At 64.0% G+C, this 52,712-nt stretch carries 68 protein-coding genes (2 of these 68 cut by a window edge); 48 read left to right on the forward strand and 20 right to left on the reverse strand.

Annotated elements, in window-relative coordinates; genetic code table 11:
• The 4 genes from V5G24_RS15610 to V5G24_RS15625 form a co-directional block, all read left to right on the forward strand.
• On the forward strand, positions 1 to 187 hold the 3' portion of the coding sequence (locus V5G24_RS15610; protein WP_394081348.1) for a peroxiredoxin. It extends 368 nt beyond the left edge of the window; only the last 187 of its 555 coding nucleotides appear in the window; its start codon lies off the left edge, out of view; the stop codon is at positions 185 to 187.
• 4 nt (positions 188 to 191) lie between these two features.
• Positions 192 to 737, forward strand: coding sequence for an alkylhydroperoxidase, AhpD family (ahpD, locus tag V5G24_RS15615; RefSeq protein ID WP_394081346.1), 546 nt, complete (start codon positions 192 to 194; stop codon positions 735 to 737).
• 251 nt (positions 738 to 988) lie between these two features.
• A complete protein-coding gene (gene nifA, locus V5G24_RS15620) occupies positions 989 to 2,734 on the forward strand; it encodes a nif-specific transcriptional activator NifA (protein WP_394081344.1) in 1,746 nt (581 codons plus the stop codon).
• 97 nt (positions 2,735 to 2,831) lie between these two features.
• Positions 2,832 to 3,623 (forward strand): 4Fe4S-binding leucine-rich repeat protein, encoded by a 792-nt coding sequence (locus V5G24_RS15625; RefSeq protein ID WP_394081342.1) that lies wholly within the window; start codon positions 2,832 to 2,834, stop codon positions 3,621 to 3,623.
• Positions 3,624 to 3,786: 163 nt separating this feature from the next.
• On the opposite strand, the gene V5G24_RS15630 is transcribed toward V5G24_RS15625, so the two are convergent.
• The 5 genes from V5G24_RS15630 to V5G24_RS15650 all read right to left on the reverse strand — a co-directional run bounded on the left by V5G24_RS15630 (position 3,787) and on the right by V5G24_RS15650 (position 8,977).
• Complete coding sequence (locus V5G24_RS15630) at positions 3,787 to 5,028, reverse strand: cysteine desulfurase (protein ID WP_394081340.1); 1,242 nt, start codon at positions 5,026 to 5,028, stop codon at positions 3,787 to 3,789.
• 4 nt (positions 5,029 to 5,032) lie between these two features.
• Entirely contained in the window at positions 5,033 to 6,364 is a 1,332-nt protein-coding gene (gene sufD / locus V5G24_RS15635) for a Fe-S cluster assembly protein SufD (RefSeq protein WP_394081338.1), read from the reverse strand.
• Positions 6,365 to 6,369: 5 nt separating this feature from the next.
• A complete protein-coding gene (sufC, locus tag V5G24_RS15640) occupies positions 6,370 to 7,128 on the reverse strand; it encodes a Fe-S cluster assembly ATPase SufC (protein ID WP_394081336.1) in 759 nt (252 codons plus the stop codon).
• Between the two features lie 39 nt (positions 7,129 to 7,167).
• Complete coding sequence (sufB, locus tag V5G24_RS15645; RefSeq protein WP_394081335.1) at positions 7,168 to 8,649, reverse strand: Fe-S cluster assembly protein SufB; 1,482 nt, start codon at positions 8,647 to 8,649, stop codon at positions 7,168 to 7,170.
• Positions 8,650 to 8,782: 133 nt separating this feature from the next.
• A complete protein-coding gene (locus V5G24_RS15650; protein ID WP_394081333.1) occupies positions 8,783 to 8,977 on the reverse strand; it encodes a 4Fe-4S dicluster domain-containing protein in 195 nt (64 codons plus the stop codon).
• Between the two features lie 677 nt (positions 8,978 to 9,654).
• On the opposite strand from V5G24_RS15650, the gene nifH reads away from it, so the two are divergent.
• From nifH to fdxB, 9 genes are all read left to right on the forward strand, one after another.
• A complete protein-coding gene (gene nifH / locus V5G24_RS15655; protein WP_394081331.1) occupies positions 9,655 to 10,545 on the forward strand; it encodes a nitrogenase iron protein in 891 nt (296 codons plus the stop codon).
• Positions 10,546 to 10,626: 81 nt separating this feature from the next.
• Complete coding sequence (gene nifD / locus V5G24_RS15660) at positions 10,627 to 12,129, forward strand: nitrogenase molybdenum-iron protein alpha chain (protein WP_394081329.1); 1,503 nt, start codon at positions 10,627 to 10,629, stop codon at positions 12,127 to 12,129.
• A gap of 81 nt (positions 12,130 to 12,210) precedes the next feature.
• Positions 12,211 to 13,770 carry a nitrogenase molybdenum-iron protein subunit beta gene (gene nifK / locus V5G24_RS15665; protein WP_394081327.1) on the forward strand — a complete coding sequence of 520 codons (1,560 nt, stop codon included), beginning with the start codon at positions 12,211 to 12,213 and terminating at the stop codon, positions 13,768 to 13,770.
• A gap of 119 nt (positions 13,771 to 13,889) precedes the next feature.
• Positions 13,890 to 15,566 carry a nitrogenase iron-molybdenum cofactor biosynthesis protein NifE gene (gene nifE / locus V5G24_RS15670; RefSeq protein WP_394081325.1) on the forward strand — a complete coding sequence of 559 codons (1,677 nt, stop codon included), beginning with the start codon at positions 13,890 to 13,892 and terminating at the stop codon, positions 15,564 to 15,566.
• An 8-nt stretch (positions 15,567 to 15,574) separates the two neighbouring features.
• The gene (gene nifN, locus V5G24_RS15675) at positions 15,575 to 16,954 is read left to right on the forward strand and encodes a nitrogenase iron-molybdenum cofactor biosynthesis protein NifN (RefSeq protein WP_394081323.1); all 1,380 of its coding nucleotides are present in this window, start codon (positions 15,575 to 15,577) and stop codon (positions 16,952 to 16,954) included.
• A gap of 25 nt (positions 16,955 to 16,979) precedes the next feature.
• Complete coding sequence (gene nifX / locus V5G24_RS15680) at positions 16,980 to 17,375, forward strand: nitrogen fixation protein NifX (RefSeq protein WP_394081321.1); 396 nt, start codon at positions 16,980 to 16,982, stop codon at positions 17,373 to 17,375.
• Between the two features lie 8 nt (positions 17,376 to 17,383).
• Entirely contained in the window at positions 17,384 to 17,851 is a 468-nt protein-coding gene (locus V5G24_RS15685; RefSeq protein ID WP_394081319.1) for a NifX-associated nitrogen fixation protein, read from the forward strand.
• 8 nt (positions 17,852 to 17,859) lie between these two features.
• A complete protein-coding gene (locus V5G24_RS15690; RefSeq protein WP_394081317.1) occupies positions 17,860 to 18,060 on the forward strand; it encodes a CCE_0567 family metalloprotein in 201 nt (66 codons plus the stop codon).
• A gap of 137 nt (positions 18,061 to 18,197) precedes the next feature.
• Complete coding sequence (gene fdxB / locus V5G24_RS15695) at positions 18,198 to 18,497, forward strand: ferredoxin III, nif-specific (RefSeq protein ID WP_394081315.1); 300 nt, start codon at positions 18,198 to 18,200, stop codon at positions 18,495 to 18,497.
• Between the two features lie 116 nt (positions 18,498 to 18,613).
• On the opposite strand, the gene V5G24_RS15700 is transcribed toward fdxB, so the two are convergent.
• Positions 18,614 to 19,390: an IclR family transcriptional regulator gene (locus V5G24_RS15700; protein WP_394081313.1), complete on the reverse strand. Its 777-nt coding sequence runs from the start codon at positions 19,388 to 19,390 to the stop codon at positions 18,614 to 18,616.
• The gene (locus V5G24_RS15705) at positions 19,387 to 20,376 is read right to left on the reverse strand and encodes a 3-hydroxyacyl-CoA dehydrogenase (RefSeq protein WP_394081311.1); all 990 of its coding nucleotides are present in this window, start codon (positions 20,374 to 20,376) and stop codon (positions 19,387 to 19,389) included. The genes V5G24_RS15700 and V5G24_RS15705 overlap by 4 nt, the downstream gene beginning before the upstream one ends.
• A gap of 253 nt (positions 20,377 to 20,629) precedes the next feature.
• Here V5G24_RS15705 and pcaF point away from each other — a divergent pair, with 253 nt between their 5' ends.
• The 9 genes from pcaF to pcaD all read left to right on the forward strand — a co-directional run bounded on the left by pcaF (position 20,630) and on the right by pcaD (position 27,732).
• Positions 20,630 to 21,835 (forward strand): 3-oxoadipyl-CoA thiolase, encoded by a 1,206-nt coding sequence (pcaF, locus tag V5G24_RS15710; protein WP_394081309.1) that lies wholly within the window; start codon positions 20,630 to 20,632, stop codon positions 21,833 to 21,835.
• Between the two features lie 35 nt (positions 21,836 to 21,870).
• Entirely contained in the window at positions 21,871 to 23,082 is a 1,212-nt protein-coding gene (locus tag V5G24_RS15715) for an ABC transporter substrate-binding protein (protein ID WP_394081307.1), read from the forward strand.
• 69 nt (positions 23,083 to 23,151) lie between these two features.
• Entirely contained in the window at positions 23,152 to 23,427 is a 276-nt protein-coding gene (gene catC, locus V5G24_RS15720) for a muconolactone Delta-isomerase (RefSeq protein WP_394081305.1), read from the forward strand.
• A 19-nt stretch (positions 23,428 to 23,446) separates the two neighbouring features.
• The gene (locus tag V5G24_RS15725; RefSeq protein ID WP_445322300.1) at positions 23,447 to 24,121 is read left to right on the forward strand and encodes a 3-oxoacid CoA-transferase subunit A; all 675 of its coding nucleotides are present in this window, start codon (positions 23,447 to 23,449) and stop codon (positions 24,119 to 24,121) included.
• On the forward strand, positions 24,118 to 24,792 hold the full coding sequence (locus V5G24_RS15730; RefSeq protein ID WP_394081301.1) for a 3-oxoacid CoA-transferase subunit B: 675 nt from the start codon (positions 24,118 to 24,120) through the stop codon (positions 24,790 to 24,792). The genes V5G24_RS15725 and V5G24_RS15730 overlap by 4 nt, the downstream gene beginning before the upstream one ends.
• An 11-nt stretch (positions 24,793 to 24,803) precedes the next feature.
• Positions 24,804 to 25,112 carry a YciI family protein gene (locus tag V5G24_RS15735; RefSeq protein WP_394081299.1) on the forward strand — a complete coding sequence of 103 codons (309 nt, stop codon included), beginning with the start codon at positions 24,804 to 24,806 and terminating at the stop codon, positions 25,110 to 25,112.
• A gap of 2 nt (positions 25,113 to 25,114) precedes the next feature.
• Positions 25,115 to 25,831, forward strand: a complete 717-nt coding sequence (locus V5G24_RS15740; RefSeq protein WP_394081297.1) for an SDR family oxidoreductase — start codon at positions 25,115 to 25,117, stop codon at positions 25,829 to 25,831.
• A gap of 39 nt (positions 25,832 to 25,870) precedes the next feature.
• On the forward strand, positions 25,871 to 26,905 hold the full coding sequence (locus V5G24_RS15745; RefSeq protein WP_394081295.1) for a cyclase family protein: 1,035 nt from the start codon (positions 25,871 to 25,873) through the stop codon (positions 26,903 to 26,905).
• Positions 26,906 to 26,934: 29 nt separating this feature from the next.
• Positions 26,935 to 27,732: a 3-oxoadipate enol-lactonase gene (gene pcaD, locus V5G24_RS15750; protein ID WP_394081293.1), complete on the forward strand. Its 798-nt coding sequence runs from the start codon at positions 26,935 to 26,937 to the stop codon at positions 27,730 to 27,732.
• Positions 27,733 to 27,828: 96 nt separating this feature from the next.
• Here pcaD and V5G24_RS15755 read toward each other — a convergent pair whose 3' ends face one another.
• The 4 genes from V5G24_RS15755 to V5G24_RS15770 all read right to left on the reverse strand — a co-directional run bounded on the left by V5G24_RS15755 (position 27,829) and on the right by V5G24_RS15770 (position 29,848).
• Entirely contained in the window at positions 27,829 to 28,146 is a 318-nt protein-coding gene (locus tag V5G24_RS15755; RefSeq protein WP_394082090.1) for a hypothetical protein, read from the reverse strand.
• On the reverse strand, positions 28,140 to 28,409 hold the full coding sequence (locus V5G24_RS15760; RefSeq protein WP_394081291.1) for a hypothetical protein: 270 nt from the start codon (positions 28,407 to 28,409) through the stop codon (positions 28,140 to 28,142). The genes V5G24_RS15755 and V5G24_RS15760 overlap by 7 nt, the downstream gene beginning before the upstream one ends.
• A gap of 28 nt (positions 28,410 to 28,437) precedes the next feature.
• Positions 28,438 to 29,298 (reverse strand): sulfurtransferase, encoded by an 861-nt coding sequence (locus V5G24_RS15765; protein ID WP_394081289.1) that lies wholly within the window; start codon positions 29,296 to 29,298, stop codon positions 28,438 to 28,440.
• 91 nt (positions 29,299 to 29,389) lie between these two features.
• Positions 29,390 to 29,848 carry a hypothetical protein gene (locus V5G24_RS15770; RefSeq protein WP_394081287.1) on the reverse strand — a complete coding sequence of 153 codons (459 nt, stop codon included), beginning with the start codon at positions 29,846 to 29,848 and terminating at the stop codon, positions 29,390 to 29,392.
• Between the two features lie 168 nt (positions 29,849 to 30,016).
• Here V5G24_RS15770 and V5G24_RS15775 point away from each other — a divergent pair, with 168 nt between their 5' ends.
• On the forward strand, positions 30,017 to 31,684 hold the full coding sequence (locus V5G24_RS15775; protein ID WP_394081285.1) for a flavin monoamine oxidase family protein: 1,668 nt from the start codon (positions 30,017 to 30,019) through the stop codon (positions 31,682 to 31,684).
• Positions 31,685 to 31,695: 11 nt separating this feature from the next.
• Complete coding sequence (locus V5G24_RS15780; protein ID WP_394082088.1) at positions 31,696 to 32,106, forward strand: Rieske (2Fe-2S) protein; 411 nt, start codon at positions 31,696 to 31,698, stop codon at positions 32,104 to 32,106.
• A gap of 31 nt (positions 32,107 to 32,137) precedes the next feature.
• Here the strand turns inward: V5G24_RS15780 and V5G24_RS15785 are convergent, their stop codons facing one another.
• Positions 32,138 to 32,746 (reverse strand): hypothetical protein, encoded by a 609-nt coding sequence (locus V5G24_RS15785; protein WP_394081283.1) that lies wholly within the window; start codon positions 32,744 to 32,746, stop codon positions 32,138 to 32,140.
• 150 nt (positions 32,747 to 32,896) lie between these two features.
• On the opposite strand from V5G24_RS15785, the gene V5G24_RS15790 reads away from it, so the two are divergent.
• The 18 genes from V5G24_RS15790 to V5G24_RS15875 all read left to right on the forward strand — a co-directional run bounded on the left by V5G24_RS15790 (position 32,897) and on the right by V5G24_RS15875 (position 44,727).
• Positions 32,897 to 34,594 carry an AAA family ATPase gene (locus tag V5G24_RS15790; RefSeq protein ID WP_394081281.1) on the forward strand — a complete coding sequence of 566 codons (1,698 nt, stop codon included), beginning with the start codon at positions 32,897 to 32,899 and terminating at the stop codon, positions 34,592 to 34,594.
• A 209-nt stretch (positions 34,595 to 34,803) separates the two neighbouring features.
• A complete protein-coding gene (locus V5G24_RS15795; protein WP_348844637.1) occupies positions 34,804 to 35,124 on the forward strand; it encodes a HesB/IscA family protein in 321 nt (106 codons plus the stop codon).
• 87 nt (positions 35,125 to 35,211) lie between these two features.
• Complete coding sequence (locus V5G24_RS15800; RefSeq protein WP_394081279.1) at positions 35,212 to 35,502, forward strand: NifU family protein; 291 nt, start codon at positions 35,212 to 35,214, stop codon at positions 35,500 to 35,502.
• A 72-nt stretch (positions 35,503 to 35,574) separates the two neighbouring features.
• Positions 35,575 to 36,666: a cysteine desulfurase NifS gene (gene nifS, locus V5G24_RS15805; RefSeq protein WP_509292324.1), complete on the forward strand. Its 1,092-nt coding sequence runs from the start codon at positions 35,575 to 35,577 to the stop codon at positions 36,664 to 36,666.
• Between the two features lie 55 nt (positions 36,667 to 36,721).
• Positions 36,722 to 36,937, forward strand: a complete 216-nt coding sequence (gene nifT, locus V5G24_RS15810; RefSeq protein ID WP_394065991.1) for a putative nitrogen fixation protein NifT — start codon at positions 36,722 to 36,724, stop codon at positions 36,935 to 36,937.
• A gap of 6 nt (positions 36,938 to 36,943) precedes the next feature.
• Positions 36,944 to 37,807: an SIR2 family NAD-dependent protein deacylase gene (locus V5G24_RS15815; protein ID WP_394081275.1), complete on the forward strand. Its 864-nt coding sequence runs from the start codon at positions 36,944 to 36,946 to the stop codon at positions 37,805 to 37,807.
• Positions 37,808 to 38,106: 299 nt separating this feature from the next.
• Positions 38,107 to 39,669 (forward strand): nitrogenase cofactor biosynthesis protein NifB, encoded by a 1,563-nt coding sequence (gene nifB / locus V5G24_RS15820; protein ID WP_394046580.1) that lies wholly within the window; start codon positions 38,107 to 38,109, stop codon positions 39,667 to 39,669.
• Positions 39,670 to 39,703: 34 nt separating this feature from the next.
• Positions 39,704 to 39,928 (forward strand): 4Fe-4S binding protein, encoded by a 225-nt coding sequence (locus V5G24_RS15825; protein ID WP_394081273.1) that lies wholly within the window; start codon positions 39,704 to 39,706, stop codon positions 39,926 to 39,928.
• 11 nt (positions 39,929 to 39,939) lie between these two features.
• Complete coding sequence (locus V5G24_RS15830; protein WP_394081271.1) at positions 39,940 to 40,251, forward strand: HesB/IscA family protein; 312 nt, start codon at positions 39,940 to 39,942, stop codon at positions 40,249 to 40,251.
• Between the two features lie 31 nt (positions 40,252 to 40,282).
• Entirely contained in the window at positions 40,283 to 40,822 is a 540-nt protein-coding gene (locus tag V5G24_RS15835) for a tetratricopeptide repeat protein (RefSeq protein ID WP_509292245.1), read from the forward strand.
• Entirely contained in the window at positions 40,812 to 41,585 is a 774-nt protein-coding gene (locus tag V5G24_RS15840) for a 4Fe4S-binding leucine-rich repeat protein (protein WP_394081267.1), read from the forward strand. Before V5G24_RS15835 ends, V5G24_RS15840 begins: the two co-directional genes overlap by 11 nt.
• On the forward strand, positions 41,582 to 41,902 hold the full coding sequence (locus tag V5G24_RS15845; RefSeq protein WP_394065997.1) for a nitrogen fixation protein NifZ: 321 nt from the start codon (positions 41,582 to 41,584) through the stop codon (positions 41,900 to 41,902). Before V5G24_RS15840 ends, V5G24_RS15845 begins: the two co-directional genes overlap by 4 nt.
• Positions 41,899 to 42,138: a nitrogen fixation protein NifZ gene (locus tag V5G24_RS15850; RefSeq protein WP_394046570.1), complete on the forward strand. Its 240-nt coding sequence runs from the start codon at positions 41,899 to 41,901 to the stop codon at positions 42,136 to 42,138. Before V5G24_RS15845 ends, V5G24_RS15850 begins: the two co-directional genes overlap by 4 nt.
• Before the next feature lie 118 nt (positions 42,139 to 42,256).
• A complete protein-coding gene (locus V5G24_RS15855; RefSeq protein WP_394081265.1) occupies positions 42,257 to 42,616 on the forward strand; it encodes a DUF3024 domain-containing protein in 360 nt (119 codons plus the stop codon).
• 46 nt (positions 42,617 to 42,662) lie between these two features.
• Positions 42,663 to 42,932, forward strand: a complete 270-nt coding sequence (locus V5G24_RS15860) for a DUF6129 family protein (RefSeq protein ID WP_394081263.1) — start codon at positions 42,663 to 42,665, stop codon at positions 42,930 to 42,932.
• On the forward strand, positions 42,929 to 44,131 hold the full coding sequence (locus V5G24_RS15865) for a DegT/DnrJ/EryC1/StrS family aminotransferase (protein WP_394081261.1): 1,203 nt from the start codon (positions 42,929 to 42,931) through the stop codon (positions 44,129 to 44,131). The genes V5G24_RS15860 and V5G24_RS15865 overlap by 4 nt, the downstream gene beginning before the upstream one ends.
• Before the next feature lie 57 nt (positions 44,132 to 44,188).
• Complete coding sequence (locus V5G24_RS15870) at positions 44,189 to 44,491, forward strand: 2Fe-2S iron-sulfur cluster-binding protein (RefSeq protein ID WP_394081259.1); 303 nt, start codon at positions 44,189 to 44,191, stop codon at positions 44,489 to 44,491.
• A 17-nt stretch (positions 44,492 to 44,508) separates the two neighbouring features.
• A complete protein-coding gene (locus V5G24_RS15875; protein WP_394081257.1) occupies positions 44,509 to 44,727 on the forward strand; it encodes a hypothetical protein in 219 nt (72 codons plus the stop codon).
• A gap of 166 nt (positions 44,728 to 44,893) precedes the next feature.
• Here the strand turns inward: V5G24_RS15875 and V5G24_RS15880 are convergent, their stop codons facing one another.
• Positions 44,894 to 45,178, reverse strand: coding sequence for an aldehyde dehydrogenase (locus tag V5G24_RS15880; protein ID WP_394081255.1), 285 nt, complete (start codon positions 45,176 to 45,178; stop codon positions 44,894 to 44,896).
• A gap of 91 nt (positions 45,179 to 45,269) precedes the next feature.
• Entirely contained in the window at positions 45,270 to 45,923 is a 654-nt protein-coding gene (locus tag V5G24_RS15885) for a glutathione S-transferase family protein (protein ID WP_394082086.1), read from the reverse strand.
• A 160-nt stretch (positions 45,924 to 46,083) separates the two neighbouring features.
• Here V5G24_RS15885 and V5G24_RS15890 point away from each other — a divergent pair, with 160 nt between their 5' ends.
• From V5G24_RS15890 to V5G24_RS15915, 6 genes are all read left to right on the forward strand, one after another.
• The gene (locus V5G24_RS15890; protein ID WP_394081253.1) at positions 46,084 to 46,392 is read left to right on the forward strand and encodes a hypothetical protein; all 309 of its coding nucleotides are present in this window, start codon (positions 46,084 to 46,086) and stop codon (positions 46,390 to 46,392) included.
• A 50-nt stretch (positions 46,393 to 46,442) separates the two neighbouring features.
• Positions 46,443 to 46,901 carry a Rieske (2Fe-2S) protein gene (locus tag V5G24_RS15895; RefSeq protein ID WP_394081251.1) on the forward strand — a complete coding sequence of 153 codons (459 nt, stop codon included), beginning with the start codon at positions 46,443 to 46,445 and terminating at the stop codon, positions 46,899 to 46,901.
• Between the two features lie 22 nt (positions 46,902 to 46,923).
• The gene (locus V5G24_RS15900) at positions 46,924 to 47,286 is read left to right on the forward strand and encodes a DUF6156 family protein (protein ID WP_394081249.1); all 363 of its coding nucleotides are present in this window, start codon (positions 46,924 to 46,926) and stop codon (positions 47,284 to 47,286) included.
• Positions 47,283 to 47,450 (forward strand): hypothetical protein, encoded by a 168-nt coding sequence (locus V5G24_RS15905; RefSeq protein ID WP_394046550.1) that lies wholly within the window; start codon positions 47,283 to 47,285, stop codon positions 47,448 to 47,450. The genes V5G24_RS15900 and V5G24_RS15905 overlap by 4 nt, the downstream gene beginning before the upstream one ends.
• A gap of 191 nt (positions 47,451 to 47,641) precedes the next feature.
• Positions 47,642 to 49,687 (forward strand): thioredoxin domain-containing protein, encoded by a 2,046-nt coding sequence (locus V5G24_RS15910; protein ID WP_394081247.1) that lies wholly within the window; start codon positions 47,642 to 47,644, stop codon positions 49,685 to 49,687.
• Entirely contained in the window at positions 49,680 to 50,108 is a 429-nt protein-coding gene (locus tag V5G24_RS15915; protein ID WP_394081245.1) for a group II truncated hemoglobin, read from the forward strand. The genes V5G24_RS15910 and V5G24_RS15915 overlap by 8 nt, the downstream gene beginning before the upstream one ends.
• A 15-nt stretch (positions 50,109 to 50,123) precedes the next feature.
• On the opposite strand, the gene V5G24_RS15920 is transcribed toward V5G24_RS15915, so the two are convergent.
• The 6 genes from V5G24_RS15920 to V5G24_RS15945 all read right to left on the reverse strand — a co-directional run.
• The gene (locus V5G24_RS15920) at positions 50,124 to 50,363 is read right to left on the reverse strand and encodes a hypothetical protein (protein ID WP_394081243.1); all 240 of its coding nucleotides are present in this window, start codon (positions 50,361 to 50,363) and stop codon (positions 50,124 to 50,126) included.
• Between the two features lie 74 nt (positions 50,364 to 50,437).
• The gene (locus tag V5G24_RS15925) at positions 50,438 to 50,680 is read right to left on the reverse strand and encodes a hypothetical protein (RefSeq protein ID WP_394066010.1); all 243 of its coding nucleotides are present in this window, start codon (positions 50,678 to 50,680) and stop codon (positions 50,438 to 50,440) included.
• Positions 50,681 to 50,719: 39 nt separating this feature from the next.
• Entirely contained in the window at positions 50,720 to 51,049 is a 330-nt protein-coding gene (locus V5G24_RS15930; protein ID WP_394081241.1) for a hypothetical protein, read from the reverse strand.
• Positions 51,050 to 51,078: 29 nt separating this feature from the next.
• A complete protein-coding gene (locus V5G24_RS15935; RefSeq protein WP_394081239.1) occupies positions 51,079 to 51,849 on the reverse strand; it encodes a dienelactone hydrolase family protein in 771 nt (256 codons plus the stop codon).
• Between the two features lie 146 nt (positions 51,850 to 51,995).
• Positions 51,996 to 52,367: an iron-sulfur cluster assembly protein gene (locus V5G24_RS15940; protein WP_394081237.1), complete on the reverse strand. Its 372-nt coding sequence runs from the start codon at positions 52,365 to 52,367 to the stop codon at positions 51,996 to 51,998.
• Between the two features lie 246 nt (positions 52,368 to 52,613).
• On the reverse strand, positions 52,614 to 52,712 hold the end of the coding sequence (locus tag V5G24_RS15945) for a hypothetical protein (protein ID WP_394081235.1). 381 nt of this gene lie beyond the right edge of the window; only the last 99 of its 480 coding nucleotides appear in the window; its start codon lies beyond the right edge, outside the window; the stop codon is at positions 52,614 to 52,616.

Genomic DNA, 52,712 nt, shown 5'->3' on the forward strand with positions numbered 1-52,712 from the left:
CGATGGCGTGGCCTATCGCTACACCTTCGTTGTCGACCCGGACAATGTGATCCAGCACGTCTATGCGACCAACCTCAACGTGGGCCGCAATCCCAAGGACACGCTGCGGGTGCTCGACGCGCTCCAGACCGACGAATTGTGCCCCTGCAATCGCGAAGTCGGCGGCGACGTGCTGAAGGTTGCGTGATCCCATGAGCATCGAGGCGCTCAAAGCCCAGCTTCCCGACTTCGCGAAGGACGTGAAGCTCAACCTGTCCTCGCTGACGCGCGAGGATTCCATTTCGCCCCAGCAGCTCTATGGGCTGCTGGTGGCCTGCGGCCTGACCACGCGCAATGCAACGGTGGCCCAGGCGCTGGAGGCGGAAGCCGCGCCCCATCTGGCCCCCGCCGCGATGAATGCAGCCAAGGCGGCGGCCTCCATCATGGCGATGAACAACGTTTATTATCGCTTTACGCATCTGGCCTCGAACAAGGCCTATGAAACCTTGCCGGCCAAGCTGCGCATGAGCGTGATTGGCAGCCCCGGCGTGGATAAAGCGGATTTCGAGCTCTGGTCCCTCGCCGTGTCGGCCATGAACGGGTGTGGGCGTTGCATCGATTCCCACGAAAAGGTTCTGCGCGACGCCGGCATCAGCGAGGCGCAGATCCAGACTGCGGTGCGGATCGCCGCCATTGTCGCCTCGGCGGCGGTGGCCCAGGAAGCCGCAGCGGCGGTCCTGCCCGCGGCTGCGGAATGACTTCAGTGTCGCTGTGTCAAGTGGACACATTTTTTTGATTTAGATCAAAGCTTGCGATCACCCTCGGGTGTTTCCTGGAAGTTCTATAAAAAATTGCAGCCACATCAAAAAGATAGTGGCGCAGGGAAGCACCGACAGGAGGGCGAACCTCTCGCGAGCCGCTTGCGGCGGGGAGTACGTCCATGTCCGACGTCTTTCAGATTCGTGTGCCTCGAGCGTCCAGCAACGCCAACGGGGAAGCCTTGCTAGTCATGTCGAAACCAAGCTCCGGCATTGCGCCCGGGGTGTCGCACGCGCATCCGAGCCGGGGCACGTCGCCGGAAGTCGCGCTGATCGGCATCTACGAAATTTCGAAGATCCTCACCGCGCCGCGCCGGATGGAAGTCACACTCGCCAATGTCGTGAACGTTCTGTCCTCGATGTTGCAGATGCGGCACGGCATGATCGTCATCCTGGATTCCGGGGGCGACCCGGACATGGTGGCGACCACCGGCTGGACGCCGCAGATCGCCAGCCACATCCGCGCCCGCGTGCCGCAGAAGGCCATCGATCAGATCGTGGCCACGCAGATGCCGCTGGTGGTGCAGGACGTTTCCGTGGATCCGCTGTTCTCGGGCCACGAAGATCTATTCGCCCCCTCGGACGGTTCCACCGTTTCCTTCATCGGCGTCCCCATCAAGGTGGATACCCATGTGATGGGCACGCTCTCCATCGACCGGGTGTGGGACGGCACCGCCCGTTTCCGGTTCGACGAGGATGTGCGCTTCCTCACCATGGTGGCTAATCTCGTCGGGCAAGCGGTGCGCCTGCACACCCTGGTGGCCGGCGACCGTGACCGCCTGATCGCCCAGACCCATCGCCTGGAAAAAGCGCTGAAGGAAGAAAAGCCACAGGCGGACGAACTCACCGACACCAGCGTGGCCGATGCCGGGCCGATGGGGATCGTCGGCGACAGTCCGCTGGTGAAGCGCCTGATCGCAACCGCACAGGTGGTGGCGCGCTCCAATTCCACGGTGCTGCTGCGCGGCGAAAGCGGCACGGGCAAGGAATTGTTCGCCCGCGCGATCCACGAGCTCTCGCCTCGCAAGGCGAAGCCGTTCGTGAAAGTGAACTGCGCGGCCCTGCCCGAGACGGTGCTTGAATCCGAGCTTTTCGGCCATGAGAAAGGCGCCTTCACTGGCGCTTTGAACATGCGCCAGGGACGCTTCGAAATGGCCCACGGCGGCACCCTGTTCCTCGACGAGATCGGCGAGATTTCGCCCGCCTTCCAGGCCAAGCTTCTGCGCGTGCTTCAGGAAGGCGAGTTCGAGCGGGTCGGCGGCAACAAGACCTTGAAGGTGGACGTGCGCTTGGTCTGCGCCACCAACAAAAATCTGGAGGAGGCCGTCTCCAAGGGCGAATTCCGGGCCGATCTCTATTACCGCATCCATGTGGTGCCGCTGATCCTGCCGCCGCTGCGCGAGCGGCCGGGCGACATCCCCAAGCTGGCGAAGAATTTCCTCGATCGCTTCAACAAGGAAAACAAGCAGGGCCTCAGCCTGTCTCCCCCGGCCCTCGAAGTTCTGCGGCGCTGCTATTTTCCCGGAAACGTGCGCGAGCTGGAAAATTGCGTCCGGCGCACGGCCACCCTCGCCCATGATGATGTGATCACGCCGCACGACTTTGCCTGCGACACCGGGCAATGCCTGTCCGCCATGCTGTGGAAGGGCAGCGCACCCAAGCCGCTTCCCATCGCGCCAGCACAGACGCTGACCCAGTTGCAGCCGGCCCCGGCCGCCAGCGCCGCGCCCACCGCCGAGGCCGTTCCCCCCGCAACCTGCCCCGGCACGGAGGCATGCCCCGCGGTGCCGCCGCGCCAGAGCGAGAAGGAGCAATTGCTCCAGGCCATGGAGCGGTCCGGCTGGGTGCAGGCGAAAGCCGCCCGCATCCTTAACCTCACACCGCGCCAGATCGGTTATGCCCTGCGCAAGCACGGCATCGACATCAAGCGGTTCTGATGCGTCGCGGTGCATCCATGGCACGGCCGGGAAGCGGCCGGTTCTCCCAGGCGCCCGGCACGCAGCTCGGCGGCTGGGACGCGAGGGCTGGCGCGCCATGATCGGCGAAGCGCCAGCCCAGCCCATCGAACCCTTCGAGGCCATGGACTGGCAGGGCCGGCCCGTGCGCTGCCAGGATTGTCCCCATGAGGACATTCATGCCGAAGGCCGCTGCGACCTCGGCAAGATCTGCGTCGCCGACCGGCGCGGCAAGCGGATCGACCGCTTCTTTGCTCGAAATTCCCATCTTGCCGCCCGCTATCTCGACCATCCCTATTTCGAGGTGCGCACGCTCGCGGCGAAACATGCCAGCCTGTTCCTGCTCGGCCCGCTGCGCGAGGATCCCGAACCCGACGTGCGGATCATGGTGGCCTACCGCCTTCCCCTGGCGCGGATCCGGGACATGCGCAAGGATACCGATGCACGGGTCCGCATGGCTGTGACGCAGCGCCTGGACGGCAACGACCTGGTCGCCATGCTCGCGGATGAGAACTACGCGGTCCGCCTCACAGCGGTCCGCCGGGCGCCGCCGGCCTCGCTCGTGATGGCGCTCTATGACAGCGAGCCGGAGGTGCGCCGCGAAGTGGCCCGGCGCATCGCCCTGCCCCATCTCGTGACCATGGCCGGCGATCCGGATCCGCTCGTGCGCCTGGTCGTGGCGGAGCGGCTGTCTCCGGAACGTCTCACCGTGCTGATGAAAGACACCGACATGCGCGTGCGATTCGCGGTGGCGGAGCGCATCGGCCGCGCCCATCTGGCGGCACTTGCCGACGATCCGGTGAGCGAAATTCGTGAGCTGGCCTTGCGGCGTATGATCGAGGATACAGGGCAGGACGGCTCCGGCCGGTAATCCGCGGTCTTGCGGCGCACCAGGTGGCGGACCGGTCCGGGGCCCAGCCTCCCGCCCCCCGGAACGTTGTGTGCGCGGGATTTGAACGGCGAAAGAGCCGGCGCATCGCCGGCCCTTCTCATTGTCCCAGCCCATTTCGCCGGCGCTGCCGGCGGCGCCGAACTCACGCGAAAAATTCGCCCGCCTTGTTCAAGGCACGTGCGAGCTCGTCCACCTCCTGATGGGTGTTGTAGAGCGCGAACGACGCGCGGCAGGTGGCCGAGACGCCAAAGCGCTCGAGCAGCGGCATTGCGCAATGGGTGCCCGCGCGCACCGCGATGCCCGCCCGGTCGATCACGGTCGCCACATCGTGGGCATGGGCATTCTCCATGGCGAAGGACACAATGGCGCCCTTGCCCGGCGCATTGCCGATGATCCGCAACGAATTGATCTCACTTAATTTTTCGTGAGCGTAAGCAACCAGGGACGCCTCGTGCGCGTGGATCCGATCCTTCCCGATGGAGCGGATATAATCCAGCGCGGCGCCAAGGCCGATCGCCTGGACGATCGCCGGCGTGCCCGCCTCGAAGCGGTGCGGAGGCGCGCCATAGGTGACCGTGTCGCGGGAGACCTCGCGGATCATCTCGCCACCGCCGTTAAAGGGCGGCATCTGCGACAGGATCGCATGCTTGCCGTACAGCGCACCAATGCCGGTCGGCCCATAAAGCTTATGGCCAGTAATAACGTAGAAATCGCAGTCGATGTCGCGGACATCCACCTCCATGTGGACGCTCGCCTGGGCGCCATCCACCAGAACCGGAATGCCGCGCGCATGGGCGATGCGCACCACATCCTTGACCGGAACCACGGTGCCGAGCACGTTCGACATTTGCGTGATCGCGACAATCTTGGTGCGGTCACTCAGAAGCTTCTCGAACTCATCGAGCAGGAAATTTCCCTCATCATCCACCGGCGCCCATTTGATCACCGCGCCCTGCCGCTCGCGCAGGAAATGCCAGGGCACGATATTGGCGTGGTGCTCCATGATGGAGAGCACGATCTCGTCGCCGGGCCCGATATTTGCGCGGCCATAGGTCTGCGCCACGAGGTTGACCGCTTCCGTCGCGCCCCGGGTGAAGATGATCTCGTCCGTGCGCTCGGCGTTCAGGAATGCAGCCACCCGCTCGCGCGCGCCCTCATAACCGTCCGTCGCCGCATTGGCGAGATAATGCAAGCCACGGTGCACATTGCTGTATTCCGATGTATAGGCTTGGTTCATCCGCTCGAGCACCGCCTTCGGCTTTTGGGCCGAGGCGCCGTTATCCAGATAAACCAGGGGCTTGCCATAGACCTGCATGCCGAGGATGGGGAAATCCTCGCGGATGCGGTTCACATCATAGCTTCCATTGCTGACCGCCGGATGCATCGCCTCAACCCCGCTCGCCCAGCCACGCGAGCGTTGCCGCGCTCAAGGCATCGCGCAGGCTCTCCTGCGCGATGGTATCGATGACCTCGCCCACGAAGGCTTGAATCAGCAGCGCTTCGGCCTCCTTGACGGGGATGCCGCGCGCCATCAGATAGAATTTGAGCTGATCGTCGAGCGTCCCCGTGGTGGCGCCGTGGCCGCACTGGACGTCGTCCGCGAAAATCTCAAGCTCCGGCTTGCTGAAAACCTCCGCCTCCGCCGAGAGCAAGAGCGCACGCGACATCATGCGCGCATCGGTCTTCTGCGCCTGCTGCCGCACCGCGATCTTGCCCTGGAACACCGCGTGCGCCGCTTCGTCCACCACCGCCTTGAAGGTTTCACGACTTTGGCTGCCGGGTGCAGCATGCTCGATGGACAAGGTCGTGTCGGCATGTTGCCGCCCGGCCAGCAGGCTCACGCCCGAAATCTCCGCCACCGTGTCCGCACCCGCGAGGCGCACGAACATCTGATTGCGCACCACCGAACCGCCGACGATGAAGCCGAACGCGTTGAACCGCGCCCGCGCCCCGATATCGGCAAGCAAGGTGCCCACATGAAGCGCCGCGCCACCCTCGCGCACGATCTTCACATGATCGAGACGCGCCTCGTCGCCAAGTTGCACCTGAAGCGCGGCATTGACCTGATAATCCGATCCTTCCGGCCCTTCGTGGCTCTCGATCAGGCTCACGCTGGCGCCGGCGCCGATCACCGCCACCGATCGGGTGAAGATCGCCGCGGCCGTCTCGCCGGCCGTCACGAACAGGAGATGGATGGGACGCTTGACCTCCGCCCCGGCAGCGACCTCGATCACCACGCCGTCGCCCGCAAACGCCGTATTCAACGCCAGCGCCGGCTCATTGTGGGGCAGCAGGGTGCCGAGGTCGGCCGATAGCAGCGGCTCGTCCGCAACCAGCGCTTGCGCGAGAGCGCGGATTGTCAGGCCCTCCTCAAGGTCGGCAAGATCGGACAGGGCCGGCGCGAACGTGCCGTTCACGACCACGATGCGCCGCGCGCCAAGGTCACAAAGCCATTGCCCGGCCTGCTCAGCCACGGCCAGGGCAGCCGTATCGGGCGCGCCCGCGAGCGGCTTGGCATCCTTCATCAAGCGGCGCAGATCAGTATATTTCCACGCCTCTAGCCGGCGGTGGGGCAAACCGCCGAGCGCGAAAATATTGAAAGCCTCGGCGCGCGCCGCAGCCACGGCAGGTCCGCCCGGCAGATCATGCCGCGCGGCCGTATAGGTATCGGCAAGGCCGGTCTCGGCCTCGGTCTTGATGGCGGCGATCCCTGCGTTCATGACCGTCACGCCGCCTCGTTCTGATATTGCGCATAGCCGGTCGCCTCGAGCTGCAGGGCAAGGTCCTTGCCCCCCGTCTCGACGATGCGGCCCGCGGCCAGGACATGCACGACGTCCGGCACGATATAGTCCAGCAGCCGCTGGTAATGGGTGATGACGATCATGCCCCGCTCGGCCGAGCGCAGCTGGTTGACGCCATTGGCCACCACCTTCAGCGCGTCGATATCGAGCCCGGAATCCGTCTCGTCCAGAACGCACAGGCGCGGTTCCAGAAGCGCCATCTGGAGGGTTTCGTTGCGCTTCTTCTCGCCGCCGGAAAAACCCACGTTCAGCGGCCGGCGCAGCATCTCCGGGTCGATGCCGAGCTTTTTCGCCAGCTCGCGCACTCGTTTCAGAAGATCCGGCGAGGACAATTCCTCTTCCCCCCGCTTCTTGCGCTGGGCGTTCAGCGCCGCCCGCAGGAAGGTGAGCGTCGCGACGCCGGGAATTTCCAGCGGATACTGGAAGGCCAGAAACACGCCCTTTGCGGCGCGCTCGTCCGGCGACATCTCGAACAGGTCCTCGCCGTTGAACAATACTTGCCCGCCCGTGATCTCATAGCCGGGCTTGCCCGCGAGCACATAGGACAGCGTGGATTTGCCAGCCCCGTTCGGGCCCATGATGGCGTGGATCTCGCCTTTATTCACGGTGAGATCCAGACCGTTGAGGATTTTCCGCCCGCCGATTTCGGCGCGCAGGTCGCGGATTTCCAGAAGCGCAGTCATCGCCAATTCCTATCCTGTGCGGGTTTCGTGCCAGAGCGCCTAACCGACGCTGCCTTCGAGCGAAATGGAGATCAATTTCTGCGCCTCCACGGCGAACTCCATGGGGAGTTGCTGGAGCACATCCTTCACGAAGCCGTTCACCACCAATCCAACCGCCTCTTCCTGGGAAAGGCCGCGCTGAATGCAGTAAAACAACACATCTTCGGAAATTTTTGAGGTGGTCGCCTCGTGCTCGAATACAGCCGTAGGGTTGCGCGCCTCGATGTAGGGCACGGTGTGGGCGCCGCACATGTCACCGATCAGCAGCGAGTCGCACGCGGTGAAATTGCGCGCGCCGGCCGCCTTGCGATGTGCCGTGACCTGGCCGCGATAGGTGTTCTGCGACACCCCGGCCGCAATGCCCTTGGAGATGATGCGGCTCGACGTATTCTTGCCGAGATGGATCATCTTGGTGCCCGAGTCCACCTGCTGATGACCGTTGGAGATGGCGATCGAATAGAATTCGCCGCTCGAATTGTCGCCGCGCAAGATGCAGCTCGGATATTTCCAGGTAATGGCCGAGCCGGTTTCCACCTGGGTCCAGGAGATCTTGGAATTATCGCCCCGGCAATCGCCGCGCTTGGTGACGAAATTATAGATGCCGCCGACGCCATCGGCATTGCCTGGATACCAGTTCTGCACCGTCGAATATTTGATTTCGGCATCATCCATGGCGACCAATTCGACCACGGCGGCATGGAGCTGGTTCTCGTCCCGCTGGGGCGCGGTGCAGCCTTCCAGATAGCTCACATAGGAGCCCTTGTCGGCGATGATCAGCGTGCGCTCGAACTGTCCGGTGTTCCGCTCATTGATGCGGAAATAGGTGGAAAGCTCCATGGGGCAGCGCACCCCCGGCGGAACGTAGACGAAGGATCCGTCCGAGAACACGGCCGAATTCAGGGTGGCGAAGTAATTATCCGAGGTCGGAACCACGCTGCCGAGATATTTCCGCACAAGGTCGGGATATTCACGCAAAGCCTCGGAAATGGGCATGAAGATCACGCCGGCTTCCTGCAATTCCTTCTGGAACGTCGTCGCCACCGAGACGCTGTCGAACACCGCGTCCACCGCGATGCGGCGCTCGCCCTCGGGGCGCACCACACCGGCCAGCAACTCCTGCTCGCGCAAGGGAATTCCGAGCTTCTCATAGGTCTTCAGGATTTCCGGATCCACCTCATCGAGCGATGCCAGCTCCGGCCTCTTCTTCGGGGCGGAATAATAATAGAGATCCTGATAATCGATCTTCGGATAGCTGACGCGCGCCCATTCCGGCTCGCGCATGGTAAGCCAGCGGCGATAGGCATCCAACCGCCAGTCCAGCATCCAGGCCGGCTCATTCTTCTTCGCGGAGATGAAGCGCACGATATCTTCCGAAAGACCTTTCGGCGCTTTCTCGGATTCGATGTCGGTGACGAACCCGTACTTGTATTGCTCGACGTCGATGCGGCGGACCTGCTCGACTGTCTCTTGTACGGCGGCCATTCAGTCACTCCCCTCACGGTTACAAGCGGTGTGTGCGCTCCCGAAGGAGCCCTTGAGCGCGGGCCCCATCGGCGGCGGCGCCGTTCGGCACGGGGCCGGCGCGGTCGCCCGCCCGGCCATGTTCCTCATCGCCTCAGGCAGGAATGCAGGTGTCTGCCACCGGGCAAACCGCGGCGCATTGGGGCGTCTCGAAGCTGCCCTCGCATTCCGTGCATTTCTTGGGGTCGATAATGTACATGTCGTTCTTCAGACGAATGGCCGCATTGGGGCATTCAAATTCGCAAGCACCGCATACCGTGCATTGCGAGGCGACGATCTTGTAGGCCATCTACGTGACTCCAGAGCGCGCGTACGATGTCCCCGTGACATCTCGCCAGATCGCCCACGCAAACCCTGTGCCACACACGAATTCGCTGATTTAATTGGATAAATTCCAAGGGACCCAGCAAACCCCTGTCGCGCGCCCGACAGGGTGTCGCGTCTGCTACAGGCGCATGTCCGACGCGGAGGGCCCGCCGCATCTGGCGGGATGCCGCCCCTCACCGCCGCCCGTCACCGCCGCGCCCGACCGCATCGTCGTACGCGCGCCGCCACCGCGCGCACGAAGGCGAGCCGCGACGCAGCCCAATCCCGCGCGGCACGCATCGCCCGACCTGCCCGGCGCCGGCGCCGGCGCCCACGACGCCTGGGTTTGACGCCCCGCCCGGCACTTCGTCGCGGCATGTCCAAGGATGTCGGGTGGCCTGCATGGATGTCGGATTTGAAACAAGTCTGAAATAGCGCCGCAAACGCCCGCAACTCATTGTTTTTAAATGATTTTATTAAAGCCAGACCCTTGGCACAGGAGTTGCAAAACCTATTCAGCGCACGGCGACTGGTTGCTGGCTCACGCCGATGACCTGGACAAGCAACGTCCCCTCCGTTTCGCGAAGCAGGGCTGACGAGTTCGGAAATGAGCGGCTCACGCCTCGGCGTGACAAAGCAATCAGTTCGCAGGAGAAGCACATGTCGTCACTACGACAAATCGCATTTTACGGTAAGGGGGGTATCGGCAAGTCGACCACCTCCCAGAATACGCTGGCGGCCTTGGCCGAGATGGGACATCGCATCCTCATCGTCGGTTGCGATCCCAAGGCGGATTCCACGCGTCTGATCCTGCACGCCAAGGCGCAGGACACCATCCTGAGCCTCGCGGCCGCCGCCGGCAGCGTCGAGGATCTGGAACTCGAAGAGGTGATGAAGGTCGGCTACCGCGACATCCGTTGCGTGGAATCCGGCGGTCCTGAGCCCGGCGTCGGCTGCGCCGGCCGCGGCGTCATCACCTCCATCAACTTCCTGGAAGAAAACGGCGCCTACGAGGACATCGACTATGTGTCCTACGACGTGCTCGGCGACGTGGTGTGCGGCGGTTTCGCCATGCCCATCCGCGAGAACAAGGCCCAGGAAATCTACATCGTCATGTCCGGCGAGATGATGGCCATGTATGCGGCCAACAACATCTCCAAGGGCATTCTCAAATACGCCAATTCCGGCGGCGTGCGGTTGGGCGGGCTCGTCTGCAACGAGCGCCAGACCGACAAGGAGCTGGAACTGGCGGAAGCCATGGCGAAGAAGCTCGGCACCCACCTGATCTACTTCGTGCCGCGCGACAACATCGTGCAGCACGCCGAGCTGCGCCGCATGACCGTGCTCGAATACGCTCCCGACAGCGTTCAGGCCGGCCATTACCGCAGCTTGGCCCACAAGATCCATGCCAATGGCGGCAAGGGTATCATCCCGACCCCGATCACCATGGACGAGCTGGAAGACATGCTCATGGAGCACGGCATCATGAAGGCCGTCGACGAGAGCGTGGTCGGCAAGACCGCCGAAGAACTGGCCGCGATGTCCGCCTGAGGCTTTTCGAAGCAAATCCCAGCCCCTCCAACGAGGGGCTGGTTTTCCGCCACGAAAACGGGGTTAAGCGAGGATAGCGAAATGAGCCTGGCAAAGACGCAGAGCATTGAAGAAATCAAAGCTCGCAATAAAGAACTGATCTCGGAAGTCCTGGAGGTCTATCCCGAGAAGACCGCCAAGAGGCGCGCCAAGCACCTCAATGTCCATGAATCCGGAAAATCGGATTGCGGCGTTAAGTCCAATCTGAAGTCGGTTCCCGGCGTGATGACCATCCGCGGCTGTGCTTATGCCGGTTCGAAGGGCGTGGTCTGGGGTCCGATCAAGGACATGATCCACATCAGCCACGGCCCGGTCGGCTGCGGCCAGTATTCGTGGGCTGCGCGCCGCAATTACTACATCGGAACGACCGGCATCGACACCTTCGTGACGATGCAGTTCACCTCCGACTTCCAGGAAAAGGACATCGTCTTCGGCGGCGACAAGAAGCTCGCCAAGATCATGGACGAAATCCAGGAACTGTTCCCGCTGAACAACGGCATCACCGTTCAGTCGGAATGCCCGATCGGCCTGATCGGTGACGATATCGAGGCGGTCTCCAAGGCCAAGTCGAAGGAATACGAAGGCAAGACCATCGTTCCGGTCCGCTGTGAAGGCTTCCGCGGCGTGTCGCAATCGCTCGGCCACCATATCGCCAACGACGCGATCCGGGACTGGGTGTTCGACAAGATCCCCGCGGATGCCGCCCCGCGCTTCGAGCCGACCGCCTACGACGTGGCCATCATCGGCGACTACAACATTGGCGGCGACGCCTGGTCCTCGCGCATCCTGCTCGAAGAAATGGGACTGCGCGTGATCGCCCAGTGGTCCGGCGACGGTTCGCTGGCGGAGCTCGAGGCCACTCCGAAGGCCAAGCTCAACGTTCTGCACTGCTACCGCTCGATGAACTACATCTCGCGCCACATGGAAGAAAAGTACGGTATTCCTTGGTGCGAATACAACTTCTTCGGCCCGTCCAAGATCGCGGAATCGCTGCGCAAGATCGCCAGCTACTTCGACGACAAGATCAAGGAAGGTGCCGAGCGCGTGATCGCGAAGTACCAGCCTTTGATGGACGCGGTCATTGCGAAGTATCGCCCCCGTCTCGAAGGCAAGACCGTGATGCTGTTCGTCGGGGGACTTCGCCCGCGCCACGTCATCGGCGCCTATGAAGACCTCGGCATGGAAGTCGTCGGCACCGGCTATGAGTTCGGCCATAACGACGACTACCAGCGCACCGCCCAGCACTATGTGAAGGACGGCACGCTGATCTATGACGACGTGACCGGCTACGAGTTCGAGAAGTTCGTCGAGAAGATCCAGCCGGATCTGGTCGGCTCGGGCATCAAGGAAAAGTACGTGTTCCAGAAGATGGGTGTGCCGTTCCGGCAGATGCATTCGTGGGACTATTCCGGCCCGTACCACGGCTATGACGGTTTCGCGATCTTCGCGCGCGACATGGACATGGCGATCAATTCCCCCGTCTGGAAGATGACGAAGGCCCCGTGGAAAGCGGCGCCCAAGCCCACCCTGATGGCAGCGGAATAGCTTCACCGCGTCCCGGCGCCCTCCTTCGGGGACGGCGCCGGGACCCCAGATCGGGACATGACATTTCAAGAGGACACCACCATGACTCAAAATGCCGATCACGTGCTCGACCATCTCGAGCTGTTCCGCGGCCCGGAATACCAGCAGATGCTGGCGAACAAGAAGAAGATGTTCGAGAACCCACGCGATCCGGCCGAAGTGGAGCGCGTGCGGGAATGGGCCAAGACCCCTGAATATCGCGAGCTGAACTTCGCTCGCGAAGCACTGACCGTAAACCCCGCGAAGGCCTGCCAGCCGCTCGGCGCGGTGTTCGCCGCGGTCGGGTTCGAGGGCACCATCCCCTTCGTCCACGGCTCGCAGGGTTGCGTCGCTTATTATCGCAGCCATTTCTCCCGCCACTTCAAGGAGCCCAGCTCCTGCGTCTCCTCGTCCATGACCGAGGATGCAGCTGTGTTCGGCGGCCTCAACAACATGATCGACGGCCTCGCGAATACCTATGCGATGTACAAGCCGAAGATGATCGCGGTCTCCACCACCTGCATGGCCGAAGTCATCGGCGACGATCTCAACGCCTTCATCAAGACGGCGAAGGAAAAGGGCTCGGTCCCGGCCGAATATGACGTGCCGTTCGCCCACACCCCGGCCTTCGTCGGCAGCCACGTCACCGGCTACGACAATGTCATGAAGGGCATCTTCGAGCACTTCTGGGACGGCAAGGCCCGCACCGCGCCGGTGCTGGAGCGCGTGCCGAACGAGAAGATCAACTTCATCGGCGGCTTCGACGGCTACACCGTCGGTAACCTGCGTGAAGTCAAGCGCCTGCTCGGCATCATGGGTGCGGACTACACCATCCTCGGCGACAACAGCGACGTGTGGGATACCCCGACCGACGGCGAGTTCCGCATGTATGACGGCGGCACCACGCTGGAGGACGCGGCCAACGCGCTGCACGCCAAGGCCACCATCTCGATGCAGGAATACAGCACCGAGAAGACGCTTCCCTTCATCGCGTCCCATGGCCAGGAAGTGGTCGCCTTCAACCACCCGATCGGGGTGGCCGGCACCGACGCCTTCCTGATGGCGGTGTCGCGCATCATCGGCAAGGAAATCCCCGAGGAACTGGCGCGCGAGCGCGGTCGCCTGGTGGACGCCATCGCCGATTCCAGCGCGCACATCCACGGCAAGAAGTTCGCCATCTACGGCGATCCGGACCTCTGCCTCGGCCTCGCCGCGTTCCTGCTGGAGCTCGGCGCCGAACCCACCCACGTGCTCGCCACCAACGGCAACAAGCAGTGGGCGGAAAAGGTCCAGGCCCTGTTCGACTCCTCGCCCTTCGGCCAGAACTGCCATGTCTATCCCGGCAAGGATCTCTGGCACATGCGCTCGCTGCTGTTCACGGATCCGGTGGATTTCCTGATCGGCAACACCTACGGCAAGTATCTGGAGCGCGACACCGGCACGCCGCTGATCCGCATCGGCTTCCCGATCTTCGATCGCCACCACCACCATCGTTACCCGGTGTGGGGCTATCAGGGCGGCATGAACGTTCTGGTCTGGATCCTCGACAAGATCTTCGACGAGATCGACAAGAACACGAACGTTCCCTCGAAGACGGACTACAGCTTCGACATCATCCGCTGATCGTCGTTTCGCAAGCCTGCCCCACCACCCGACCGGGCGGTGGGGCGCATCCAATGAAAGTATTCACGACCCATTTGTTTCATTCATTTCATAACCCGTTCCATGGATAGGAGATGCGCATGTCGTCGTTATCGGCCACGATCCAGGACGTCTTCAACGAACCGGGCTGCGGCAAGAACGCCAACAAGTCCGAAGCCGAGCGCAAGAAGGGCTGCACGAAGCAATTGCAGCCCGGCGGCGCGGCCGGCGGCTGTGCCTTCGACGGCGCCAAGATCGCGCTCCAGCCGCTCACCGACGTTGCTCATCTGATCCACGGCCCGATCGCCTGCGAAGGCAATAGCTGGGACAATCGCGGCGCGAAATCCTCCGGTTCGAACATCTGGCGCACCGGCTTCACCACCGACATCAATGAGACCGATGTCGTGTTCGGCGGCGAGAAGCGCCTGTTCAAGGCGATCCGCGAGATCATCGAGAAATACGATCCCCCAGCGGTGTTCGTCTATCAGACCTGCGTGCCGGCCATGATCGGCGACGATATCAATGCGGTCTGCAAGGCCGCGAAGGAGAAGTTCGGCAAGCCGGTCATTCCGGTGAATTCGCCCGGCTTCGTCGGCCCCAAGAATCTCGGCAACAAGCTCGCGGGCGAAGCCCTGCTGGAGCATGTCATCGGCACCGAAGAGCCCGAATTCACCACCCCTTATGACCTGAACATCATCGGCGAATACAATCTGGCCGGTGAATTGTGGCAGGTGAAGCCGCTGCTGGACGAATTGGGTATCCGCATCTTCTCGTCCATCTCCGGCGACGGGCGCTATAAGGAAGTGGCCTATTCCCATCGCGCCAAGGCCGCGATGATGGTGTGCTCGAAAGCCATGATCAATGTCGCCCGCAAGATGGAGGAGCGCTACGGCATTCCCTTCTTCGAGGGCTCCTTCTACGGCATCGAGGATTCCAGCGATTCCCTGCGCGAAATCGCCCGCCTGCTGATCGAGCGCGGCGCGCCCGAGGAATTGATGACCCGCACCGAGGCGGTAATCGCCCGCGAGGAGGCCAAGGCCTGGGCCGCGATCGCCTCCTACAAGCCGCGCTTCAAGGGCAAGAAGGTTCTGCTCATCACCGGCGGCGTGAAATCCTGGTCGGTGGTGGCGGCCCTGCAGGAAGCCGGCCTTGAGCTGGTCGGCACCTCGGTGAAGAAGTCCACCAAGGAAGACAAGGAACGCATCAAGGAATTGATGGGCCAGGACGCCCACATGATCGACGATATGACGCCGCGCGAAATGTACAAAATGCTCAAGGACGCGAAGGCGGACATCATGTTGTCGGGCGGGCGCTCGCAATTCATCGCGCTCAAGGCGTCCATGCCGTGGCTCGACATCAACCAGGAACGCCACCACGCCTATATGGGCTATGTGGGCATGGTGAAGCTGGTCGAGGAAATCGACAAGGCGCTCTACAACCCGATCTGGGAGCAGGTGCGCAAGGCGGCGCCGTGGGAAGTGGCCGGCACCAATTGGCAGGCGGTCGCCATGGCGCAGATGGATGCGGAAGCCGCCGCGCTGGCGGCCGATCCGGTCGCCGCCGAAGCCGCGCGCCGGGCGAAAAAGATCTGCAATTGCAAAACGGTCGATCTCGGCACCATCGAGGATGCGATCGCGGCCCACGGGCTGACGGATGTCGAGGGCGTGCGCACCCACACCAACGCCTCCGGGGGCTGCGGGGCATGTTCCGAGCGGATCGACGACATCCTCGCAGCCGTCGCCGTGACGGCGGTCCCTGCCCTCCAGGCTGCGGAATAGGCGGCGCCATGGCAAAGGTCACACTCGGCAAGAAGGCCTGCGCGGTCAATCCGCTGAAGATGAGCCAGCCGATCGGCGGCGCGCTCGCCTTCATGGGGCTGCGCGGCGCCATGCCCCTGCTGCACGGCTCCCAGGGCTGCACCTCGTTCGGCCTGGTGCTGTTCGTGCGGCACTTCAAGGAAGCGATCCCGATGCAGACCACCGCCATGAGCGAGGTGGCGACGGTGCTCGGCGGCTATGAGAACGTCGAACAGGCGGTGCTCAACATCCACAAGCGGACCAAGCCCGAGATCATCGGCATCTGCTCCACCGGCGTCACCGAGACCAAGGGCGACGACGTGGAGGGCTATATCAAGCTTATCCGGCAGAACCATCCGGAAGTGGCCAACCTACCCATGGTCTATGTCTCGACCCCCGACTTCAAGGACGCGTTTCAGGACGGATGGGAAAAGACCGTGACCCGCATGGTGGAAGTGTTGGTGGATACGCCAGCCAATGCCGCCCGGCGCGACCCGGCGCGGGTGAATGTTCTGCCCGGCTGCCACCTGACACCCGGCGACATCGAGGAGGTGCGCACCATCCTTGAGGATTTCGGCCTGGAACCCTCGTTCCTGCCGGATCTGGGCGGCTCGCTGGACGGGCATATTCCCGACGAATTCACGCCCACCACCATCGGCGGCATCGGCGTGGATGAAGTCGCCACCATGGGCCAAGCCGCCTGGACCATCGCGATCGGCGCGCAGATGAAACAGGCCGCCGAGGCGATGGAAAAGAAGGCCGGCACGCCGTTCAAGGTGTTCGAGCGCCTGTGTGGCCTTGGTCCGAACGATGCTTTCGTGTCCTTCCTCAGCGAGATCAGCGGCCGGCCGGTGCCGCTGAAATATCGCCGCCAGCGCGGCCAGCTGGTGGATGCCATGCTGGATGCCCATTTCCACGTGGGCGGCCGCAAGCTCGCCATCGGCGCGGAACCCGACCTCCTGTTCGATCTCAGCTCCATGCTGCACGAATTGGGGGCCCATGTGACGGCCGCCGTCACGACCACCCAATCGCCGGTGCTGGCGCGGGTGGAGACGGACGATGTCCTGATCGGCGATCTGGAAGACCTGGAAACCCTCGCCAAGGCACGGGGCTGCGACTTGCTGGTGACCCACTCCCACGGCCGGCAGGCGGCGGAACGGCTTCACATTCCCTTCTATCGCGCCGGCATGCCCATGTTCGACCGGCTGGGCGCGGGACATCAGCTGAGCGTCGGCTATCGCGGCACGCGCGACACGATCTTCCACATCAGCAATCTCATCATTGCCGACCACGAAGAAAATCACGAACCCACGCCCGATACCTGGCGCGGCGAAGGTCACGTCGCGGGCCATGCCGCTGCGGCGCATTGATGCGAGACGAGGAAAGGAAGATCCCATGAAGATCGCATTCGCAACCCAGGATCTGAAGCGTGTCGATGCTCATTTTGGCTGGGCCAAGAACATCGCGATCTATGAGATCGGCCCCCAGGGGCACCGCTTTCTTGAGGCCATCCAATTCGATGGCGACCTGAAGGAAGACGGCAACGAAGACAAGCTGGCGCCCAAGATCGATGCCATCAAGGATTGCGCCATCCTCTATGTGGCCGCCATCGGCGGGTCCGGCGCGGCGCGCGTGGTCGCGAACAATATCCATCCCATGAAGGTGAACCAGCCGGAGGAAATCTCCGACCTTCTCGTGAAGCTGGAGGATGTGCTGAAGGGCAATCCTCCCCCCTGGCTGCGCAAGGCTCTGGCCAAGGGCCAGGAACGCACCTTCGATTTTGATGAGTGAGGAACACCATGGCTGAAACCGCAGAACTCGCCCCGACCCCCGCCGCCGAGGCTCCCTTCATCAAGGAATTGATCAAGGTGTGGCGCGCGCAGGATTCCCATGGCGCGTGGGACAGCAAGGCCGACCTCGACCTGCTGGAACCCTATATTCTCGATAAGGAGGCGCGCCGCGCCCTGCCGATCATCGGCGATCCCGATCCCGATACGCTCTGGCGCATGGAACTGTTCTTCAACGCCGTCTGCCTCTCCATCGAGAAGGCGACCGGTGTGATGATCACGCCCATGATGAAGATGAGCCATGAGGGCTTCGGCCGCATGGTGCTGATCGGCGGCCGGCTGATCGTTGTGAACAAGCAATTGCGCGACGTGCACCGCTTCGGCTTCGACACCCTCGCGAAGCTCGCCGAGGAAGGCCAGAAGCACGTCGATGCCGGCATCGAGATGATCGAGAAATTCGAACCCGTCGCGAAATATTGAGGTGATCCATGAGCGACCTGGAAAGCTTGAAGGCGGAAATCAAGAAGCTGTCAGCCAAGGCGACGGCCGCCAAGATGGATCTGCATGATCTGTCCGAAGAACTGCCGATCAGCTGGGAGACCATCCCCGACGTCGCCAAGCGGGCACACGAGGCCTACGCCGAACTGGAGCAGAAGCGTGCCCAGTTGAAGGCGCTCGAAGCCCCCTGACACCGGGGCACTGCACCCCCGCATCGCCCGTGGGCTGTCTCACGGGCCGGTGGTCAAGCCCGCGCGGACCTGAACGAACCCTTTCGGCGCCGGTCAAGGAGCGGCGCCGTCGGTCTCATCTGAAAGTCGAGAGCATCATGTCAAACGCAACCCGCGACGGCCGCGCCTGGCAGCCGGAATATCTCCTGGCCATCGACGTCAAGAAGTGCATCGGCTGCGGTCGCTGCTACAAGGTCTGCGGCCGGGATGTGATGACCTTGAAAGGCATCAATGAGGACGGCGAATTCATCAGCCTCGATGACGATGAGGATGATGAAGTCGAGAAGAAGATCATGGTGATGAACGACGACGGCGCCTGCATCGGCTGCGGCGCTTGCGCGCGCGTCTGCCCCACCAATTGCCAGACCCACGGCACGGAGAAGGCGGAAGCTGCCTGAACGACGGGGGATTGAGGACGGAGCATGGCGCGTCCGTCCTCGGTCATGCGTGACCCGGCAGGACGGAGCCGTCGCCGCGCATCCCGGTCGGGCGACGCCGCACGCCCGTTCGGCAGCTATTGCGGCAAGGCCGCGGAAATTCTCTGGGCGGCATCCTGCAACACCGGCAGAAATCGGGTGCGCATGGTCTCCACCGAGGTGCGACCCTCGTGCGTGCTGACATTGAGCGCCGCCAACACCTCCGACCGGCGATTGCGCACCGGCACGGCGATGGAGCGCAGTCCCATTTCCAATTCCTGATCCACCAAAGCCCAGCCCTGGCGGCGCACGCTCTCCACCGCATCCTTGAGGGCCAGCATGTTGGCCACCGTGCGCGGCGTGCGGCGCTCGATCTTCTGCCGGTCGTAGAAGGCCGCGAGCTGCGCCGGAGGCAGGCCGGCGAGCAGGACCCGCCCCATGGAGCTGCAATAGGCCGGCAGGCGGCTGCCGATGCTGAGGCCGATGGTCATCACCCGCGCCGTCGGCTCGCGCGCGACATAGACGATGTCCGCCCCATCCAGCACCGCGAGCGAGCAGGATTCCTGGAGCGTGTTGACCACGTCGCGCATGATCGGCTGGGCCACCTCCCACACCGGTAGGGAGGACAGATAGGCAAAGCCGAGATCGAGCACCTTCGGGCGCAGCGAGAAATACTTGCCGTCCACCTCGGCATAACCCTCACGGACCAAAGTGAGCAGGAAGCGCCGCGCCGTCGCCCGTGTCAGGCCGGTCTGCTGGGCCACTTCGCTGAGCGTCATGCGCGGCTTGTATTGGCTGAAGGTGCGGATCACCTCGAGCCCGCGCGCGAGGGACTGGACATAGTCCTTATCCTCGCTCGCCTGCGCCGTGTTCATGCCGTCTCCCCGGAACCTTCGTTCGCTGCCTCATTATCATGCGCCGGCGCCCCCTGCCCAGCCGCGCGCGCCGCCATCAGGCGCTCATCGCGCCAGGCAACGCGCGCCTCCCATTGGTCGAGCGGCAGCACGGCCCGGCGCGCCGCCGCGACGCGGGCGACGAGATCCTCGTCCCACACGTCCGGCTGGCCACGCTCGGCGCCCATCTGGCGGTAGCGCTCGCCCATGCGGCGCGCGTGCTCGGCGATGCCGCCGCGATAATTGAGGTCCGCGGTCTCGAACGGGCCGATCAGCGACCAGCGTAGGCCGAGGCCGCCGGTCATGACGGCATCGATGTCGGCGACATCGGCCACCCCCTGCTGGAGCAGCCAATAGGCCTCCCGCAGCACCGCGCCTTGCAGGCGATTATAGACGAAGCCGTTGATCTCGCGCTTCAGCACCACCGGTGTCTGGCCGACCCGCGCCATCAGCGCGCGGGTGCGCTCCACCGCCTCGGGCGCCGTGAAGGGGGCGGGAACGATCTCGACGATCGGCAGCAGATAGGGCGGATTGGCGGGATGGGCCACCAGGCAACGCGCCCGTCCCGGCAAGGCAGCGGCAAATTCCGAGGCCGGCAAGGAGGACGTGGAACTCGCCAGCACCGCATCGCCGGGCGCCATCTCGTCGAGGGCGCGGAACAGGTCGATCTTCAGATCCAGCCGCTCGGGGATGCTCTCCTGCACGTGGATCGCCCCAGCCAGAGCCGCGCCGAGATCGTCGCCCACCGAGAGGCGCGCCATCACCGCCTCGGGCGCGGTGGCGAGGAGGCCGTGATCGGCGAGGGCGGCCAGGCGTTGGGCGATGCCCGGCCGGACGGCGGCGCGCACGTCGGCGCTGGCGTCGTGGATGCGCACGTCAAAGCCGGCCCGCGCGAACACGATGGCCCAGCCCAGACCCATGCTGCCACCCCCCACCAGAGTGACGATCCCGCCTTCCGCCCAAGCCATGCCCGCTCCATCTGTACGCATGATGAACGTTATGTTCGTATTGCGCACAAAATACCACACGATTGCTGCTGTCAACCCGCCCGTTCCGCAAGCGGTGCCGTTCGATTTTTAATCGATATTTTTCAGTATTTTATCTTATTTTTTCGCAGACCATCTCTGCAATGCAGCATCGAAACCGCTTGACGCTTTGTTTGCAGGCCACTTATGAAAATCACAAATAAATGTTCGTATATCGAACAAACGCGCGGGATCCATGACCGAAGCCTTCATCTGTGATGCGGTGCGCACGCCCATCGGCCGCTATGCCGGGGCACTTTCCGCCGTCCGGCCGGACGATCTCGCCGCCCACGTCATTCGCGCCCTGGTGGAGCGCGCGCCCGCGCTCGACACCGCGCGGATCGAGGACGTGATCTTCGGCTGCGCCAATCAGGCGGGCGAGGACAATCGCAACGTCGCTCGCATGGGCGCATTGCTGGCGGGGCTGCCGGTCGGGGTTCCGGGCACCACCATCAATCGCCTGTGCGGCTCGGGCATGGATGCCGTGGGCACCGCCGCCCGCGCCATCAAGGCCGGCGAGGCGCATCTGCTCATCGCCGGTGGCGTGGAGAGCATGAGCCGCGCCCCCTTCGTCATGGGCAAGGCCGACAGCGCCTTCTCCCGCGCGGCGAAGATCGAGGACACCACCATCGGCTGGCGTTTCGTCAACCCGCGCATGAAGGCGATGCACGGTGTCGATTCCATGCCCGAGACCGCCGAGAATGTAGCCGAAGAGTTCCAGATTTCCCGCGACCGCCAAGATGCCTTCGCCTTGGAAAGCCAGCGCCGCACTGCCGCCGCCTGGGCGCAGGGGCGCTTCGCCGATGAAATCGTCGCGGTGCCGGTGCCCCAGCGCAAGGGCGAGCCCAAGCTGTTCGACCGCGACGAGCACCCCCGCGCCGATCTTGCCATCGGCGATCTCGCCCGCCTCAAGGGCGTGGTGAAGGCGGACGGCACGGTGACTGCAGGCAATGCCTCCGGCGTCAATGACGGCGCCGCCGCCCTGCTCCTCGCCTCCGCCGTCGCGGTGGAGCGGCACGGCCTGACGCCGCGCGCCCGCGTGCTCGGCATGGCGAGCGCCGGCGTGCCGCCGCGCATCATGGGCATGGGCCCCGCCCCCGCCAGCCGCAAGGTGCTGGAGCAGGTCGGGCTCACCCTCGCCGACATGGACGTGATCGAACTGAACGAGGCCTTCGCGGCCCAGGCGCTCGCCGTGCTGGGCGATCTCGGCCTGCCGGACGATGCGGCCCATGTGAACCCGAACGGTGGCGCCATTGCCCTCGGCCATCCGCTCGGCATGTCCGGTGCGCGCCTGGTGGGCACCGCCGTGCACCATCTCACCCGCACCGGCGGACGCTATGGGCTGTGCACCATGTGCATCGGCGTCGGCCAGGGCATCGCCATCGTGATCGAGCGCGTCTGAACGCTCGGCAGATCCTTGAAATCTTGGGAGGAAGCATGAAGACCAAAGCAATCTGCGCCGGCGTTCTGGCGAGCCTGATGATGGCCGCCCCGGCGGCCGCGCAATATGCCGGCGGCGGCGTCAAGATCGGCGTGCTCACCGACATGTCGGGCGCCTATTCCGACCTCGCCGGCAAGGGCTCGGTGGAAGCCGCGCGCCTCGCCATCGAGGATTTCGGCAAGCCGATCAACGGCAAGCCGGTGGAACTCGTATCGGCGGACCACCAGAACAAGGCGGATGTCGCCTCCACCACCGCCCGCGCTTGGTACGACACCGAGAATGTGGATGCCATTTTCGACATCAACGGCTCGGTCGCCGCGCTCGCGGTGCGCGACGTGGCGAAGGAAAAGGGCAAGGTCGACATCAATTCCGGTGCCGCCTCCATGGCGCTCACCAACAAGGCCTGCTCGGCCACCGGCCTGCATTGGACCTATGACGTCTATTCGCTCGCGGCCGGCACCGGCAATGCGGTGACCAGCGGCGGCGGAAAATCCTGGTATTTCATCACCGCCGACTACACGTTCGGCCATGACCTGGAACAGCAGGTCGCCAAGATCGTCAAGGAAAAGGGCGGCACGGTGAAGGGGGCGGTGCGCGCGCCGTTCAACAGCTCGGACTTCTCCTCCTACCTGCTCCAGGCCCAGGCGTCGGGCGCGCAGATCATCGGCATGGCCAATGCCGGCGCCGATACCATCAACACCATCAAGCAGGCGCGTGAATTCGGCATCACCCAGGGCGGGCAGACGCTGGCCGCGCTGCTGCTGTTCCTCACCGACATCAAGTCGGTTGGCCTTGATAACGCGCAGGGCATGGTGCTCACCACCGGCTTCTATTGGGATCTCGACGACAAGACCCGCGCCTTCTCCAAGCGCTTCGCCGAGCGCATGGGCGGCAAGATGCCCACCATGGTGCAGGCCGGCGTCTATTCCTCGGTGCTGCATTATCTCAAGGCCGCCGAGGCCGCGGGCACCGACGAGGGGGTGAAGGTCGTCGCCAAGATGCGCGAGCTGCCCATCGACGACATGTTCGCCCGCAACGGCAAGATCCGCGCGGACGGCCGCATGGTGCACGACATGTATCTCGCCAAGGTGAAGAAGCCGGAAGCCTCGAAGGGTCCGTGGGACTTCTACGAGATCGTCCGCGTCATCCCCGGCGACGAGGCATTCCAGCCGCTCAGCGAGAGCACCTGCCCGCTGGTCAAGAAGTGAGGCACGGGGGCGCCGGGGCTGCACGCGCAGCCGGCGCCCCTTGCTCATCCCCCAAAAAAGGTCCGTGCCATGCTGTTCCATGTCGAGATGAAGGTGAACATCCCGCACGATTTCCCGGCCGAGAAGGCCGAGGCCATCAAGGCGGCGGAAAAGGCCTATGCGCAGGATCTCCAGCGGCAGGGCAAATGGGTACATCTGTGGCGCATCGCGGGCCGCTACGCGAACATCTCCATCTTCGACGTGGAGAGCGTGGACGAGTTGCACACCCTGCTCGCCTCGCTGCCCCTGTTCCCGTTCATGGACATTCACGTGACGCCCTTGGCGCGCCACCCTTCCTCTCTCTGAGAAGCCTGCCCCGACCATGATCGACAAGACGAGACCCGACACGCAAAGCTGCGTTGCCGACATTCCCGACGGCGCGACCATACTGGTCGGCGGCTTCGGCGGCGCCGGCATGCCGCATGAACTGATCGAGGCGGTGATCGCGCGCGCGCCGAAGGACCTCACCATCATCTCCAACAACGCCGGAAACGGCACCACGGGCCTTGCCGCCCTGCTTGCGGCGGGGCTGGTGCGCAAGGTGGTGTGTTCGTTTCCGCGCCAGGCGGATTCCCAGGTGTTCGACACGCTCTATCGCGCCGGCAAGGTGGAGCTGGAACTGGTGCCGCAAGGCAATCTGGTGGAGCGCATCCGCGCCGGCGGGGCCGGGATCGGCGCCTTTTTCACCCCCACAGGCTATGGCACGCCGATCGCCGACGGCAAGGAGACACGGGAGATCGAGGGGCGTAATTATGTGCTCGAATATCCCATCAAGGCCGATTTCGCCCTGATCAAGGCGTGGCAGGGCGATCGCTGGGGCAATCTCGTCTATCGCAAGACGGCGCGCAATTTCGGCCCGGTCATGGCCACCGCCGCCAAGGTCACGGTGGCGCAGGTGCAGGAGATTGTGCCCCTCGGCAGCCTCGACCCGGAGGTGATCGTTACCCCCGGCGTGTTCGTGAACCGCGTGGTGGCCATCGGCACGGGAGCTTCCCAATGAGCGACACCCCAATGAGCGATATCGCAATCGACTTCATGCCCTGGACCCGTGCCGAGATGGCGCAGCGGATCGCCGCCGATATTCCCGAGGGCGCGGTGGTCAATATCGGCATCGGCATGCCCGAACTCGTGGCCGATTATCTGCCGCAGGATAAGGAAATCCTGCTCCAGAGCGAAAACGGCATCCTCGGCATGGGGCCCAAACCCGGCGCCAATGCCGTCGACATGGACCTCATCAACGCTGGCAAGCAGCCCGTGACTCTGCTCGACGGTGGGGCCTTCTTCGACCACGCCCTCTCCTTCGCCATCATGCGCGGCGGCCATCTCGACATCACCATCCTCGGTGCCTTCCAGGTGGCGGAAAATGGCGACCTTGCCAATTGGGCCACCAACGATCCCAATGCCATTCCCGCCGTGGGCGGCGCCATGGATCTCGCGGTCGGGGCCTCCAACGTGTTCGTGATGATGGAGATGCTGACCAAGAAGGGGGAGTCGAAGCTGGTGGACCGCTGCAGCTACCCGCTTACCGGGCTCGCCTGCGTCTCGCGCGTCTATACCGACCATGCCGTCCTGGACATCGCGCCCCACGGCTTCGTGGCCCGGCACCTCGCTCCGGGGCTCAGCCTCGACGAGCTGCAGCGGCGGGCGGGCATCAAGATCCACGCAGCCTGAGGCGAGCACCCATGCCCTACATCATCGAGACCTTCGACAAGCCCGGCACGCTGGACCTGCGCGCGGCGACGCGGGACGCGCATCTCGACTTCCTCGCCGAGAACGCCCCGCTCCTGCTGTCCTGCGGCGCCAAGCTGGACGATGACGGTAACACCGCTGGCGGCGGGCTCTATGTGGTGGAATTGGAGACCCGCGCGGAGGCGGAAGCCTTCATCGCCGCCGATCCGTTCTTCCAGGCGGGCCTGTTCGAACGCGTCTCCATCACCCGCTGGCGCAAGGCTTACGTGGCCGGCGTCAGCTATCTGCCGCCCAAGGCATGAGCATGCACCGCACCTTGGTGACCGGCGGCGCCGGCGGCATCGGCCTTGCCGTTGCCCGGCACGAGATCGCGGCGGGCCGCGACGTGGTGGTGCTGGACCGCCTGCCGCCCCCCGCCGATCTTGCCGCCCGCTTCATCGCCGTGGACATGATGGATGAGGCCGCAACGGCATCCGCGCTGGCCGAGGCGCTGGCGGAGGGCCCCATCACCCGCCTCGTCAACAATGTGGGCATGGTGCGGCCGGCAACTCTCGACGAGACGAGCAGCGCCGATTTCGCCGCCGTCATGCGGCTCAATCTCGGCACCGCCATCCAGGCCACGCAGGCCTTGCTCGCCTCCATGCGGGCGGCGCGCTTCGGCCGCATCGTCAATGTTTCCAGCCGCGCCGCCTACGGCAAGGAATTGCGCACCGCCTATGCCGCCAGCAAGGCGGGCCTGCTGGGCGCCACCCGCACCTGGGCGCTGGAACTGGGCAAGGACGGCATCACCGTGAACGCGGTCGCCCCCGGCCCCATCGCAACCCCGCTGTTCACGGCGGCGAACCCGCCCGACGCCCCGCGCACCCGCGCCATCGTCGAGGGCATCCCGGTGGGCCGCATGGGCTTGCCGCAGGATGTGGCCGAGGCCATCGGCTTTTTCCTCTGCGACGGAGCCGGCTTCATCACCGGCCAGACGCTGGCCGTGTGCGGCGGCGTCACTGTCGGCAAGGCCACCGTCTGAAGGACGGATCTGCGCAAAACCGTGAGCGAGGAAACAATCATGCCTTCGAACCCGCGCTGGGTCCGCCGCCCCGAGGGCTCCACCTGGGGCGATTTCGGCCCCGACGATCAGCTCGGCCGGCTCAACCTGCTGACCCCTCAGAAGGTGCGGGAGGGCATCGCCGAGGTGCGCGAGGGCCGCACCTTCTGCCTGAGCCTGCCGCTCGACCGGCCCGGCGGCAAGGCGCTCAATCCACGGCGCGGGCCACCCGTGCTCTCGCCCACCGGCCCCGCCGACAAGCCCCGCTGGAACCAGTGCCTGTGCCATGACGAGGCCGGCTTGCTGGATGTGGTGTGCGACGACAAGGTGGAAATCGCCCTGCAATATTCCACCCAATGGGATGCGCTGGTGCATGTGGGGGCGCTGTTCGACGCCGATGGCGACGGCATGCCCGAGCCGGTCTATTACAATGGTTTCCGCGCCGGCTCCGACGTGCTCGGGGTGCGCGAGACCGCCGCCGCGGGCCGCGCCTTCGGTGCCCTGAAGCTGGGCATCGAGAATGCCGCCGCCCATGGGGTTCAGGGCCGGGGCGTGCTGGTGGACCTGTTCGCCCGCTTCGGCGAGACGCGGCGCTTCGTGACCTATGACGACCTCATGTCGGTGATGGACGCCGATGGAGTGAGCGTGGAACCGGGCGACATCCTGTGCCTCCACACCGGCTTTGCCGGCGTGGTGATGCGCATGGACGGAGCGCCCGACCCGGCCGTTCTGGCGAACGCCTGCGCGGTCCTCGACGGGCGCGACGAGCGCCTGCTGCAATGGATCAGCGACAGCCAGATCGCCGCCCTCGCCACCGACAATTACGCGGTCGAGGGACTGCCTGCGCGCCCCTTCGGGCGCGGCGCGAAGGCCGCCATGCCCTTGCACCATCATTGCCTGTTCAAGCTCGGCCTGCCGCTCGGCGAATTGTGGTGGCTGGGCGATCTTGCCGCCTATTTGCGGGCGAGCGGGCGCACCCGCTTCCTGCTCACCGCCCCGCCCTTGCGGCTGCCCGGCGCGGCGGGCTCTCCCGTCACCCCCATCGCCACGCTCTGACCCGCGTGACCTCCTGGAGACCGCCGGACATGCCCTTCCTCCTCGCCGGAGAGATCCTCACCCATTATGCGCTCGAAGGCCCGGCGGAGGCGCCGGTGCTGCTGCTCGCCAATTCGCTCGGCACCAATTTCCATGTGTGGGACCCGGTGATGGCGGAGCTGACCGCCCATTTCCGCGTGCTGCGCTATGACATGCGCGGCCACGGCCTGACCGATGCGACCCCCTTGCCCGATGCGTTGAGCGGCTATTCGATTCCCGCCCTGGCCGGCGACGCCCTGGCGCTGATGGATGCGCTCGGCATCGCCAAGGCCCATGTGTGCGGCCTCTCCATCGGCGGCATGGTGGCGCAACATCTCGCCGCCCACGCGCCCGAGCGGGTGGACCGGCTCATCCTGTGCGATACCGCGCTATTGATCGGGCCGGCCTCGGTGTGGACCGACCGCATCGCCGGCATCCGTCGGGACGGCCTCGCCGCCATCGCGCCGGGCGTGATGGCCCGCTGGTTCACCGACAGCTTCCGCGCCCGCGCGCCGCAGATCATGCGCGGCTATGTCAACATGGTCGCCCGCACCACCCTCGACGGCTATATCGGCTGCGCTCTCGCGGTACGGGATGCGGACCTGCGGCCCTCGGCGAAGGACATCGTCGCCCCAACCCTGGTGCTGGTCGGCGATCAGGACCCCTCCACCCCGCCGGCGTCCGCTCACGAACTCGCCGCCGCCATTCCGGGGGCGAAGCTTGAGCTGATCGCCGACGCCTCGCACATTCCCTGCGTCGAACAGCCCGCGCAGATGGTGCAACTCGTGCTTGCCCATCTCGCGCGCTGAAATTCGGCGGAACATCCGCGTACGTTTCGGTTCAAACCGGGTTATCTCCGGTTTGAACCGCTGTTCGTCCGCCGAAACGGGCGGGTCCGCGGCGGGCTATTCGATGCCCTGCTCGCGGGCTTTCCACATGGCGGCGATGCGGAACCGCTCATTGATCGCCGCCGGACTGGCCAGGATTTCCGCCTCCGCTTCTGCAAACGCCGCCAACACCTTATCGACCTCCTCGCGCGTCAACGGCAGCCGTCCGGCGACATGGGTCGCATCCGGAACGGCGGCAAGGATCGCGCGCCGGTTCGGATGGTCCTTCACCTCAATCAGTTCAAAGGCTTCAAGCGCGCCGTCGAGACAGATGGCAAGGCCGATCACCTCGAGCTTGCGTCCGTCTTGTGTGGTCTTGATGAGGGTGGTCATGATCTGCCTTCCTCTTCTGTCGCAAGCCAGCTGTAACCACCCTGATCCCAGAGCTGGGCCAGGGCCTGGTCGGCCTTCGAGGTGGGGAACTGCTGCCGGACCGTTTCAAAATCGCTCTGGAAGCGGGCCGCGTCGTCGCCGGCGAGATGGGCGACCATGTGTTCAGTCTTGAACCGCAACACGAAGGACACGCCATCCCCGCCAGCGCAGAGCTGATATTCCTCGCCCTCCAGGATGATACCGGCGGCGATTGTCTGCTCGCTCATGCGCATGGCCTCCTTCTGGTCCCGGATTTCATGCGGCCACGGCCGCCGGCGTGTCCTCGGCACCGCCCCATTCCGCCCAGGATCCATCATAGACGGCGGCGGTGGGATGGCCGATCGCATGCAGCCCCAGGGCGAGCACGCAGGACGAAATGCCCGACGCGCATGTGGTGACGATGGGCCGGTTGAGATCGATTCCCGCCGCGGCGAACCGTGCCGCAAGGGCTTCCTTCCCCCGCAGCGCGCCGGTCTCCGGATGGATCAGATCGGCCCAGGGAATGTTGATGGCATTGGGGATATGGCCCTGCTTCTTCACCGGAAAGACGTCTTCCTGGGTCCCGTCGAACTTCGCCGGGCCGCGTGCGTCGATGAGCTGTTCCGCCCCGCTGAACAGGTTGTCCTGGATCTGGCTCATGCTGCGCACCAGTTCGGGCCGGAAGCAGGCCTCGAACACGCGCGGCTCGGGACGGACCGGCGACATTTCCGTCGGCAGCTTTTCCTTCACCCATTTGGCGAATCCGCCGTCGAGCATCGCCACATTGTCATGGCCGAACACGCGGAACATCCACCAGGCCCGGCCGGCCGCGGAGCCGCCATACAGGCGATCATAGACGACAACACGGTCGCCGGGCCCCACGCCCATAAGCCCCACCTTCTTGGCGAAATCGGCGGCGCTCGGCAGCATATGTGGCAGCGGGCTCGATGTATCCGCCACGTGATCAATATCGAAATGAACCGAGCCGGGAAGGTGACGCCCGCGATATTGCGTCCGCCCGTCAAGATTTGTGCTGGTGTGATGCCAAGTGCAATCCAGGATCCGAATGTCCGGATCCGCAAGATGCGCTGCAAGCCATTCGGTGGTTACAAGTCCTTCAGGATTTTCCGAGCTCATGCACTTGATCTCCCTGTCGGAAAGCCGACCCACTGTCGCGAATTAGACACCAGGCCCGCGCGCCCGGTGTTCCCTCATCTGGCCGCGTCCCTCACAGAACGCGCGGCATCGCATAGCCCGGCTGAGGCCGCGCATCGTAATAGTCCGGCCGCTCCGGCCAGCCGCCCTCAGCGATGAATTTGAAATGGGCAACCCGCACCGGGGCACCCACCGAGCACGACACTTCGGCGAACTTGATCTCGCGATTGCCAGGCCCGGCCGAGAAATCCGCCACCACCTTGCCATCCGCCGTGCGCGCACGCGCAAAACCAGGGGTTCCGACCGTGACTGCCGGCACCGAACTCGCGACGAACAAAGGCGTTTCCTCGCCTTCCACCTCGGGACCGAAGGCCGGAGTGGCGAAGGTGAAGGTGGTCAGGATGCCGCTGCGCTCCACCGGCCGGTCGGCAGTGAGGGGACGGGCGACCGAATAGATGGTCAAGGTTCCGCCGGCGAGAAGCGCCTTCAGCTCTTCCAGGGAGGTTTGGGCGAATTCTTCTGCAACGTTCATGTCAGTCTCCAAACATTGGCGGGTTGCGGAATGACAGATCAATTTCTGTGCCAATTGCCACGGCCTCTGCGCTCAGCGGCCACCATCGGCGGATCGCGCGGACACCTCCGGGAAGTTTGCGCGAATCTTGCAGGACGGTCCGGCGAGACGAACAGATGTAGGCAGGCCATGCTCGACACGGCGATTATCGGAGGCGGGCTCTGCGGCCTCGCCCTGGCGCGGAGCCTCTCCCGACACGGCCGGCCGGCCGCGCTCTTCGAAGCGCGCCCGCGGCTCGGGGGGCGCATCCTGACGGTGGAGGACGCAGCGAGCGGCCTCCCCCTCGATCTCGGCCCGACCTGGTTCTGGCCGCAGAGCCAGCCCCTTGTCGCAGGCCTCATCGCCGAAACCGGCCTCGCCCATATTCCCCAGCATGACGCAGGCGTGGTGCTGCACCTGCGCGATCCGGACAAGCGGGCGGAGGAAATGGCGGATCGGCAGGTTCATGGCGATGCCCGTCGCCTGGAAGCCGGCATGGGGCAATTGGTGGAAGCATTGGCCCGGGACCTGCCGCCGGAGCGGACCTATCTCGGCCATTTGCTCACCCGCGTGACCGACCGAGGCGATCATGTCGCCCTCGCCTTTCGTGTCGGCGACCATACGGTGTCGCTGGAGGCCCGGCACGTGGTCCTTGCCCTGCCGCCACGCCTGCTGGAGGAAAGCGTCGAGTTCGAGCCGGAGCTCAGCGCGGCGGTCCGCGACGCCATGCGGGGCACAGAAACCTGGATGGCGGCGCGGGCGAAGGTGATGGTCGCCTATCCGAGCGCCTTCTGGCGGAACGCCGGGCTTGCCGGCAATGCCTTCGTCACCCATGAGCAGGCGGTGATCGGCGAAGTGTTCGACGCCTGTGACGGCGCCGCGGACAAGGCCGCGCTCGGCGGCTTCCTGGCGCTGACGCCGCAATTGCGCCAAGACTTCAGCATCGGCCTGCCCATGCTGATGGACAATCAATTGGTGCAAGTGTTCGGCGCGGGCGCAGAGGGCGGCACCCAATATTACCAGGATTGGGCGACCGAGCCTTTCACGTGCAGCGATCGCGACCGCGACGCAACGATCGGCACCCACTCCGACACCGGCAATCCGCTTCTGCGCCGCCCGCTGTGGGGCGGCCGGCTGCACATCGGCGGTTCGGAGACGGCCGCGCAGGGCGCCGGCTATCTGGAAGGGGCGCTGGACGCCGCCCGGCGCATCGAGCGGGCTCTGATACAGGCTTGGGCCGCACAAAGCGCACAGACCCGCGCGGACGGACCTTCCGCTCAGGATGTTGACGGCACGGGAGACGGGCCCGCGCTCGCCGCCTGGCGGGCCTGGGTGGCGCTTCAGGGCGAAGTCGCGTTCGATGATTATCGCCGTCGCCTCACTCACGCACTCGCAACCCAGCAGCGCGAACAGATCACCCAGCGCGCGATCCTCGCCGCTGCGGAAGCCACCTTTGCCGGCGCGCTGGTAAAGCTGGGCGAACTGCCCCTCGATCTGACCGCAGCGGGTGTGGAGCGCGGACGGGCCAGCCTCACGCCGCTGGTTCAGCAGCCGTTCGGCGCCTTCATGCAGGCGCTCGTGGACGATGTGATCGCCTTCAACCGCACATCCTGCGCCTTATCGAATTTTCCTGACGAGCATCAATTATCGAAGGCCTATGTGCAGGCCATCCTGCGCGACATTGCGGCGGCGTGGCAGGAATTCTCGCTCGCCGCCAATCGGCTGCTGCTACCGAAGGCGCAGCCGGCACAGGACCAGCCTATGAGCGCGCGGGGGGATCTGCGCGCAAACCTGCAAGCACCGGGGATTTCCTCATGAGCGAGCGCAACATGGACGAGAACGTGGCCTACGCCATCTGTAGCATGAGCGACATTCCGAGCCAGCGCGCCGCCGGCTTTCATCTGATGATCGTCGGCGAAAACGGCGAACCCAAACCCTGGCCCATCATCGTGGTGCGATGGGGGCGCCAGGTGTTCGGCTATGTCAACAAATGCCCCCACGACGGGGTGAATCTCGACTGGGAGCGCAACCAGTTCCTGGACCCGAACGGCATCCGCCTCATGTGCGGAAAGCACGGTGCCCTGTTCGAGCTGGGCACCGGCACCTGCGTGGACGGCCCTTGCAAGGGCAAGAGCCTGATCCCGGTGGCGCTGAGCGTGCTCGACAACGACATCTGCGTGACCGGCGTCACCCTCGTGGAGGAGGATGACGAGGTCGCCGCCGACGAAGCGCAAGCCTGACGAAGGGAAGGCCCGACGACGGATCGGCCCGTCAGACGGGGCGGTTCTCGTTGCGGTTCTTCACCGGCTCCATGCGGGCGACGCCTTCCTCGAAGGTGATGGGCGTATAAGCCTCGTTGAAGCCGATGGCCGCATCGAGCAAATGGTCGAGCTTGCCGGCCGTATCGAGCTTTTTCACATCGTTCTTGTCGATGCTCGTCAGGTCCATCATCTCCTTCCAGACCGTCGATTCATCGCACGGCAGGACAAAGAAAGTGATGCCATCGATCACGACCTTGTATTTGGCCAGAAGATCAATGTTGTTGGCGAAGATGAAATAGGTTCCGGTCGGGCTCAGCAGCCCCTTCAGCACCTCGGCGGCGACCGAGAGATAAGCGAAGGAATGGATATAGCCGACCAGGATCGGGATGGTCGGCTCTCCCGCCTGGACGACGGTCAGGACCTGTTCGATGGAGAAATCCGGCGGGCGCTTTTCGTCCGCGACCTGGGCCTGGAACTTCAGCGCGATATCGCCGCGAAAGCCGAACCGGCCCGGCTTCTTCGTCGGGGCCTTGAGAACCGCATTGAGCAGCCGTCCCTCCCGATCAAGCCGGGCCAGCGCGGTCTCCTCGATCGTGATCGTCTTCTCAAGCGTCGTCATGGATGAATCCCCGGTTTTCAAAGGCGTTTCCGGCGCCCGAGCGCCGACCGGGACCACCGATGCAAATAGCCTGCCGCTTCCCTGCTGGCGTGAACCGTGCATGCCAAAGAGGTACGCGTCTGCGCTCCTCTTTCAAACCGACAAATGGCCATGAAGCTGCAAATCGAACGTCCCTATATCGAGGCGATGGTCACGCGTTTTCCAGCCTTGGCGCCGCTCACGGAGCAGTTGCGCTTCGGCGAGAAGATCGAGGTCGCCTTCACCAACCTTTCCGAGCCCGAGCTTGACTTCCTCCAGCACCTGTACCGCGGCGCAGGTCCCCAGATGCAGACGCGCGTGGCGCAGATCGCGACCCTGCAAAGGGCGTTCAGCGACAAAAGTGTCAGGTTTGCTGCGAACGACCTGGAATCCGTCGTGCCGGCCATCGCGCGCTATCTGATCGCCGATGCGATCCACGGATGGATGTTCACCGCCAGCGTCGCGAGCCGGCCCCTGCCCTATGTTGTGACGCGCCTCGACTATACGCCGCCTTCCAACGACGAGACCGGGCGGGTCTTCGTCGAGTTGAAGGCCAATGCCAAGGGCGCCGTCACCTCCACCACGCTGCGCATTTCCGGCGGCGAGATCGCCGGCAAGACGGTTGCGGAAATCTTCGCAGCCAAGGGATTTCTGAAGGAAACCCCGGAATTGATCGCCGCCTATGAGGAGACCGAGGCGCGTTATTTCGCATGGCGCGGCCGCTATGGGGCGCAGTTCTCCGGCCGGGGCACCGGCTTTTATACCGACGATCCCAATTCCTCCCACCGCGACACCGACTGGTCGCGCAAGGATGTGGTCGTCTTGTCCTCCGGCGGCGGAGCCGCGCGGCTGGTGAACGACGAAAGCATCCTCACCGCCCGCGCCCTGACCCTTGAGGTCACCGGCGATATCCTCGGCCAATATCTGCGCAAAGCGGCGAAGAGCAATCTTTACGATGCCGAGGAGGAGGTGGAGGAATCGAAGGCGGCGATCCGCCCGGGCCTGTTCAGCCGGATCCCGATCCATCCCTACATCCTCATGTTCCACCTGGACCTGCACCATTATCTGTGGGTGCATGTGGAGGACATGGAGCCCTATGCCTACCAGCCGAACCTGCGGGAAAAGCTGGTTCTGCCCGAAGAACAGACCGACCTCATCGACATCCTGACCGCCGAGATGGACGTGCTCATGGATGATATCGTCGCGGGAAAATCCGGCGGCACCACCGTGCTGTGCGCGGGTCCGCCCGGGGTCGGCAAGACGCTGACCGCAGAGGTTTACGCGGAGATCATCCAGCGCCCGCTTTATCGCGTGCATTCCGGTCAGCTGGGCTTGAACGCCGCGGCCATGGAGAGCGCGCTGAAGGACACGCTGACCCGCGCGCAGCGGTGGGGCGCGGTGATGCTGATCGACGAGGCCGACGTCTATATCAAGCGGCGGGCAGACGACATCGCCATGAATGCCGTGGTTGGCGTGTTCCTGCGGGTACTGGAATATTTCAACGGATTGCTGTTCCTGACCACCAATCGCATCGACGATATCGACGAGGCGATCGTCTCGCGCTGCATCGCTTTGATCAAGTTCCACGCGCCAGACAGCGCCGCGCGGCGCCGGATCTGGGGCGTGATGAGTGATCAATTCGGCCTCTCCCTCGAGACACCGCTGCTTGACGCCCTGGTGGACACATTCCCGACCACCACGGGACGCGACATCAAGGGCCTCGCGAAGCTGGTGGCGAAATATTGCCGCCACAAGCGCGTGCCGCCGACACTCGAAGTGTTCGAGCGTTGCGCGATCTTCCGAGGGATCGACCTCGGCCGCGCGGCCTGAAGCCCCCCTCGTCCCATGGCCGCAAGCGGAGGCCGGGACGCCGGCAAAAGACGTCCGCTTTCGGACGCCGTGCCCTCTGTCGCAAAGCCGACACGCGTCGCAAACCACACAGCCAAAGATCAACAATATTATTGCATTTCAATCTCTTACTGGATGGCACGGGACTTGCTGAAATCATCTCAGACAGGTCCAATCAGTGAGGGCGGACAATGATCAATCTGACGGATAGTGCTGTGAATGCGGTGCGGACGGCCATGACCTCGGCCGCCGAGCCCGCCAGCGGCTTGCGCATCCAGGTCGAGGCGGGCGGCTGCGCCGGCTACAAATACCAGATGGGCCTCGTGGCCGAGGGCGATCCCGATGACACGGTGATCGAGCGCAACGGTGTGAAGGTCTTCGTGGACAACAAGAGCCATGAATATCTGGCCGGCACCACCATCGACTTCGTGGTGGCCCTGGAAGGGTCGGGCTTCACCTTCGAGAATCCCAACGCCAAGTCCAGCTGCTCCTGCGGCAAATCCTTCGGCTGACCTCGCTGCCTCCTTGCTCCGGCATGCGCTTTGCTCACGGCGCGCGCGCATGCCGGCTTCCGCAGAAATCTTCTCCAGGAGAATGTCATGCTGGCCGAAACCGAGAATGTGCAGGCTCCCCCCGCCGAAGACAGCGAGCGCGTGCGGATCATCAAGGCGGTGATCGAGGACGTGCGCCCGAACCTTCAGCGCGACGGCGGCGATTGCGAGCTGCTGGGTATCGAGGGCAACAAGGTGATGGTCCGGCTCACCGGCGCCTGCGTGTTCTGCAAGCTGGCCAGCATGACGCTGGAGGGCATCCAGTCCAAGGTGGTCGAGCGGCTCGGCGAGCTGGTGCGCATCGTGCCTGTGGCCGGCGCGGCAAAGGCACGGCACTGAAAGAGACATACGGTGCCGATCTATCTCGATAACAATGCGACGACGCGCACGGACCCGGCCGTCGTCGCAGCGATGTTGCCTTATTTCACCGAGCAGTTCGGCAATGCCTCCTCAGTCCACGCCTTCGGCAGCGAGGTCGCAACCGGCCTGAAAGCCGCCCGCAAAGGCCTTCAGGCTTTACTGGGGGCGGCTTTCGACCATGAGATCGTCTTCACCTCGGGCGGCACCGAATCCGACAATACCGCTATCCTGTCCGCGCTCGATACGCAGGAGGGGCGCGACGAGATCGTCACCTCGGCGGTCGAGCATCCCGCGGTGCTTGCACTCCTCGAACATCTGCAGGCGACGCAGGGGGTCAAGGTCCACATCATCGGCGTCGACGCCAGCGGCCGGCTGGACCTCGATGCCTATCGCGACGCGCTCGGGCCGCGCACGGCGCTGGCCTCGGTGATGTGGGCGAATAACGAAACCGGCACCCTGTTTCCTGTGGCGCACCTCGCCGAGCTGGCGCATGCCGCCGGCGCGCTGTTCCATACCGATGCGGTACAGGCGGTCGGCAAGGTTCCCGTCGACCTCCAGGCGACGCAGATCGATATGCTCTCGCTGTCCGGACACAAGCTGCACGGCCCAAAGGGCATCGGCGCGCTCTATGTGCGCAAGGGCACGAAACTCAGCCCCCTGGTGCGCGGCGGCCCGCAGGAGCGGCGGCGGCGCGGCGGCACGGAGAATGTGCCCGGCATCATCGGCCTCGGCAAGGCGGCGGAGCTCGCCCTTGCCCATCTCAAGGCCACACCCGGCGAAGTCGGCACCCTGCGCAACCGCCTGGAAGACAGCGTTGTGCAGCAGATCGGCCATTGCCTGGTGCTGGGCGATCGGGACAACCGCCTGCCCAATACATCCAATGTGGCGTTCGAGCATCTCGAAGGCGAGGCGATCCTCCACCATCTCAACCGCGCCGGCATCGCCGCCTCGCTGGGATCGGCCTGCTCGTCCGGCTCCATGGAACCCTCGCATGTGCTGCGCGCCATGGGCGTGCCGGCAAGCGCCCTGCGCGGCGCCATCCGCTTTTCGTTCTCGCGTGAAAATACGGTCGATGAAGTTGACCGGGTTTTGCAGGTGCTGCCCGAAATCATCACGAAACTCCGGACATTGTCACCCAACTGACAATGAAGCGGCACGTCTACACCGGAATACCCGTCCCCAGTTCACGGAGCTTATTATGAAGATCATGATCCGCCGCTCGCCCGAGACCGGCCTGTCCATCTACGTGCCCAAGAAGGATCTCGAGGAGCCGATCGTCGAGACCGAACACGAGACCCTGTGGGGCGGCTGGATCAAGATCGCGAATGGCTGGGTGCTCGATCTGCCCGAAATGGCCGAAGGCACCACGCTGCCGATCACCATCAACGCGCGCAAGCGTGGCGAAGAAGGTTGAACGTCGATGAACGCCCCGATTCCCCATATCGATTTCGCCAACGCCGTCGATGCTGAGGCGGTGCTGACCAAGGTCGCCGAGCAGATGCGGGCCGGCATGGTCGTGCCCTATCTCGGACCCGGCCTGACAGAGCTGTCCAAGCCCGCCATCCCCATGAATCCGGAGGCATTGGCGGCCTTCTTCGCCACCAAGGTCGCCCTGCCGCGGCGCGCCAAGGGCAATGCCTGGGCGTCCGCCCAGCACATCGAGAGCATGAAGCACCGCTCCACCGTCACCGCGCTGATGAACGAAGCCTTCAGCCCGCCGGTTGAGCCCACCGCTTTGCATCGCTATCTCGCGACCCTGCGCCTGCCGATGATCGTCGACACTTGGTACGACGGCGCCATGCGCACGGCCCTGTCGGAGCGCACCGACTGGGGCGAGGTGCAAGGCATCACCCGCGCCGGCATCGGCGAAGATCGCTGGTATCGCTTCTACGACGCCGCCGGTGTAGAATCCGAGCGTGCCGCAGCCCCCGGCTGGGCGACGCTGCTCTACAAGCCGCATGGCTCCATCGCGCCGGCCAAGAACTTCCTGATTTCCGACGCGGATTATGTGGAGGTCCTGACAGAAATCGACATTCAGACGCCGATTCCGGACGTCGTGAAGGATCGCCGCACGCAGCGCACTTTCCTGTTCATCGGCTGTCGGTTCAACGACCAATTGTTGCGAACCTACGCGCGCCAGATTTCCAAGCGTTCGGGCTCGCAGCATTTTGCGATCGTCGAGCCGCAGGCCCTGTCCAAGAACGAGACGCGCTTCTTCATCTCCCAGGGCCTCACGCCCATCGCCTTGCCGCTGGAGCGCGCCGTGGAGATTCTGCGCGGCTGACCTGGCTGCGCGGCTGACCTGCCTGCCCTTCCGTCTGATGTCCATCGGAGCGCCTTGGCGCTCCGATGTGTTTTTGAGGGGCACCTCCCCCCTAAGGCCGCCGCCCGGCACCCGCGATATCTGTAATCTTTCCAACATACCGTCAAAGCTTTCGTCGGCACGTGTTCGCAAGGCGACAGAGCAGGATTGTCGGCAAGAAATTGATATTGCTCAAATTCAGGTATTTTCAGGCGCTGGCACGCGAGTTGCTCGTATCTCCCCAGGACATTTTTGAATTTGGCCAGCAACGGGGAACGGACATGCACGCATTAGCACAGCACGAAGGCGCATCGGCCGGAAGCGTCGCGAATGTCAGCGAAGTCATGCAGGCGATTGCGGAGCACAAGGGCTGCGGCACATCGGGCGGCAGCGGCAAGGCAAGCTGCGGCTCGGCCGCGGGCCAGGGCGACCTGCCGACGGAAATCTGGGAGAAGGTCAAGAACCATCCCTGCTACAGCGAGGAAGCCCACCACCATTACGCCCGCATGCACGTGGCCGTGGCGCCCGCCTGCAACATCCAGTGCAATTACTGCAATCGCAAATACGACTGCGCCAACGAGTCCCGCCCGGGCGTGGTGAGCGAGAAGCTGACCCCGGAACAGGCCGCCAAGAAGGTGCTCGCGGTCGCCTCCACCATCCCGCAGATGACGGTGCTCGGCATCGCCGGCCCCGGCGATCCGCTCGCCAATCCGGAGAAGACCTTCAAGACCTTCGAGCTGATCTCGAAGACCGCGCCGGACATCAAGCTCTGCCTCTCCACCAACGGGCTTACCCTGCCCGACCACGTGGACACCATCGCCGGCTTCAACGTCGATCACGTCACCATCACCATCAACATGGTGGACCCGGAGATCGGCGCGAAGATCTATCCCTGGGTGTTCTGGAAGCACAAGCGCTACACCGGCGTTGAAGCCGCCAAGCTGCTCACCGACCGTCAGCTGCTGGGCCTGGAAATGCTGACCGAGCGCGGCATCCTGTGCAAGGTCAACTCGGTGATGATCCCGGGCATCAACGACAAGCACCTGGTCGAGGTGAACAAGGCCGTGAAGTCGCGCGGCGCCTTCCTGCACAACATCATGCCCCTCATCTCGGCGCCCGAGCACGGCACCGTGTTCGGCCTCACCGGCCAGCGTGGTCCGACGGCTCAGGAGCTGAAGGCCCTGCAGGACAGCTGCGAGGGCGAGATGAACATGATGCGTCATTGCCGCCAGTGCCGCGCCGATGCGGTCGGGCTGCTAGGCGAGGATCGCAGCGCCGAATTCACCACCGACAAGATCATGGCCATGGAGGTCAATTACGACCTCGACAGCCGCAAGGCCTACCAGGCCATGGTGGAAGAAGAGCGCGTCGCCAAGGTCGCCGCCAAGCAGGAAGAGCTGACGACGCTCGCCGGCGAGCAAAGCGACATCAAGCTGCTGGTGGCGGTCGCGACCAAGGGCTCCGGACTCATCAACGAACATTTCGGCCATGCCAAGGAGTTCCAGGTTTATGAACTCTCCACCGCGGGCGCGAAATTCGTCGGCCACCGGCGCGTCGACCTCTATTGCCAGGGCGGCTATGGCGACGAGGACAGCCTGGAAACAGTGATCCGGGCCATCAACGACTGCCATGCGGTGTTCGTGGCCAAGATCGGCGGTTGCCCGAAGGGCGATTTGCAAAAGGCGGGCATCGATCCCGTGGACCAATACGCCCACGAATTCATCGAGAAGTCGGCCATCGCCTGGTTCAAGGCCTACCTCGACAAGGTGAACAGCGGCGAGATCGAGCATGTCGAGCGCGGTGACGCCGAGATCCGCCAGGGCGCGCTGATCACCGCCGCCTGATCTTTCGAATACCGATGAAGTCTAGGAGCAGACGATGGCCCTGAAGATCATTGCCTCGCAGTGCACGAGTTGCTCAGCCTGCGAGCCGGAATGCCCCAATGTGGCGATCCGGGAGAAGAACGGAACGTTCATCATCGACCCCAAGAAGTGCACCGAGTGCATCGGCCACTTCGATGCACCGCAATGCACCGCGGTATGCCCGGTCGACGACACCTGCGTCATCGACACGTCCTATCCCCGCTACCAAGCTCCGGCCTGAGGCGTCCAGCCATGAATTTCACCATCACCCCGGCGGCTGAAAAATTCGTACGCCTCATGCTGCGCGCAGACGGCGGCGCCACCAGCGGCTTCCGGCTGGCGGTGACGCCCGGCGGATGCTCGGGCCTTTCCGCCGACATCGCGGTCCTGCCCGCGCCTTCGGCCGGCGATGCCATCGTCGAACGCAACGGCGTGCGCTTCTTCCTGCCCGCCGAAAGCCGGCTCCTGTTGGACGGCGTCACCATCGACTTCGCCGACACGCCCGCCCAGACCGGGCTCGTGTTTCGCGATCCAAAGGCCCATTCGTGCAGTTCGCACGGTTGAGCCGAAGCCGCGCGAGGGCGAGGTCCCAGCCATGACGCAGACCACAAGTTTGGACATGGCAGGCCCTGGCCTCGACGATGGCCTGTTGGCGGCAGCCCTCCTTGGTGGAGGGCTGCCGCCAGCGGCCGAGGCGCACCTTAATCAGGCCGGCCATTCCTATCACCAGGACGAGGTCGCGGAACGCCATCTGCGCGAGGCCCAGGCGCTCGCACCTGGGCACGCCGCCGTGCTGATCGGCCTTTATCGCTTTTATTTCTACAAAGGGCGACTTGCGGAGGCGCTCGAGGTGGCGAAACAATGCCTGGAAAAGGCGGCCCGCGAGAACAATCTCGCCCCGCGCTGGCAGGACGTGAGCGCGGGCGACGCCGAGTTCGGCCGCTACGACGCCATGCTGCCCCGCTTCTATCTGTTCACCCTGAAGGGCTACGCCTATCTCCAGATGCGCCTTGGCGCATTGGAAGAAGGGCGCGCGGCCGTCACCAAGTTGATCCAGCTGGACCCCAGCGACAAGATCGGCGCGAAGGTATTGCTCGACGTTCTCGAACGCATTGGGCAAGACGATGATGGATGAAATCGACGAAGCCCGCGATTGGCAGGGCAATGAAATTGATTGCGCCGCCTGTGCGCACCAGGACATGCTCAGCGCTGGCCTCTGTCGGCTGAAGCATGCCTGTGTGCACGACCGCTATGCCCGGCGCATCGATCGTTTCTTCAATTGGAATCCGGGCCTCTCCAACAGCTATATCGCCCATCCCCATTTCGAGGTCCGGGCGATCTCAGCTAAGCACGCGAGCCCGTTCGTGCTCCAGCCGCTGCTGGACGACCCGGAAGAAACCGTGCGCTGGAACGCCGCGCGGCGGCTGCCGAAGCGGCTGATCCTGCGGCTGCGGCACGACCCCCATCGCGAGGTGCGCATCCGCATCGTCTCGCTGCTCGACGACGCCGAGCTGATCCCCATGATGGCGGACCCGGATTATTACGTGCGCCTGGTCATCGCCCGGCGCGTCGCGGCGCCGCTGCTGGCGCGCATGATCGACGACCCGGAGGTGGAAGTCCGCAGGATTGTCGCGCAACGCCTGCCGCGCGACTGGTTGCTGCAGATGGTGGACGATGCCGACGCGGCGGTCCGGCTGGAGATTGCGCAACGCCTCTCGCCGGATCTCCTGGCCCGCCTGCGACACGATCCCGATTGGCGTGTGCGCTACGAGGTGGCGCGCCAGATCGCGGTTGAAGACATCGCCGAGCTCGCCGACGACGCGGATGCGTTCGTCCAGGACATGGCGCGCTCACGCAGATTGAACAGCCAAGGTCGATCAATGGAGCATCCGCGATGAGCAATATTGTTCGCGATAGCGACGTCGTCGAAATTACCGCCCCTCCATATTTTTCCTTCGGCGAGAAGGTGAAGGCGAAGCGGACCATCCGCAACGATGGCACTTATGCCGGGAAGGAGATCGGCGACATCCTGGCAAAGAAAGGCGAGGAGGGATACGTGGTCAGCATCGGCACCTTCCTCCAGCAATTCTACATTTACGGCGTCGAATTCATGGAAAGCGGCAACCGCGTCGGCATGAAGAAGAAGGAACTGGAGCCGGTTCTTTCCCGCGACGACATGGCGGACATTCCCCTGCCCGGAGGAACCATAGCGTGATCGAGCCCAGGCTTCCGAAATACCAATGGGGACAGCGCGTGAAGGCGACAATCGACCTTCACAACGATGGCTCGTTTCCCGCCGCCCCGCTGGAGGCGCTGCTGGTGGCCACCGGGGCCACCGGCGAAATTGTCCAGGTTGGCACACACACTGAGGCGAACATGCCAATTTATCTCGTCGAATTCGGCGAACACCTGGTGATCGGCTGCCTGGAAGAAGAAATCGTTCCGCTCTAAATCTTGTTCGACAATCTTCGGCTTGCCGAACATTTTGCAACAATTTGCCTGGTCGCAATTATCGCACGCATACCGCTGCGCGTTCCTGCAGAGACTGCACGAGAGCATGAGCTGGGCCATGAATTCGGCGACATTAAAATTTCCGCCGACACCCGTGTCGGCGCACCCGAACGAGCTGGATCGACGGCGCATCGCGCGCGGCATCAAGGCGCGGCGGCGTTACCGCTACGTGGAGCCGAGCGTTGTGGATGTCGACGGCGGCTATCGCATCTCCAGTCCTTGCTGCTCGCGGAACATCGACGCCGCGGGCGGAATCATCGACGTCGCCCTGCTCCTGTTCGAGCCGGAGAACGCCACCTGGCGTCTGTTCTGGAAAAACCACAAGACCGGTGCTTGGGAGCTTCACAGCGTTCATGTCCGCCTGAGCTCCATCCTCGATCAGCTGAACCTCGATGATGAGCGCACATTCTGGCAATGATTTTGCATAGATAAAATTGTCAGATCTCCAACACAGGATCATGAACATGGCGTTGAAAGCGGACGACTTGACGCAGATCGACCAGATACTTTCAGCCGTGGACGCGGATGCGGGCGTATTCGCGGATTTGCGCAAGCGGTTTCCGCATTTGTCCTGGACCCGGTGCGATGCGTCGGATGTGACTGAAACCCCGTTCCGAATCTATCCGAAGTTCGAGGTCCACCTGCTGGATGCCGCCGATCATTGCGTGCTGATCACGACGGACCCGGAACGCGCCACCGGCATCGTGCTCGCAGCCCGAAAGACGATGCCATGACCGAGGCCGCCCTTTCCGAAGAACGCGACGACGTCGCCGCCGCCGGTGAAGATGAGGTGGAGCTGATTCCGCTCTCCGATCCGGATATTACGCTGGCCGAGATCGAAGCGGTGGACGCCGCCATGCGGGCGCCGCGCCTTTCCGCCGGCCCGGGCGTGACCGCCTTCGAGGATGCCTTCGCCGCCTATCTCGGCCGCAAATATGCGCTCGCGGTTCCAAGCGGCACGATCGGCCTGTTGCTTGCGCTGAAGGCCGCGGGCATCGGGCCGGGCGACGAGGTGATCGCCTCGTCCTATTCCTTCCGCGAGACCGCCCACGCCGTCAGCCTCGCCGGCGCCCGCCCGGTATTCGCGGACATCGATTATTGGGCCGGGACGCTCGCGCCGGAAAAGGCCGAGGCGAAGATCACGCCGCACACGCGCGCCATTATCGCCGCCAACACCAATGGCCACCCCGCCGCCTGGGAAGGCCTGCGTGCACTCGCGCAGCGCCATGGCCTTGTCCTGCTGGAAGATTCCACAGAGGCCATCGGCTCGCGTTATCAGGGCAAGCTGGTGGGCACCTTCGGCGACATGTCGGTGTTCGATTTCGCCCAGCCCTCCGCCCTCACCTGCGGCGAAGGCGGGATGCTGGTGACCGACGATATCGATCTTGCGGTGACCGTGCGCCGGCATCGCGCGCACGGGTTGGAAGAGCGCGGCTCCGTGGTGGTGAGCGGCTCGGCGCCCTATCAGGCGAACATGAGCGACATTTCCGCCGCGCTCGGCCTTGCCCAGTTGAAACGCATCGACGAGATCCTGGAACGGCGGCGGCTGATCGAGCACTTGTATTACAAGCATGTCGCGTCGTTCGAGGGCATCAAGGATCCCTATGTGGGGCCGGATGTTACCGAGGTGAACTGGTTCCTCTATCTGGTGCATCTCGGAAACCGCTTTTCGCGCTCCAGCCGCGACGCCATTGTCGAAGACTTGCGGGTCGAGGATGTGGAGGCGGCCGGATACTGCAATCCGCTTCATATGCAGCGTCATTATCTGGACATGGGGTATCGCCGCGGCGACCTGCTGGTGACTGAAAAGCTCGCCGACCGGGCCGTGGCCCTGCCGTTCCACACCCATCTCACCGAAGATCAGATCGAATTCATCGTGGCCACGATGAAGGATGCATCCATCAATGTGGGCGCCGGCGCGGCGATCTACTGAAATTCTGGTGGGGACTCGTAGATTTCAATATCGCAAAATCAAGCCTAGGAGAAGAAAATGACCACGCTTACCGTTATGCCCTCCGGCAAGTCTTTCGATGTCGCGGAAGGTTCCAGCCTGCTGGCGGCGATGCTCGGCGCGGAGATCGGCATCGCGCACAAATGCGAAGGCAAGGCGAGCTGCGGCAGCTGCCATATCTTCGTGCTGGAAGGCCGCAAAGGCCTGTCCAAGATCGCCCGCGAGGAGAATGAGAAGCTCGATGCCATCGTCGGTGTCAGCTCCAAGTCGCGCCTTGCCTGCCAGGCGAAGGTGCTCGGCACCGAAAACATCAAGATCGAGCTGCTCGGCTTCGATTCCTGACCGGCAAGGAGGAAAAAATGGAAATCGTCATTATCCATGCTCGCTTCGTGCCGAACGGTTCGGTGGTCGAGATCAGCGAACGCCCGGCCGGTCTCACCCCGCAGGACTGGTTCAACCTGCTCAGCGACCGCGCCGGCGATGTCTACCAGGCATTCTCGGGCGGACGCGGGGTGTTCCGCATCGAGAAGGCAAAGCTTGAGACCCTCAAGGCGGAAGCAATCTCAAGCGCGGCCTGACGGCAGGACTTAGCCCTCGCACATGTCTGCCAAGCGATAAAGGCTGGTCCCTGAAGGGATCAGCCTTCGCATGTAAACATGCCCGCTTTGCGATGATTGCGCCCTGACGGCGCGGGGCGGGGCGGATAGATACATCATCCGCCCACACAGGCCCAAGATCAGCGGCTCATTTGAGAAACTGGCCCTGGAACAAGGCCATCTTCTCCGCCGTATCAAGACCACTCTGCACCGGCCAGCGATGGTCGAAGAAGAAGGTCTTCACGTCCCGGGTCATGTCCTTGCCATGGATGTACCAACGCTCGACCCCATCCGGCCCGATAATCGCCGGACCGTCCGCGCGGTGCACCACGTCCCCATCGAGCCAGAGCTTCGTATCGCCGTAGAGATAAATTCCGGCCTTGCGGGACATGTCGTCCTGATTGCGTTCTTCCACGACAAACATCTGGCTCATGACGATCCCTTAAAGCGTTGCGTTCGCCCCGCTCTCGCGATGCAAGATCCGTGCGCGGCTCATCTCCGACACACCTCATTCCCCGCGTGCTTCATGCCGCCCCAACGGCGGCCCCATGCCCGAGCGCCGCGGTGTTGTACCCTTCCTCGCGCAGCACCCGCTGGACGGCGGGCCGGGCGAGCATCCGCCGGTAATGGGCGAGGAGATTTTCCGGCAAAGCGATGCCGGTCTTCTCGGCCCAGAATTCCACATAGAACAGCACCGGATCGGCAGCCGAGAAGGCCCCCGCCAGATAAGGCCCTGGGCCGATCGCCGCGTTCAGCACCTCGAAGCCCTTGCACACGATGTCCCGGCCGAGTTGGCGCACGCGCTCGTGCTCCGCGACCTCACGAGCGAAGGTGGATGTCGCGAAGATGCGCGCGAACCCCTGGCCGTGGATCGTTCCCACCACATAGGCCATGGCTTCCACGAGCCGCGTCTGAAGCTCCACATCTTCCGGCCAGAGCTTCGCACGCGGCCGGCTGCGCGCCAGCCAATAGGCGATGGCCTGGACCTCGGTGAGCGAAGAGCCATCCGCGCGCACAAGGGTCGGAATTGTCGATTTTGGGTTGATCGCGACATAGTCCGGTTTGAAATGATCGCCGGCGGGCAGGTTCACGATCGTGACCTCGAACACCTCCTCCAGTTCCTCCAGCAGGATGTGAATGCCCGTGGAGCAAGATCCCGGCGTCATATAGAACTTCATCAGGGCCATGGTTCGTCCTCGCCATGTCGGGAAACGGGCAGACCCGCGCCTGCGGGCGTCTCGCGGCATGCTTCATGCAAATATCGGGGCATTCCCCCGTGCAGGAGCCACTTGTGCGGGACATGTGACCGGGAGCGTCGCGTTTGCGACAGAAACCAGTATGGCCCTCGACCTGAAAACACCCTGGACCACGGCCGATGTCAGCGCCTTGCTGGCCTCGGTCGCCGATGACCGCAGTTGGCGCCTGGAGGTCTCCTCGGAAGGCATCGCACGGCTCAACGATCTCACCGTGGTGCCCGATGCGGCTTATGAAGACCAATTGCACTGCTTCTTCGAAATCTGGGACGAAGGCACCGATTTCGTCGGGCCCGGCGCAGCATCGGACAGCGCCTTGTGCCGCAAGCTGGAACGCCTTTTGCGCGACAATTATCCGGTGCTTCAGGGTGCGCGCACCCTGTCCGCGATCTGACGCACGGCGTCTGCGGCCACGCCGTCGCGAAGGGATGCAGGGGCTTGCCGATGTCTCCAGGGGAAATCCAGGTTTTCGTTATTTGCGCGGCGTCGAGCATCGCGCCCGGCGGGGTGAAATCGTTCCGCCTGTCCCGCGTCGTCGAAACCGGGGAGAACCGCGAGACCCGCCCCTTTCCCATCTTCATCGTGCGTACGCTCACCAATGATTATTTCGGCTATTCGAACGTCTGCCCGCACGAAGGTCGCTGGCTGAATATCGGCTCGGGTGAATTCTTCACGCCCGATGGGGAATTCCTGCGGTGCGGGCGGCACGGCGCGACCTTTGAAATCGATACCGGGGCCTGCGTGAAGGGACCCTGCAAAGGCAAGAATCTGGAGCCCCTCGCTTTGGCCGTAGTCGATGGGGAGGTGTGCGTATGCGGCATCGAGCTGGTGGAAGACGACGGCTTTCCCGATCCCTTCAGCGACCTCGATGAAACCATGGAAATCATGATCCACCCGGAATGACGGGCGGCGGGAGAATACGCATATGGCGGAGCCGGCCGAAGAGCATTGCCGCTTCTTTGTCTCCTATACCGGGGTGAAACTGCCCTTCACCCTGGTCAACGCAATCGAGGCGGATGCGCTGTCCAACCGCAACACGTTCATCCGCGCCTATTTCGATCCGGCTGGCGTGCTGCGCGGCTTCGACAAGGTGGTCTACGGCGAAGTGGAACTCTCCCATCGCTATGCCTACCACCCCAACGGCCGGTTGAAGCGCGCCGAGATCGTGATGCTGGACGAGGAGCCGGCGGCCCTGAGCTTCGACGAGACCGGCGCGCCGCGTCCGGGCGCGGACCTGGTGCCGGAAACGGATCTGGCGGCGGAAAATGAGGGATGCGGATCATCATGACTGTCGCACAATTGCTCGATGCGCTCATGCAGATGCCGAAGGACGCGGTGGTCCTGATGGAGACCGACGGCGGCCTCTCGCGCGTCGACGCGCTGGATTTCGTGGAAGACCATGGCCCCGGCGCTCCGGCGGAGGTCATCTTGCTTCCGAGCATGGATGAATAGAGCCAAGCGGGCGCAGCTGACGCCCCCGCGATGAAGATGCGACGTCTTTATGTCGGGCTTCCTTCACGCTGAACTCGGAACAAGGGACGAATTGGGGGAAATTCCTGCGGTTTCCCACGCTCCACGGCGATGGCGAGCAAATTGCTTTGCCCTGAGCAGAGAAGATCTTCGGCAAGGGAAGCGGCGGAGCCATGAACCATCTGTCGGGCGAAACCAGTCCTTACCTGCTCCAGCACAAGGACAATCCGGTCCACTGGCAGGTGTGGGGCGAGGAGGCGCTTGCCGCTGCGCAGGCGGCAGACAAGCCGATTCTGCTCTCCATCGGCTATGCCGCGTGCCATTGGTGCCATGTCATGGCGGCGGAAAGCTTCGAGAATGCCGAAACCGCCGCCCTGGTGAACGATCTGTTCGTTCCCATCAAGGTGGACCGGGAGGAACGGCCGGACCTCGACCTCATCTATCAGAACGCCCTCACCCTGCTCGGACAGCGCGGCGGCTGGCCGCTGACCATGTTCCTGACCCCGAAGGGCGAGCCGTTCTGGGGCGGCACCTATTATCCGCCCGAAAGCCGCCATGGCCGTCCGGCGTTTCGCGACATGCTCAGCCGCGCGGCGCAGGTCTATTCCGGCCAAAAGGAGACGGTGGAGAAGAACACGCAAGTGCTGCGCGCGGGCCTCGCCCGCTTGTCCGAGCCACCGCCGGACAATCTGCTCACCCCCGACATATTGGACGAGATCTGCCTTAAGTTCTCGGACCTCATCGACGAGGTGGACGGCGGCATCGGGCAGGCGCCGAAATTCCCCCAATCCCCCGTGCTCGCGCTTCTGTGGCGCGGCTATAAGCGCACCGGCAAGGCCAAGCTGCGCGACGGCGTGCTGCTGACGCTGGATCGCATGTCGCAAGGCGGCATCTACGACCATCTCGGCGGCGGCTATTCGCGCTATTCCACCGACAATGCCTGGCTCGTCCCGCATTTCGAAAAGATGCTCTACGACAACGCCCAATTGGTCGAGCTGCTGACCTGGGCCTGGCAGGAAACGGGCAATCCCCTGTATGCCGAGCGGATCACGGAAACCGTCGCCTGGATGCTGCGCGAGATGCGCGTGGACGGCGGTGCGTTCGCCGCCGCCCTCGATGCCGACAGCGAGCATGAGGAAGGAAAATTCTACGTCTGGACCGCAGCCGAGGTCGAGCGCGTGCTGGGTCCGGAGGCCGCGCTTTTCAAGGCCCATTATGACGTGCACCGGATCGGCAATTGGGAGGGGCGCAGCATCCTCAACCGCTCCGAGAAGCCGGACCTTGCCGATCCTGCCACAGAATCCCGCCTCGCCGCCGCGCGTGAAAAGCTGCTCGCGGCGCGCGACGGCCGCGTGCGTCCGGGCCGCGACCACAAGGTCCTGGCCGATTGGAACGGCCTTGCCATCAGCGCGCTTTGCCTCGCCGGCGGCGCCTTGGGCCGGGAAGATTGGATCGAGGCGGCGGGACAGGCGTTCTCCTTCATCCTGGCGCAGATGACCAACGCACGGGGCCGTCTGCACCATTCCTGGTGCGCGGGGCGAACCCATCCCGGCCTGCTGGATGATTATGCCGCCATGAGCCGGGCCGCCCTGACGCTCTACCAGACGCGTTCGGATCCCTATTATCTTGCCTGCGCGGAAACCTGGGTGGAGCATCTGGAAGCCCAGTTCCGCGACAAAGAGCGTGGCGGTTATTTCCTCACGCCCCAGGATGCGCCCGGTCTCATCGCGCGCATCCGCAACGCGTTCGACCATGCGACCTCCTCGGGCAACGGGATGATGGTGGAGGTGTTCTCCACCCTCTTCCTGCTGACAGGAAAGGGGGAATATCGCGCCCGCGCGGAACGGCAGATTGGCGCCTTCGCCGGCGAGGTGGCGCGCAATGCGATACCGCTTGCAGCCTTCCTCAGCGGCCTCGATGCCTTCGCCAACAGCGTGCAGATCGTCATCCGCGCCGGCACTGGAGAGCGGGAATTGCTGGATGCCGTTCAAGCCTGCTGCATCCCAAACCGGGTGCTGCGGGTGCTGGGCGCGGGCGAGCAAACCCCGCTCGGTCATCCCGCGCACGGCAAGGAGAGCATTTCGGGCAAGGCCACCGCCTATGTCTGCATCGGCGATACCTGCTCGCTGCCGGTCACCGATCCGGAACTCTTGCAACTCGCCCTTTCGGGCCGGCAGGCACCGCCCGTGGGCCAAAATCTGGAGGTGAGCCATGTCTGACGTGGCGGTCCAACTCTCTATGTTCGAACGCATCGGCGGTGCGACCACCATCGATCGCCTGGTGGAAGCTTTCTATCGCCGGATGGACACATTGGAGCAGGCCCAGGAGATCCGTGCCATGCATGCGCCGGATCTTTCGGCCACAAAGACTCTGCTCAAGCGCTATCTGTGCGAATGGACGGGCGGGCCGAAGCTCTATTCCGTGGAAAAGGGCCATCCGCGCCTGCGCCAGCGCCACATGGGCTTCAAGATCGGCAATGCGGAGCGCGACGCTTGGCTGGCGTGCATGCGCGGCGCGCTGGAGGAGACCGTCGACGACGAGGCCGCCCGACGGGAGATCGACGACGCGCTCGCCAAGCTTGCCGACTGGATGCGCAACCAGGCCGACAATCCGCACGATTCCGGCCACGCTCGCCCGTAAAGGCGGGGGTGCGTCTTACAGCGGAACGCCGAAGAATTCCTCGTCCGCCCCGCCCCAGGCCTTGTGCAAGGCCAGGGCGTTGCGCCAGCGGGCCAGCTCGGTTTCATCGGCCGAGCGATGGGTGATCTTGCCGTCCGGCCGCTCCGCCAGCAGATAGGCCTTGGCGTTACGCAGGAAGCGCTGAAGGTCCTTAGTGTCGACGGGCCGCACCACGCAGCGCGGCGCCTCGTCGATAAGGATGGTGGTCGGCATCATGACACGTCTCCCATCATGGCAAGCCTTCCCTCATACCCCGTCACGCGCGGCTGCCCCGCGCTGCCAGGCGTGGGTCAGAATCCCTCGTCCCGCTGCCCCCAGGGGTGCGACCCCGGCACCAGCTCCGCTTTGATCCCTGCTTTCGCGATGTCGGCAAGCGAGCGATAGAAAGTGGCCTCGTGGATCAGCGTGCCGCCCTTGGTGGTGATGGCCACGTAGCGCGCCACCGGATCGCTTTCGCAGACATATCCGCCGCCCGGATCCCGCGTTTCGCGTACATTCCCGTTCCAGTCCACGAAGAAGCCCTCAAGCGACATCTATTCCTCCATTTAAAAGAATTTCGGTTTCCCGGCCGGCTATGATTCCGCGTCCGCGTCCTCGGATGCGAGTTGCTTCAAGGCGGTCTCGACGATGTCTCGGCACGCGAGCAGGCACAGATATTCGCTTGTCTCGATCATCACCGGTTCCGCAGTGCGCGGCTCGTCCCCAGAAGGACGGGCCGCCGCAGCAGCGTCGAACAACACCTTTTCGAGCTGATAAATTCGCTCGCTGGCCCGCTCGAGATACGGCACCGGATTGCCGCGGACATTGGCCTCGTGCAGGGCGCTCAAGCTCAGCAGGGTGCGCAGGCGGCGGGCCGCCGTGCGCTTTTCCGCCCCGAAATCAGCCTTGATGATGCTCATCATCACCTCCGCGCCGCGTGCCCCGGGTCCGCTCAATCCAGGGGCGGGCCGAGATCGTCGTCAGCGCTCTTCTTGGTCTTTTTCTTTTCCACCTTGGCCTGCGCATAATTGCCCGAATTCTTCAGCGCGATCGGCGCCTGACCTTCGACGAACTGCGAAATCCAGAACAAGGTCCGCTCCAGAGCCTGCCCGGCCGAGGCGGCGTGATAGCTGCCCCGCTCATCGCAATTGAAGCCGTGGGTCGCGCCGGGATAGGTGAAGGCGCTGACATTGGGATGGGAGGCGCGGAACTGCTCCACCTGCTCGATCGGGATCAGCGGATCATTCTCGGCGAAATGCAGCAAGGTCGGCACCTTGCGCTTCTCGCCCTGGGTTTCGACAATGCCGGGGCCGTAATAGGAGACCACGCAGGCGATACCCGAAACCGCGTTCGCGGCCGCATAGGCGATGTTGCCTCCGCAGGAATAGCCGATGATGGCGACCTTCCCGGCCTCCTTCACGGCATCGACGCTGGCTTGGATATCGGCGAGCGCCTTCGCATCGTCCAATCGCTCCAGCACCGCGAGTCCGGCGGAAAAGCCCTCCTCGTCATAGCTCAGCGCCACGCCGGCCTGGACACGGTCGAACAGCGACGGCGCGATGGCCACATAGCCTTTGGCCGCGAAGGCGTCGGCGATCTTTTGGATGTGCGGATTGACGCCGAACAATTCATGGAGAATGACGACAGCCCCCTTGGGTTCTTCCACAGGGTCGGCCCGGTACGCCGAAAAGGCATGTCCGTCGGAAGCAACAAGCTCGATCATGGCATCCTCAATTCTTGCCCGTCGATGACTGACGAGGGGCATTGCGTGCTTGATCCGCCCAGCCTCGGTCATTCGGACGGCGGAGAAGGTGCCAGGCTCGCGCCCGGAATTTTCAATTCTTACTTCTTTGGTTTTTTGAGGACGCGCTAAAGCAACCCCAGTTCGAGTTGCACGTCTTCCGACATGCGGGAATTATCCCAGGGCGGATCGAACACAAGCTTGATCGTGGCCCCGGATATGCCCTCGACGCCGACCACCGCTTTCTCCACCCAGCTCAGCAATTCGCCGGCCACCGGGCAGCCCGGGGCAGTCAAGGTCATGTCGATCTCCACATGGCCGCCCGTCATGGGTTCAATGCGGTAGATGAGCCCGAGATCATAGACGTTCACGGGAATCTCCGGATCATGCACGGTGCGGATGGCGGCGATGATCGCCTCCATCAATGCTTCGTCCACACCGGCCGTGGACCCTGCCTCGTGCGTCGCATGGGATGCGCCGCGATCCTCGAGCTGTGTCATCTGCCTGCCACCCTCTCGCCAACGGGCTGCCCTGTTGGAATTGCGACCTTGGCGGCAATGAGACATGGCGGTGAACCGACACGGCTCCAGCGCGGCACAAGCAGAGCACCGTGATCCGCCAGTTTGCGGAGCGTATTCGCGGGTGTTCCGAAGGTTTTCACCAAGCTCATGACGAATTTCAGTCCCAATCCGCCCCTGCCGGGCGGCCTATGGGACAGGACGTGCAAGCGCGATGCCATGCCCGCGTCAGGCAATGCCCTGCGCCAGCGCCTCAATCACCGTCCAGCCGACGGCGCCCGTCGGGTCCAGCTGGCGCAGGGCCGCAAGGATTTCCTCGGCGCGCGC

This window comes from Roseixanthobacter finlandensis (assembly GCF_043195105.2).
Lineage (GTDB): Bacteria > Pseudomonadota > Alphaproteobacteria > Rhizobiales > Xanthobacteraceae > NCEH01.

Excerpts from the sequence above, each read along its gene's own strand:
- V5G24_RS15770 (WP_394081287.1), bottom strand. The coding sequence starts at position 29,848 with ATGAACGTTGCAGAAGAATTCGCCCAAACCTCCCTGGAAGAGCTGAAG.
- V5G24_RS15650 (WP_394081333.1), bottom strand. The coding sequence starts at position 8,977 with ATGGCCTACAAGATCGTCGCCTCGCAATGCACGGTATGCGGTGCTTGC.
- V5G24_RS15855 (WP_394081265.1), top strand. The coding sequence starts at position 42,257 with ATGAATTCGGCGACATTAAAATTTCCGCCGACACCCGTGTCGGCGCAC.
- V5G24_RS15905 (WP_394046550.1), top strand. The coding sequence starts at position 47,283 with ATGACTGTCGCACAATTGCTCGATGCGCTCATGCAGATGCCGAAGGAC.
- V5G24_RS15700 (WP_394081313.1), bottom strand. The coding sequence starts at position 19,390 with ATGAACACGGCGCAGGCGAGCGAGGATAAGGACTATGTCCAGTCCCTC.
- V5G24_RS15915 (WP_394081245.1), top strand. The coding sequence starts at position 49,680 with ATGTCTGACGTGGCGGTCCAACTCTCTATGTTCGAACGCATCGGCGGT.
- V5G24_RS15890 (WP_394081253.1), top strand. The coding sequence starts at position 46,084 with ATGGCCCTCGACCTGAAAACACCCTGGACCACGGCCGATGTCAGCGCC.
- V5G24_RS15940 (WP_394081237.1), bottom strand. The coding sequence starts at position 52,367 with ATGACACAGCTCGAGGATCGCGGCGCATCCCATGCGACGCACGAGGCA.
- sufB (WP_394081335.1), bottom strand. The coding sequence starts at position 8,649 with ATGGCCGCCGTACAAGAGACAGTCGAGCAGGTCCGCCGCATCGACGTC.
- V5G24_RS15920 (WP_394081243.1), bottom strand. The coding sequence starts at position 50,363 with ATGATGCCGACCACCATCCTTATCGACGAGGCGCCGCGCTGCGTGGTG.
- V5G24_RS15835 (WP_509292245.1), top strand. The coding sequence starts at position 40,283 with ATGACGCAGACCACAAGTTTGGACATGGCAGGCCCTGGCCTCGACGAT.
- nifA (WP_394081344.1), top strand. The coding sequence starts at position 989 with ATGTCGAAACCAAGCTCCGGCATTGCGCCCGGGGTGTCGCACGCGCAT.
- V5G24_RS15900 (WP_394081249.1), top strand. The coding sequence starts at position 46,924 with ATGGCGGAGCCGGCCGAAGAGCATTGCCGCTTCTTTGTCTCCTATACC.
- ahpD (WP_394081346.1), top strand. The coding sequence starts at position 192 with ATGAGCATCGAGGCGCTCAAAGCCCAGCTTCCCGACTTCGCGAAGGAC.
- V5G24_RS15795 (WP_348844637.1), top strand. The coding sequence starts at position 34,804 with ATGATCAATCTGACGGATAGTGCTGTGAATGCGGTGCGGACGGCCATG.
- V5G24_RS15740 (WP_394081297.1), top strand. The coding sequence starts at position 25,115 with ATGCACCGCACCTTGGTGACCGGCGGCGCCGGCGGCATCGGCCTTGCC.
- V5G24_RS15895 (WP_394081251.1), top strand. The coding sequence starts at position 46,443 with ATGTCTCCAGGGGAAATCCAGGTTTTCGTTATTTGCGCGGCGTCGAGC.
- fdxB (WP_394081315.1), top strand. The coding sequence starts at position 18,198 with ATGTCAAACGCAACCCGCGACGGCCGCGCCTGGCAGCCGGAATATCTC.
- V5G24_RS15845 (WP_394065997.1), top strand. The coding sequence starts at position 41,582 with ATGAGCAATATTGTTCGCGATAGCGACGTCGTCGAAATTACCGCCCCT.
- nifE (WP_394081325.1), top strand. The coding sequence starts at position 13,890 with ATGTCGTCGTTATCGGCCACGATCCAGGACGTCTTCAACGAACCGGGC.
- V5G24_RS15910 (WP_394081247.1), top strand. The coding sequence starts at position 47,642 with ATGAACCATCTGTCGGGCGAAACCAGTCCTTACCTGCTCCAGCACAAG.
- pcaF (WP_394081309.1), top strand. The coding sequence starts at position 20,630 with ATGACCGAAGCCTTCATCTGTGATGCGGTGCGCACGCCCATCGGCCGC.
- V5G24_RS15935 (WP_394081239.1), bottom strand. The coding sequence starts at position 51,849 with ATGATCGAGCTTGTTGCTTCCGACGGACATGCCTTTTCGGCGTACCGG.
- pcaD (WP_394081293.1), top strand. The coding sequence starts at position 26,935 with ATGCCCTTCCTCCTCGCCGGAGAGATCCTCACCCATTATGCGCTCGAA.
- catC (WP_394081305.1), top strand. The coding sequence starts at position 23,152 with ATGCTGTTCCATGTCGAGATGAAGGTGAACATCCCGCACGATTTCCCG.
- V5G24_RS15875 (WP_394081257.1), top strand. The coding sequence starts at position 44,509 with ATGGAAATCGTCATTATCCATGCTCGCTTCGTGCCGAACGGTTCGGTG.
- sufC (WP_394081336.1), bottom strand. The coding sequence starts at position 7,128 with ATGACTGCGCTTCTGGAAATCCGCGACCTGCGCGCCGAAATCGGCGGG.
- V5G24_RS15840 (WP_394081267.1), top strand. The coding sequence starts at position 40,812 with ATGATGGATGAAATCGACGAAGCCCGCGATTGGCAGGGCAATGAAATT.
- V5G24_RS15735 (WP_394081299.1), top strand. The coding sequence starts at position 24,804 with ATGCCCTACATCATCGAGACCTTCGACAAGCCCGGCACGCTGGACCTG.
- V5G24_RS15860 (WP_394081263.1), top strand. The coding sequence starts at position 42,663 with ATGGCGTTGAAAGCGGACGACTTGACGCAGATCGACCAGATACTTTCA.
- nifS (WP_509292324.1), top strand. The coding sequence starts at position 35,575 with ATGTTGCCTTATTTCACCGAGCAGTTCGGCAATGCCTCCTCAGTCCAC.
- nifD (WP_394081329.1), top strand. The coding sequence starts at position 10,627 with ATGAGCCTGGCAAAGACGCAGAGCATTGAAGAAATCAAAGCTCGCAAT.
- V5G24_RS15785 (WP_394081283.1), bottom strand. The coding sequence starts at position 32,746 with ATGACGACGCTTGAGAAGACGATCACGATCGAGGAGACCGCGCTGGCC.
- V5G24_RS15705 (WP_394081311.1), bottom strand. The coding sequence starts at position 20,376 with ATGGCTTGGGCGGAAGGCGGGATCGTCACTCTGGTGGGGGGTGGCAGC.
- V5G24_RS15690 (WP_394081317.1), top strand. The coding sequence starts at position 17,860 with ATGAGCGACCTGGAAAGCTTGAAGGCGGAAATCAAGAAGCTGTCAGCC.
- V5G24_RS15825 (WP_394081273.1), top strand. The coding sequence starts at position 39,704 with ATGGCCCTGAAGATCATTGCCTCGCAGTGCACGAGTTGCTCAGCCTGC.
- V5G24_RS15780 (WP_394082088.1), top strand. The coding sequence starts at position 31,696 with ATGGACGAGAACGTGGCCTACGCCATCTGTAGCATGAGCGACATTCCG.
- nifH (WP_394081331.1), top strand. The coding sequence starts at position 9,655 with ATGTCGTCACTACGACAAATCGCATTTTACGGTAAGGGGGGTATCGGC.
- V5G24_RS15730 (WP_394081301.1), top strand. The coding sequence starts at position 24,118 with ATGAGCGACACCCCAATGAGCGATATCGCAATCGACTTCATGCCCTGG.
- nifN (WP_394081323.1), top strand. The coding sequence starts at position 15,575 with ATGGCAAAGGTCACACTCGGCAAGAAGGCCTGCGCGGTCAATCCGCTG.
- nifT (WP_394065991.1), top strand. The coding sequence starts at position 36,722 with ATGAAGATCATGATCCGCCGCTCGCCCGAGACCGGCCTGTCCATCTAC.
- V5G24_RS15625 (WP_394081342.1), top strand. The coding sequence starts at position 2,832 with ATGATCGGCGAAGCGCCAGCCCAGCCCATCGAACCCTTCGAGGCCATG.
- V5G24_RS15800 (WP_394081279.1), top strand. The coding sequence starts at position 35,212 with ATGCTGGCCGAAACCGAGAATGTGCAGGCTCCCCCCGCCGAAGACAGC.
- V5G24_RS15870 (WP_394081259.1), top strand. The coding sequence starts at position 44,189 with ATGACCACGCTTACCGTTATGCCCTCCGGCAAGTCTTTCGATGTCGCG.
- V5G24_RS15815 (WP_394081275.1), top strand. The coding sequence starts at position 36,944 with ATGAACGCCCCGATTCCCCATATCGATTTCGCCAACGCCGTCGATGCT.
- V5G24_RS15745 (WP_394081295.1), top strand. The coding sequence starts at position 25,871 with ATGCCTTCGAACCCGCGCTGGGTCCGCCGCCCCGAGGGCTCCACCTGG.
- nifB (WP_394046580.1), top strand. The coding sequence starts at position 38,107 with ATGCACGCATTAGCACAGCACGAAGGCGCATCGGCCGGAAGCGTCGCG.
- V5G24_RS15925 (WP_394066010.1), bottom strand. The coding sequence starts at position 50,680 with ATGTCGCTTGAGGGCTTCTTCGTGGACTGGAACGGGAATGTACGCGAA.
- V5G24_RS15880 (WP_394081255.1), bottom strand. The coding sequence starts at position 45,178 with ATGAGCCAGATGTTTGTCGTGGAAGAACGCAATCAGGACGACATGTCC.
- V5G24_RS15715 (WP_394081307.1), top strand. The coding sequence starts at position 21,871 with ATGAAGACCAAAGCAATCTGCGCCGGCGTTCTGGCGAGCCTGATGATG.
- V5G24_RS15885 (WP_394082086.1), bottom strand. The coding sequence starts at position 45,923 with ATGAAGTTCTATATGACGCCGGGATCTTGCTCCACGGGCATTCACATC.
- V5G24_RS15765 (WP_394081289.1), bottom strand. The coding sequence starts at position 29,298 with ATGAGCTCGGAAAATCCTGAAGGACTTGTAACCACCGAATGGCTTGCA.
- nifX (WP_394081321.1), top strand. The coding sequence starts at position 16,980 with ATGAAGATCGCATTCGCAACCCAGGATCTGAAGCGTGTCGATGCTCAT.
- V5G24_RS15685 (WP_394081319.1), top strand. The coding sequence starts at position 17,384 with ATGGCTGAAACCGCAGAACTCGCCCCGACCCCCGCCGCCGAGGCTCCC.
- V5G24_RS15630 (WP_394081340.1), bottom strand. The coding sequence starts at position 5,028 with ATGCATCCGGCGGTCAGCAATGGAAGCTATGATGTGAACCGCATCCGC.
- V5G24_RS15865 (WP_394081261.1), top strand. The coding sequence starts at position 42,929 with ATGACCGAGGCCGCCCTTTCCGAAGAACGCGACGACGTCGCCGCCGCC.
- V5G24_RS15830 (WP_394081271.1), top strand. The coding sequence starts at position 39,940 with ATGAATTTCACCATCACCCCGGCGGCTGAAAAATTCGTACGCCTCATG.
- sufD (WP_394081338.1), bottom strand. The coding sequence starts at position 6,364 with ATGAACGCAGGGATCGCCGCCATCAAGACCGAGGCCGAGACCGGCCTT.
- V5G24_RS15775 (WP_394081285.1), top strand. The coding sequence starts at position 30,017 with ATGCTCGACACGGCGATTATCGGAGGCGGGCTCTGCGGCCTCGCCCTG.
- V5G24_RS15760 (WP_394081291.1), bottom strand. The coding sequence starts at position 28,409 with ATGAGCGAGCAGACAATCGCCGCCGGTATCATCCTGGAGGGCGAGGAA.
- V5G24_RS15790 (WP_394081281.1), top strand. The coding sequence starts at position 32,897 with ATGAAGCTGCAAATCGAACGTCCCTATATCGAGGCGATGGTCACGCGT.
- V5G24_RS15930 (WP_394081241.1), bottom strand. The coding sequence starts at position 51,049 with ATGATGAGCATCATCAAGGCTGATTTCGGGGCGGAAAAGCGCACGGCG.
- nifK (WP_394081327.1), top strand. The coding sequence starts at position 12,211 with ATGACTCAAAATGCCGATCACGTGCTCGACCATCTCGAGCTGTTCCGC.